Origin of the sequence: Neisseria sp. P0006.S004 (assembly GCF_051963015.1) — a bacterium.
In the GTDB taxonomy this organism is placed as follows: domain Bacteria; phylum Pseudomonadota; class Gammaproteobacteria; order Burkholderiales; family Neisseriaceae; genus Neisseria.
In genome coordinates this window covers 1-57,671 of record NZ_JBQCUS010000005.1, presented here as the reverse complement: position 1 = coordinate 57,671, position 57,671 = coordinate 1, and the positions used below count along the sequence as shown (strand labels likewise).

The following is a 57,671-nucleotide window of genomic DNA, read 5'->3' as shown; positions in this document are numbered from 1 at the left end:
GTCCGCCGTGGCGTTTGCCGGTGCGGCGGCGGCCTTGGGCGCAGTCTTGTGGCTGTCGTCCCGGCGCGGCCTGCAACCGCTTACCGTCGTGCTGGCAGGCCTGGTGGTCAGCCTCTATCTCGGCTCGCTGACGGGCATTGTGATGCTGTTTTTCAGCGAAGAGACGCGCGGCGTGATGCAGTGGGGCAGCGGCTCGCTGGTGCAGGACAGTTGGCGCGACACGCTGGGACTTTTGTGGCGCGTCGCCGCAACCGCCCTGTTTACAGCCTTTCTGATCAAACCGCTGACCATCATGAGCCTGAGCGACACGCAGGCGGAATCGGTGGGCATCCCTGTCAAAAAAATCCGCCTGCTCTCGTTGGCAGCGGCGGCCTTTTTGGGCGCAAGCGTGGTCGGCTTCGTCGGCATGATGGGCTTTGCCGGACTGGCGGCGGCCACGCTGGTACGGCAGACGGGCGTGCGCACACTGCCCATGCGCCTGATCTGTTCCTTCATCATCGGCGCACTGCTTTTGATGCTGACTGACAACAGCCTGATGCTGCTGAAGCACTATCGCGGCATAGACCTGCCTGCCGGTGCAGTAACGGCACTCATCGGCGCGCCGCTTCTGCTGTGGCTGATGATGAAAACCCCATCCCGTCCTTCTTTTCAGACGGCCTCCGACACCGCGCCTGCCGCGCTGCATACCTCGCGCCTGTTGCGCCTGCTGCCGCTGATTGCCATTGCCGCAGCGGTATTGGCCCTGACCGTCGGACGCTACGATGAAACCCTGCGCCTGACCATAGACCCCGAATATTTCGTATTCCGCTACCCGCGCGTGCTGCTTGCCGCCGCCATCGGCACCATGCTCGCGCTGACCGGCGTGATGCTGCAAAGGCTGACGCAAAATCCGATGGCAGGCCCCGAGCTTTTGGGCATCAGTTCCGGCACGGCATTCGGCGCGATGGCCAGCGTCATGCTGTTCGGCATCACTTCGGGCAGCGGCTGGTTTTGGCTGGTCGGAGTGATTTCCGCACTGGCATCCTTGGGACTGTTGATGCTGTTCAACCGCAAAAACGGGCTGGCTCCCGAAAAAGTCCTGCTCACCGGCATGGCCATCGCCGCCCTTGCCGATGCCGCCATCCGCATTTGGACGGCAAGCGGCGACTACCGCGTACAACAGCTATTGGTATGGATGTCCGGCTCGACCTATCAGGCAACGCCCGAATCCGCCCTCACCGTCAGCCTCCTCGCCGCCGCTTCGCTCCTGCTCATCCTTCCCCTGCAACGCTGGCTGGGCCTGCTCAGCCTGAACGCCGATGTCGCCCAATCCACCGGCGTCAACGTCTCCCTTGCACGGATGGTGCTGATCGCCTCAAGCGCGGCACTGACTGCCGCCGCCACCCTGCTTATCGGTCCCTTGAGCTTCGTCGGCCTGCTTGCCCCCCACCTTGCCCGTATGCTCGGCGCGCGTTTGCCCGGACAGCAGCTTGCCGCCGCCGCACTCATCGGCGCATCGGTTATGATGACGGCCGACTGGCTGGGCAGGCAGGTAATGTTCCCTTACGAAGTCCCTGCCGGAATGATGGCCACGCTCATAGGCGGCGCATATTTCATGATGATGATGCGCAAGCTTTAATGCGAACGGAGATACAAAAAGGTCGTCTGAAAACAGTTTCAGACGACCTTTTTGTTTAACATGTTTATTCGATAATAAAAATCTAACAAAAATAAAATCTCAATTAATAATAACAATATTAAATTAAAGTCATAGTTCCAATAGTCAAAACCTTTCTGTATAGTTCTTTTCATAGCTTAAGTAAAAGGAAGAACAAATGTCGATACAAGAAATTTATGAATGCCAAGAAACCGGCTACGAATATGCTTTTCGGCAAATCGTTTTATAAACCACTGACCATTTCACAAAGGAAATCATCATGACCATCTCCAAATGCCCAGTCACCCATCTGACCATGAACAACGGCGCGCCCGTTGCCGACAATCAAAACAGCCTGACCGCCGGTCCGCGCGGTCCTCTGCTGGCGCAGGATTTGTGGCTGAATGAAAAACTTGCTGACTTCGTGCGCGAAGTCATCCCCGAACGCCGTATGCACGCCAAAGGTTCGGGCGCGTTCGGTACGTTTACCGTGACACACGACATCACAAAATACACCCGTGCCAAAATCTTTAGCGAAGTCGGCAAAAAAACCGAAATGTTCGCCCGTTTCACCACCGTGGCAGGTGAGCGCGGCGCAGCCGATGCAGAACGCGACATCCGCGGCTTTGCGTTGAAGTTTTATACCGAAGAAGGCAACTGGGATATGGTCGGCAACAACACGCCTGTGTTCTTCCTGCGCGACCCGCGCAAATTCCCCGACCTGAACAAGGCGGTCAAACGCGATCCGCGTACCAATATGCGCTCCGCTACGAACAACTGGGATTTCTGGACGCTGCTGCCCGAAGCCCTGCACCAAGTCACCATCGTCATGAGCGACCGCGGCATCCCCGCCAGCTACCGCCATATGCACGGCTTTGGTTCGCATACTTACAGCTTCTGGAACGAAGCGGGCGAGCGTTTTTGGGTGAAATTCCATTTCCGCAGCCAGCAAGGGATTAAAAACCTGACCAACGAAGAAGCTGCAAAAATCATCGCCGACGACCGCGAAAGCCACCAGCGCGACCTGTACGAAGCCATCGAACGCGGCGAGTTTCCGAAATGGACGATGTACATCCAAGTCATGCCTGAAGCCGATGCGGAAAAAGTGCCGTATCATCCCTTCGATCTGACCAAAGTTTGGCCGAAAAAAGACTATCCGCTGATTGAAGTGGGCGAATTTGAGTTAAACCGCAATCCCGAAAACTTCTTCGCCGATGTGGAACAATCAGCTTTTGCACCAAGCAACCTTGTGCCCGGTATCAGCGCCAGCCCCGACAAAATGCTGCAAGCCCGTTTGTTCAATTACGCTGATGCGCAGCGCTACCGTCTGGGCGTAAACTTCCGCCAAATTCCTGTCAACCGCCCACGCTGCCCTGTTCACAGCAACCAGCGCGACGGACAAGGCCGTGCCGACGGCAACTACGGCAGCCTGCCGCACTACGAACCCAACAGCTTCGGCCAATGGCAGCAACAACCCGACTTTGCCGAACCGCCTTTGAAAATCAACGGCGACGCAGCGCACTGGGACTACCGCCAAGACGATGACGACTATTTCAGCCAACCGCGTGCTTTGTTCAATCTGATGAGCGACGCACAGAAACAGGCTTTGTTCGACAACACCGCCGCAGCCATGGGCGATGCACCAGACTTCATCAAATACCGCCACATCCGCAACTGCTACCGTTGCGACCCGGAATACGGCGAAGGCGTAGCCAAAGCCCTTGGACTGACTGTCGAAGATGCCCAAGCGGCACGAGCCAACGACCCGGCTTTAGGTCAACCTGGTTTACTGTAAGGAGGCATTATGTGGATAGAAATTGAAGAAATCTTGTCTCAAGCTGTCCGATACAGCCGTTCGAGCAAAAAGTAACGGTTTAGATCATTAAGAAGGCCGTCTGAAACACAAAATCAAGTTTCAGACGGCCTTTTTTGATGATGAAGTTTATTTGATTGCTTCTGATTCAATGGAACTGGCTAGCCTTATTTCTCTACAACTACCCTGGCACCATCTCACGCTTCTTACTGGCAAATAAAAAACCGCACGGCTAATTACCGTGCGGTTTTGCTTTTATCTGAAGGGTTCAGATGGCCTTACATCATGCCACCCATACCACCCATGCCGCCCATATCAGGCATAGCAGGTTTTTCTTCAGGGATTTCTGCAATCATGCAGTCTGTGGTCAGCATCAGGCCGGCGATAGATGCGGCGTGTTGCAGCGCAGAACGGGTTACTTTGGCAGGGTCGAGTACGCCCATTTCGATCATGTCGCCGTATTCGCCGGAGCCTGCGTTGTAACCGTAGTTGCCTTTGCCTTCCAACACTTTGTTCACCACCACGCTAGGCTCGCCGCCTGCGTTGGCAACGATTTGGCGCAGCGGAGACTCAACGGCGCGCAAGACGATTTGTACGCCTGCGTCTTGGTCGGCATTGCCGGTGTGCAGGTTTTCCAAAGCAGCACGGGCACGCAACAAGGCTACGCCGCCGCCGGCAACCACGCCTTCTTCAACGGCTGCGCGGGTAGCGTGCAGCGCGTCTTCCACGCGGTCTTTTTTCTCTTTCATTTCAACTTCGGTAGCGGCACCAACTTTGATCACGGCTACACCGCCGGCCAATTTAGCCACGCGCTCTTGCAGTTTTTCTTTGTCGTATTCGCTGGTTGCGGTTTCGATTTGTTGGCGGATTTCGGCAACACGCGCTTCGATTTGGGCTGCGTCGCCGAAGCCGTCGATGATGGTGGTGTTTTCTTTACCGATTTCGATGCGTTTGGCTTGACCCAGGTCGTCCAAAGTCGCTTTTTCCAGAGACAGGCCGACTTCTTCAGAAATCACCACGCCGCCGGTCAGGATAGCGATGTCTTGCAACATGGCTTTGCGGCGGTCGCCGAAGCCAGGGGCTTTAACGGCAACGGTTTTCAGAATGCCGCGGATGTTGTTCACCACCAAAGTCGCCAAGGCTTCGCCTTCTACGTCTTCAGCGATAATCAAGAGCGGACGGCTGGCTTTGGCCACTTGTTCCAAAACAGGCAACAAATCGCGAATGTTGCTGATTTTTTTGTCGAACAACAATACAAACGGATTGTCCAAAGCAGCGATTTGTTTTTCAGCGTCATTGATGAAGTAAGGAGACAGGTAGCCGCGGTCGAACTGCATACCTTCAACTACGTCCAGCTCGTTTTCCAAAGACTTGCCGTCTTCAACGGTAATCACGCCTTCTTTGCCGACTTTTTCCATCGCTTCGGCGATAATCGCGCCGACTTGTTCGTCAGAGTTGGCGGAAATAGAGCCAACTTGGGCGATTTCTTTAGAAGTGTCGCAAGGTTTGGCGATGTTTTTCAGCTCGTCAACCAAAGCGGCAACGGCTTTGTCGATACCGCGTTTCAGGTCGGTCGGATTCATGCCGGCGGTCACATATTTCATGCCTTCGGCAACGATGGATTGTGCCAATACGGTTGCAGTAGTGGTACCGTCACCTGCTACGTCGTTGGTTTTAGACGCCACTTCTTTCACCATTTGCGCGCCCATGTTTTCGAATTTGTCTTTCAATTCGATTTCTTTTGCAACAGACACACCGTCTTTAGTGATGTGCGGGCCGCCGAAAGCACGGTCGAGCACCACGTTGCGGCCTTTAGGGCCCAAAGTTACGCGTACGGCGTTTGCCAATACGTTGACGCCGTTTACCATTTTTTGGCGAACTTCATTGCCGAATTGTACGTCTTTTGCTGCCATTTAAATTCTCCAAATCAATATTAAAAATCTGTTTGAGGCCATCTGAAAACTTCATGTTTGATTCAGACGGCCTTTGGTTCTGAAACTTAATTCAACAATTATTCAACGATACCGAAGATGTCTTCTTCACGCATTACCAACAGCTCTTCGCCGTCGGCTTTTACAGTTTGGCCGCTGTATTTGCCGAAGATCACTTTGTCGCCGACTTTGACATCCAGCGGACGGCGCTCACCGTCTTTACCGATTTTGCCCGCACCCACGGCGATTACTTCGCCCATGTCGGGTTTTTCAGCAGCCGCACCCGGCAAAACGATGCCGGAGGCAGTTTTTTCTTCAGCTTCTAAGCGTTTGACGACTACGCGGTCGTGTAAAGGGCGGATGGTCATGTCTTAATGCTCCGATAAATAAATAGATTGAAAACAATTGTCTGTCGGACATGACAGACACGGTTTGCTTGAAAATAGCGGCACACTTAGTAGAAAGCCTGCCGTAATGGCGGGTAGATTTGGGTTATCTGCGACAAATTCAAGGGAAAAAGTAAAAATTTCTATGCAGTCTTTCCAAATATTTTCATACACAAAAATGTTCGAGTACATATTTTTCAGACGGCCTGATATACCAACTGCAAAGTTCGTTTAAAAACAACCCATTTCCTTTACAAATTCAATACAACTCTTTACAACCGTTTCTTTTATATGCATTATTATAAATGATGATTATTCTTAATTGCATATTTTAAAGATAATTTCTCTTTATTTGCTTTTATTTTTTATTACTGTCATTTTATTAAGGACATTTCTCAATGAATACGCCCCTGTTCCGACTGAGCCTGCTGTCACTGACACTGGCGGCCGGTTTTGCACACGCAGAAAATGAAGCCAAAGACAATGTTGTGCTTGATACCGTTACCGTTAAAGGTCAGGCCACAAGCGCCACACACCGTGTAACGACTAAACGCATGGAAGAAACGACTTCCACTGATTTAAAAGACGTATTGTTCAACGAACCCTCTATCAGCTTCGGCGGCGGCAACGGTCAGTCGCAGTGGGTAACCATCCGCGGCATGGGACAAGACCAAATAGACTATAAAGTTGACGATACTTACACTGACAGCCAGATTTTCCACCACAACGGTCGCTTTATGCTTGACCCTGCATTGGTAAAAGTCGTTGCTGTGCAAAAAGGTACGGGTTCGGCCTCAGCAGGTATCGGCGCAACCAGCGGTGCGATTGTTGCCGAAACGGTTGAAGCCCAAGATTTGCTGAGAGAGGGTCAAAACGTCGGTTTCAAAGTCAATGCCGGTATCAGCAGCAATAAAGGCTATTCGCGCGGCGCAAGCGTTTACGGTCAGGCAGGCGGTTTTGACGCTTTGGTTTCAGGCAATTTCGTACGCGACAAAGAATACACGGCAGGCAAAGGCTACCGTAATCTGCTCGGAAGCGATAAGGTTTTAAACAGTGGATTGGGTTCACGCGGTTTGCTGGGCAAAATCGGCTATCGTTTCAACGAGGACAACCGTATTGAATTAAGCCACCGCCAAGAGAAGCAATATGGGGAACGCGCCCTGCGCGAAGAGTTCGATTTCTCGCAAGTCTTCCAAACCGACCGCCGTACGGGTCAATACGTTTTGGATGCCAACGGCAACCGTATTCCGAATGTCGCCACCAACTCGCCGCGTTACCGCACACTGACCCAAGACACCACCAACTTGGAATTCAAAGGCGGAAACTTGGGCTTTATCGACAAAATCAAAGCCAATGTTTACCGTTTGAATACCAAACGTGACGAAGTCCCCAGTCCAGATTTTGAATTGGACGGCGAAGTACGGACATACGGAGCCAATCTCAATCTCGACAGCCGTCTATTTGACCGCCATACCCTGAAATACGGAGTAAACTGGCGCACTCAAAAAAGCAGCTCAAACGGAGAAAACAACGAGAAGAAAAGCGATGCCGGCGTATATGTAGAAGGTATTTGGGATTTCTCACCGGTTACGCTGACCACAGGTTTGCGCTATGACCGTTGGAAAATGAAAACCAGCAGTAATACAGAAAATTCAGACGGCAACCTCAATCCAAGCATCGGGTTGGTTTATGACATTACCCCTGATTTTTCCATCAACACCAGCCTGAACTATGCAACCCGCAGCCCCCGTCTGAACGAAGCAGCTTTAGCAAACAAAAGGCCGATTGTTGCATCGCCTGACTTGAAAGCAGAACGCTCGCGAAATGCAGAAATTGGCTTTAACTACCACTGGAATTCTGCCCTGACGCTCTCCGGCAGCTATTTCCATCAGCAAATCAAAGATGTACAGGCAATCCGTCAAGAAGGACGAAACAACGTCTGGTATAACGGCGGCAAGCTGAAAAACACAGGTTACGAACTGAACGCAGCCTACCGCTGGAAAGGTCTGACCGCACGTGCAGGCGTAGCCTACAGCAAACCGAAGCTGAACGGCGATACCGCCGACAAAGTAACGACCGCCATCCCGATGGGACGCACATGGACAACAGGTCTGTCTTACCAATTCGACAATCCGAATCTAGAAATCGGCTGGCGCGGACGTTATGTCCAAAATGCAGGCTACGCCCCAACCTCGCGCGGCTCTGATGTGGCTCTGAATGTCGTCCGTGCAGGCTACGGCGTCAACGATATCTTCGCCAACTGGAAACCGACAGGCAAAGACGACTTGAACGTCAACTTCTCCGTCAACAATGTCTTTGATAAAAACTACAAGCCGCACAGCCAACGCGCAGGTGCCAACTCCCTGCCTGAACCAGGCCGCGATGTCCGCCTAAGCGTGAACTACCGCTTCTAAGCAATCAGCTTGAAAAAGCCGTCTGAAAACAAAAGTTTTCAGACGGCATCTAGCTTTATAATCCGATACAAGTTATCATTTCGATTTACTTTATTTCCGACCACGGAGAAACCCTATGTTACGTTTGACCGCTTTAGCCGTATGCTGCGCCCTCGCTTTGGGTGCGTGTTCACCGAAAGATTCTGCGTCCAACCAAGCCCAAACTGCTTCCGCTTCTGCCGCCCAAACCGAAGGTGCAAGCCTGACCGTTAAAACGGCGCGCGGTGAAGCAAAAGTGCCGCAAAATCCGGAGCGTATCGCCGTTTACGATTTGGGCATGCTCGACACTTTAAACAAACTGGGCGTGAAAACCGGTTTGTCCGTCGACAAAAACCGCCTGCCCTACTTGGACGAATATTTCAAAACCACGAAACCTGCCGGCACGCTGTTTGAGCCTGACTACGAAGCCTTAAACGCTTACAAACCGCAGCTCATCATCATCGGCAGCCGTGCAGCCAAAGCGTTTGATAAGTTGAACGAGATCGCGCCAACCATCGAGATGACCGCCGAAACCGCCAATCTGAAAGAAAGTTCCAAAGAGCGCATCGACGCGCTGGCGCAAATCTTCGGCAAACAGGCCGAAGCGGACAAGCTGAAAGCGGAAATCGATGCTTCGTTTGAAGCGGCGAAAACTGCTGCGCAAGGCAAAGGCAAGGGTTTGGTGGTATTGGTCAACGGCGGTAAGATGTCGGCTTTCGGCCCTTCCTCACGTTTGGGCGGTTGGTTGCATAAAGACATCGGCGTTCCCGCTGTTGATGAATCGATTAAAGAAGGCAGCCACGGCCAGCCTATCAGCTTTGAATACCTGAAAGAGAAAAACCCTGATTGGCTGTTTGTTTTGGACCGCGGCGCGGCCATCGGCGAAGAAGGCCAGGCGGCAAAAGATGTGTTGAACAATCCGCTGGTTGCCGAAACAACCGCTTGGAAAAAAGGACAGGTGGTTTACCTTGTTCCTGAAACTTATCTGGCGGCCGGCGGCGCACAAGAATTGCTGAACGCTTCCAAACAGGTAAGCGATGCGTTTAATGCGGCCAAGTAATTCGGCGCGGGCATAGCCGCCCGCTTCTTTCAGACGGCCTGAAGGGTTTGATGATGCACAGGATCAAGCTGCTTGACCTGAAGTCATTGGATTTAGGCCGTCTGAAAATACATGGTGCAAATGGACAATTTTTGCCTGTTTGCATCTGTTTTTATGATGGGCAAACCTGCCTTTTTTGCCAAATACCTTAACCCTTCTTTCAGACGGCCTTATTTTTTCCGAACCATTTTATGTTTCACAAACCTTCATTTTTAAATGCGATCAACGGCGTGGCGCTGCTGATATTGTTTGCCGTCAGCCTGTCGGTCGGCGTGGCCGAATTCAAATGGTCCGCCCTGTTTTCGCTATCCGACAGCCAGCAGGTCATGTTCATCAGCCGCCTGCCGCGCACGTTTGCGATTGTGCTGACGGGTGCGTCGATGGCGGTGGCCGGTATGATTATGCAGATTTTGATGCACAACCGTTTTGTCGAACCGTCGATGGTGGGCGCAAGTCAAAGCGCGGCTTTGGGTTTGCTACTGATGACCCTGCTGCTTCCGGCCGCGCCGCTGCTGGCAAAAATGTCGGTTGCCGCCGTTGCCGCGCTGATCGGGATGTTGGTCTTTATGTTGCTGATCCGCCGCCTGCCGCCGACCGCGCAACTGATGGTGCCTTTGGTCGGGATTATTTTCGGTGGGGTGATTGAGGCGGTGGCCACCTTTATCGCGTATGAAAACGAAATGCTGCAAATGCTCGGCGTGTGGCAACAGGGCGATTTTTCCGGCGTGTTGCTCGGGCGGTATGAATTGTTGTGGGCAACGGGGATTTTGGCTTTGTTCGCCTATTTGATTGCAGACCAGCTGACGATTTTGGGTTTGGGCGAAACGGTAAGCGTGAACTTGGGGCTGAACCGGACGGCGATTCTGTGGTCGGGGCTGATTATTGTGGCGCTGATTACGTCTTTGGTGGTCGTGACGGTCGGCAATATTCCGTTTATCGGCCTAGTCGTGCCGAACATCATCAGCCGCCTGATGGGCGACAAGCTGCGCCAAAGCCTGCCTGCAGTGGCCTTGCTGGGCGCGTCTTTGGTGTTGCTGTGCGACATTGTCGGACGCGTGATTGTGTTTCCGTTTGAAATTCCGGTCTCTACGGTTTTTGGCGTAATGGGAACGGCTTTGTTTTTATGGCTTTTATTAAGGAAACCTGCTCATGCCGTCTGAAAAAAATATCGGTTTTATGGCAGGAAGCAGCCGTCCGTTGTGGGTGGCCTTCGCGCTGTTGCTGGTTTCCTGCGTCCTATTTATGACGCTCAACGTCAAAGGCGATTGGGACTTTGTCTTGCACCTGCGCCTGACCAAGCTTGCCGCACTGCTGATGGTTGCCTATGCAGTCGGCGTGTCCACGCAACTCTTCCAAACGCTGACCAACAATCCGATTCTGACCCCTTCGATTTTGGGTTTCGATTCGCTGTATGTGTTTTTGCAGACCTTGCTGGTGTTTACGCTCGGCGGCGTGGACTATGCTTCCCTACCGTTGACGGGCAAATTCGGCTTTGAACTGGTCGTCATGATGGGCGGCTCGCTGCTGCTGTTCTACACACTCATCAAACAGGGCGGACGCGATTTGTCGCGCATGATTTTAATCGGCGTAATTTTCGGGATTTTGTTCCGCAGCCTGTCGTCGCTGCTTTCGCGCATGATTGATCCCGAAGAATTTACCGCCGCGCAGGCGAATATGTTTGCCACCTTCAATACCGTCCACTCGGAGTTGTTGGGCATCGGCGCAATCGTGTTGCTCATCAGCGCCGCCGTGATCTGGCGCGAACGCCACCGCCTCGATGTTTACCTGCTCGGCCGCAATCAAGCCATCAATTTGGGCATCAACTACACGCGCAATACCTTATGGCTGCTGTTATGGATCGCCGCACTGGTTGCGACTGCAACCGCCGTTGTCGGCCCGGTAAGCTTTTTCGGCCTGCTGGTTACAGCGCTGGCCAACCATTTTTCTCCGTCGGTGAAACATTCCGTCCGCCTGCCCATGACTTTTTGTGTCGGCGGCATCCTGTTGGTCGGCGGGCAAACCATCTTCGAACACTTCCTCGGCATGCAGGCCGTTTTGAGCGTGGTCGTCGAATTTGCAGGCGGATTGGTATTTTTATATTTGGTGTTGAAAAAGAAATAAATTAAACGTGCCCAAACGTTCGCAAAAATAAATTCAGGCCGTCTGAAATCCATGTTTTCAAAATATTTAATCCTTGAAATGAAACTAAATTTCTGACATGTACTCATAGTAAACATCACTGGATTTACTAAAATTACAAAAAATGAGTACGACATTAAAATACCGTCCCGACTTGGACGGCATCCGGGCGTTGGCAGTCTTGGCTGTCATTATTTTCCACATTGATGCCGCTTGGCTGCCCGGCGGTTTCCTCGGTGTGGATATGTTTTTCGTTTTGTCCGGCTACCTGATCACCACCATCATCAGCCGCGAAATGCAAAACAGCAGTTTTTCGTTTTTAGAATTCTACAAACGCCGCGCGAAGCGCATTTTGCCTGTTTTTTCCTGCGTATTGCTGTGTACGAGTTTGGCCGCCGCAATCTTTTTCTTGTCGTTTGACCTGCGCCAATACGTCAAATCGGCAGTGTTTGCGTTGCTGTTTTCGGCCAACCTGTTTTTTGCACGGCGCGGCGGTTATTTTGATGCCGATGCGGTGGAAAAACCTTTGCAACACATTTGGTCTTTATCGCTGGAAGAGCAGTTTTACTTTGTTTTTCCGGTTTTGCTGATTGCCTTTTTCCGATTCAGCAAAGGGCGCAACATCCGCCAATTCATCCTTTTGCTGATTGTATTGAGCCTGCTGTCCGTCTTTTTGCCCACCTTCGGCATGGACCCTTATTTCCTGCCTTATGTGCGCGCATATGAGCTGCTGATCGGCGCGCTTTTTGCCTTTATTCCGCCCTCCCAAACCAACGACCGTTTCAGCACACCTTTGGTCGGCTGGGCGATGATGGCGGTTATTGCCGCCATGCTGCTGCTTCCTTACGGCGTGTTGCCCGGCGAAGGCAATATCGAACGGCTGCTGTGCTGTACGGCGGTTGGCGGCTTGATTTACTCGGGCAAAACCCTGCAAACGCAAAGCGGCTTCAATACCGCCAAACTGTTGAGCCTCAAGCCCGTTGTGTTTATCGGTTTGATTTCCTATTCACTGTATCTCTGGCATTGGGTGGTCTTGGCCGTCATGCGCTATGTTTACATGGACAACGCTTTGCCGATGTCCGCGATTGTATTGGCCGTCGTACTGATGTCGGGCTTGTCCGTTTTGTCCTATTACTTTGTCGAAACACCAGTGCGACGGATAAAGAATTTCACCACCAAGAAATTCATCGGGGTAATCGCCGCCTATTTCGCTCTGCTGATTCCTGCCGCCGGCTACCTGCTGACTGCCAAACCGGCCGCATACGAGGCAAACCTATATACGGTTGACGAAAGTAAAATCTGCGCGGATACCTTGACCAAAACCGACTGCGCTGTCGGCGCGGAAAATCAAAGCAGCAAAGTCCTGCTGATGGGTGACTCCCACGCCGCCCACCTGACGCCCTTTATTGATATAGTGGGCAAACAGGAAGGCTTTGCCGCCGACATTATCTCGTCCAACAGTTGCGGCGTTGCCTTCGGCTTCCTCCTGCCGCAAAGTGACCGCCGTGCCAAACGCTGCAACCCTTACAACCGCTTTATCGCACAAAAGGTTGAAAACTATCCGGTGGTCTTTATCTCGCAACGTTGGTTCCTGCATACCGACAAGCCCGGTTTTACGGATCATTTCGGCAAAATGCTCGACACCCTGATTCAACAGGGCAAACAGGTTTACGTCTTTGCCGACACGCCGATGAGCGCGCAACTGCCCCTGCGCCATTACTACCTGAAACAGCGTCTCGGCATCGATATGCAATACGTTTCCGAGCATAAAAAAGCGGAAATTGCCCGCTCCGCCGAAGCCGACAAAACCATAGAAAACATCGTCAAACAGCGGCCTGCCGTGCATTGGGTCAACATCATGGAGCCTATTCCGGCAGACAAAACCATAGACGACCTGCCGATATATTTTGACACCAACCACCTCAATACCCACGGTGTGACAAAACTGGCGGAAAAATTTATACAGGACAAAAAAATACTCCTAAAATAACACCGCAGTTTCAGTCCGAAACCTTTGCCGCAATACTGAATGCAAATGCCGCTCAAAGCGCAGCAAACAGTATGCCGCAAAGGTTTCAGGCCGTCTGAAACCTTCAGACGGCCTAAGCAAACCCATAAAGGATAACCCTCATGACACAAGAACGCCTCCCTTCATTCTTCGATGACGCCCCGACCATTACCGTCCAAGACGCATTGGCCGACTTCCTCGGCGCGGCCGAAAACGGCATCCTCACTTACCACTACGCCGATGCCGTGCGCCTGTGCGGCCACTCCTGCCCGACCGTCGCCGGTGCCTACCTGATGGTGGTCAAAGGCCTTAAAGCCCTTTACGGCGAAGAACTGCCGCAACGCGGCGACATCGAAGCATTTATGCAGGGCGAACGTGACGAAGGTACAACCGGCGTTACCGCTTCCGTCGTCCAACTCCTTACCGGCGCAGCACCCGAAACCGGCTTTGGCGGCGTAGGCCCAGCCGGACGCTTTGCCCGCCGCCATTTATTGTCCTTTGGTGCAGACGAAATCAACGGCACACTCGCGCTCCGCCGCCGCGATACCGGCAAAACCGTTGCCGTCAGCCTCAACGCCGCGCTTCAACCCTTTGCACCGAAAATGCGCGACATTATGCCCAAAGCCGTCAGCGGCAGCGCAAGTGCCAACGAACTCAAACAATTCGGCGAGCTTTGGCAAGAACGCGTCCGCGCCTTCCTGATTGACCAAGCCGACAATCCCGAATTTGTTACCGTCAGCGAAATCTAACCACACCATACAGGAATAAAATTCAGACGGCCTCATGCTGAAAGGCCGTCTGAAACCCCAACTTCCCATTTTCGGACCCGCCTATGATTACCATCCGCAACGTCAGCCACACCATCGGCAGCAACCCCATCCTCAACGACGTCAGCCTCGACATCCCCGAAGGCGGCATTACCGCACTGATCGGCCCGAACGGCGCAGGCAAGTCCACCCTCCTCTCCTTTATGGCGCGCCTGCAGCCCTTGGTACACGGTGACATCAGCTACGCAGGCAAAGACATCAAAACCACCCCCACCGCCGAACTTGCCCGCACGCTCTCCATCCTCACCCAAGAAAACAGCATCATGAGCCGCATTACCGTACGCGACCTGCTCATGTTCGGCCGTTATCCCTACCACCAAGGCAGGCCGTCTGAAACGGATAAAACCATCGTCGAAGAAGCACTTGCCGAGTTCCACCTGCAAGACTTTGCCGACCGCTACCTGACCGAGCTTTCCGGCGGCCAACGCCAACGCGCCATGATTGCCATGGTGTTCTGTCAGCGCACCGACTACGTTTTGCTGGACGAACCGCTGAACAACCTCGACATGTATCATGCCCGCTCCCTCATGCAGATCCTGCGCCGGCTGACCGACGAACACAAACGCACCACCGTCGTCGTCCTGCACGATATCAACCAGGCAGCAGCCTACGCAGATTACGTCGTCGCCATGAAAAACGGCCAAGTCGCCATGCAGGGCAAGCCCAACGATATTTTCACCGCCGAAAACATCAAAACCTTATTCGATATGGACGTCAACGTCCTCGATTACGAAGGCAAAAAACTGGTTATCCACCATATCTAAATCCGACAAAAAGGCCGTCTGAAACCCGATTGCTCATGTTTCAGACGGCCTTTGCCTATTCAAAGCATTTATTTTTTATCGTACAAACCACGCACCACGCGACCGATCGCGGCAATGCCTTTTTCCAGAGTTTCCGCGTCCTGCGCAATGCTCATGCGGATGCACTCGTGCGCGTGCGGATAGTCTTGCGTATCGATGCCGACAAAGAAATGCTCGCCCGGAATAATCAGCGTGCCTTCGGCCTTGAGCATTTCGTACAAGGTTTGCGACGAAACAGGCAGGTTTTCAAACCAAAGCCATAAGAAAATCGCACCTTCAGGCTTATGGATTTTCAACGGATACGCACCCAATTCGCGTTTGAGCAGGGAAACCGCCGTTTGCGCCTGCTGACGGTAAAACGGCTGAATCACTTCATCGGCCAGCTGTTTCAGACGGCCGTCGTTTAACAGCGGAGCCGCAATCGCCGCGCCAAAACGGGTTGGCGACAAATTCACAATCGCATTCAAACTGCTGACGGCTTTGACCACTTCCGGCGCGGCGACAATAATGCCGGTACGCACGCCGGGCAGGCCGATTTTAGAAAGGCTGAAGCAGAGGATGATGTTTTCGTGCCAGTTGAGCGTCACATCGCTGTAAATAATATTCGGGAACGGCATTCCGTAGGCGTTGTCGATAATCAGCGGAATCCCGTGTTCCTGCGCCAACGCGTCCAAACGCGCCATCTCGCCGTCGGTCAACACATTGCCGGTCGGGTTGGTCGGGCGTGAACAGCAAATCGCACCGATTTTGCCCTCTTTCAATTCAGGCAGGCTATCCAGCGCGTCAAAGTCCACGCGGTATTTGAAAAATCCCGCTTCGCCTTCGTGTTCGACATTTTCGATTTTCGGTTTTACCGAAATAAAATGCTGCCCTTCGACATGCACGTCGGCATAACCGATATATTCAGGCGCAAGCGGCAACAAAATGGCTTTCTCAGCCGTTTGGCCGTCTGAAAGATTGAATTTGCCGCCAAACAGGTTGAACAAATAGAAAAACGCGTTTTGCGAACCATTGGTCAGCGCGATATTGTCCGCCGTCAGATTCCAGCCGTATTCGCGGTTGAGAAACTCCGTCAAAGCCGCAATCAGCGCCGCATCGCCCTGCGGATTGGAATAATTGCCGATATTCTCAACAGCGTGTTCCGCTGCCAGCTTGGAAAACACATCGGCGAACACCGCATTGACTTCAGCAATCTTCGCCGGATTGCCACCGCCAAGCATATTGACAGGCTTGTCACTTTTGAGCGCGTCGCCCAAATCGTCCATCAACTGCAAAATACCGCTGTGTTGTGTGAATTTTTCGCCGAATGCTGAAAACTGCATGGAAACTCCGTTGCTGAGTGTGTGGAAACAATAAACCGCTATTATAAGAACAAAGGCAGTCTGAAAACCAGTTATCCTGATTTTTCAGACGGCCTTTACTATTCAACCTTTCCTTCAACGGCCAAAATTGTCGCGACGTTCGCGCCAGTCTTGGCGGATGGAGCCGCTTTTGCCGACCGGCGTGTCTTGTTCGACTTCCCAAATAAAATTCGTTCCGCCGCCAATCGGATGCGAGCCGCGCAAACCGATGTGGCTGCCTTGGTCGGCAACGGCGGTTCGGCTGTATGTTTGACCGCTGAAACGGGTTTGCGAGGTTTCGATGCCGCTTTTGATGCTGCCGTAAAGCTGTACGTCGGCATGTGCGGCAAGTGCGGCGGTGGAAAGTGCGGCAGTGAGGAGAAGTTTCAAGTTCATGGTTTATCCTTTTTTGGAGAGGAATTGTGTGACGATTGTATCGGCCTTGTGCATAAACAAGTTACAATTCTTGCAAAATCTGACAGGAGTTTTGATGATGCGCTCTTTACGCGCCGCCGCTGTGCAAATGGTGTCGTCCACCGACCCAGAAACCAATATTGTCACCATGAAGCGCCTTGTCCGTGAGGCGGCCGAACAAGGGGCGGATTGGGTGTTGCTGCCCGAATATTGGCCGCTGATGGGCAAAAACGATACGGACAAGCTGGCATTTGCCGAGCCTTTGGACGATGAACGAGTTGGCGAAACCTGCCACACCCGTTTTCAGACGGCCTTAAGCGAAACGGCAAGGGAATGCGGCGTGGTGTTGTTTGGCGGTACGGTTCCGCTGCAAAGCCCAGACGCTGGCAAGGTGATGAACACGATGCTGGTGTATGACCGCGACGGCAATCGAATCGGGCTTTACCACAAAATGCACCTTTTCGGCTTTTCCGGTTTGGGCGAACGCTACGCTGAAGCCGATACGATACTGGCGGGAAGCGATGTGCCGAATTTAAGCGTGGACGATGTTCCGCTGGCGGCCGGCGTCTGCTACGATTTGCGCTTTCCTGAGCTTTTCCGCGCCCAGCAGCCGTTTGATGTTTTGCTGTTGCCTGCCGCGTTTACCTACACGACCGGCAAGGCGCATTGGGAATTGCTGCTGCGCGCCCGCGCGGTGGAAAACCAATGCTACGTCATCGCGTCGGCACAAGGCGGACTGCATGAAAGCGGCCGCCGCACATTCGGCCACAGTATGATTATCGACCCTTGGGGCGATGTGTTGGCGACGTTGCCGGAAGGCGAAGGCGTGATTTGTGCCGATTTGGATACCGCGCGCCTGCAAAGCGTGCGCACGCGCCTGCCTGCCCTGAAACACCGATTACTTTAAACACGCACTATGTCCCAGTTCCAACCTACACGCATTCTCGGCATCGACCCCGGCAGCCGCGTGACCGGCTTCGGCGTGATTGATGTCCACGGCCGCGAGCATCATTATGTTGCTTCCGGCTGTATCAAAACGCCGACCGGCGCGTCGCTTTCCGAACGCATCGCCGTGATTGTCCGCCATATTGACGAAATCATCCGCCACTATCAGCCGCATCAGGCAGCCATCGAACAAGTGTTCGTCAACGTCAACCCGGCCGCGACATTAATGCTCGGTCAGGCGCGCGGTGCCGCGATTGCCGCTTTGGTCATGCACGACTTGCCCGTGTTTGAATACACCGCACTTCAGGTCAAGCAGGCTGTGGTCGGCAAGGGCAAGGCCGCCAAAGAGCAGGTGCAGCATATGGTGGTCCAAATGCTTGCACTTTCAGGCACGCCGCAAGCCGATGCCGCCGACGGACTCGCCGTCGCCCTTACCCACGCCCTGCGCAATCACGGATTGGCTTCGCAACTCAACCCTGAAGGCCTACAGGTCAAGCGCGGCCGCTTCCAATGGTAAGCCGACATTCAGGCCGTCTGAAATAGTGTTCCAGCCCGTTTTCAGACGGCCTTTCGGTTATAATAACCCTTTGCCCACATACAGCGAGCCTTCATGAAAGCCGCCTTCCTTTTTCTCTACCTCATCCGCCTGCTGCCTTTTTGCGTGTTGCACAAGATTGCCGACGCGATCGGCATTCTCGCTTATTACGCGGTCAAACCGCGCCGCAAAGTCGGTGAGGTCAACCTCAAAAAATGCTTTCCCGAGCTGAACGACAGCCAGCGCACTGCCCTGCTCAAACGCCATTTCCAACACATGGCAAAGCTGATGCTCGAATACGGCCTCTACTGGTACGCGCCTGCGGACAAGCTGCGCTCGTTGGTACGCTATCAAGACAAACACCATCTTGACGAAGCCCTCGCCGCCGGCGAAAAAGTCATCATCCTCTATCCGCACTTTACCGCATTTGAAATGGCGGTTTACACGCTCAATCAGGATGTGCCGCTGACCAGCATGTATTCGCACCAAAAAAACAAAGCCCTGGACGAGCAAATCCTGAAAGGCCGCCACCGCTACAACAATGTTTTCCTGATCGGCCGCACAGAAGGCCTGCGCGCCATCATCAAACACCTGCGCAAAAGCGATGCGCCCTTTCTTTATCTGCCCGACCAAGACTTCGGCCGCAACGATTCCATTTTCGTCAATTTCTTCGGCATTCAGACGGCCACGATTACCGGCCTCAGCCGTATCGCCGGCATGACCAAAGCCAAAATCATTCCCGCCATCCCCACGCGTAAAGCCGACAATACTGTAACCCTGCGCTTCTATCCGGCTTGGGACAATTTCCCGACCGAAAATGTCGAAGCCGACACCCAGCGCATGAACGACTTCATCGAAGAGCGGGTACGCGAGCATCCCGAACAATATTTCTGGCTGCACAAACGCTTCAAAACCCGTCCCAAAGGTGAAAACAGCTTTTATTGACTACATCGAATTACAATTTAAATATGCAAAAAGCGGCGAAATCCTTCTTTCGCCGCTTTTTCATTTTAATTGAATCAAACCGAAACTCATTTTTGATTTTAAACAATCAAATAATATTCCGCTTTAAATGCTTTAAAAACAACTTTTTTCATCGTGATTGAAACTTTCAAACAACCCTATATTTTTTCTCAAATGAAAAACATCAGGCCCAATACACTTTTTTCATTTACATATTAAATTTAATTTCTTTTAAAAACAATATATTAAAAAATAGCCCATCTAAAAAAATACATTTCAATCATTCAAAATATGAAATAAAATTAAATTAAAATTTAAAAAAACAAAATAAATATCTAAATTTAAAACAATTATGAAATATAATTGCAAAAATATGACAATACCTGAAATTTATACCGAAACTAGCCTTCAGAAAAAAATACTTGGCAAACTGTAAAAATTCGCGTAAATTTCACTACATCAAATTACAAAACGTTCAGACGGCCTCGCTGGTTTTAGATACTTTTGTAAGCAGTTTTCTGATATTGCAAGAAATTGCGGTATTTTTAGAGGATTTCGGTGCAATGCCCGAAATGAAAGTTTACAGATGCAGAGTTGAGCTGCATCTGTAAAGCCGCAGGTGAAAGCCTGTATTGTTTGTGAAGCGTAAATCTCTGATTTGAGGTATTGGGGCAATCCTGTGGGGGATTGCCTCTTTTTTTATCTGCGCCGTCATGCCACAATGGCATCATCCCTTATCCAACCCGATCACGCCATGACTCCGATACTCGCCTTCGACATCGAAACCATTCCCGACGTAAACGGCATCCGCCTGCTTTACGATTTGCCTGCCGATTTACCCGACAACGAAGTCGTCCTGTTTGCCCAACAGCAACGCCGTGCCAAAACCGGTAGTGACTTTATGCAACACCATCTGCACCAAGTCGTCGCCATCTCCTGCTGTATGCGCTGGGGGCAAGACAAAATCCGCGTCAGTACCATCGGCGATCCCGAAGACAGCGAAGAAGTCATGATTGCCAAGTTCTTCGAGGTCATCGAAAACTATACGCCGCAACTCGTCAGCTGGAACGGCGGCGGTTTCGACCTGCCCGTCCTCCACTATCGCGCCCTGATACACGGCATCAGCGCCGCCCGCTATTGGGACATGGGCGACGGCGATTTTGGCGACAGCCGCGACTTTAAGTGGAACAACTACATCAGCCGCTACCACACCCGCCATTGCGACCTGATGGATTTGCTCGCCCTCTACCAACCGCGTGCCAGCGTGCCTTTGGACGATATGGCCAAACTCTGCGGCTTCCCCGGCAAACTGGGCATGGACGGCAGCAAGGTTTGGGACGCTTATCATGCAGGCCGTCTGAAAGACATCCGCGACTATTGCGAAACCGATGCCGCCAATACCTACCTGATGTATATGCGCTTTCGCATGATGAGCGGCGCGCTCGATGCCGACGAATACGAAGTCGAAATCAAACGCATCAAACATTATCTGGCCGCACAAGCCGAAGAAAAACAACACTGGGCGGAGTTTGTCGCTGCTTGGCGTTAAACCAGGCCGTCTGAACAGCTAAACCAAAAAACCAAAAGGGCGTGATTGACACGCCCTTTTTTATATTCCGACAAACCATGCCCACTAAGCAGGCAAACGCCCCAGCGTTACCCTGTCCAATCCAGCCAAATCCTGTTCGGTTGCCACTTCTGCAAAACCGTTCTCCAGCATAATGTTCCGCACTGCTTCGCCTTGGTCATAGCCGTGTTCAAACAGCAGCCAGCCGTTGGCTTTCAGGTATTTGGGGGCTTCTTGGGTAATGTGGCGAATATGGCTGAGGCCGTCTGAAAAGTCGGTCAGCGCATTTTGCGGTTCAAACCTCAAATCGCCTTGCGACAAATGTTCATCGCCGTTCTCGATATACGGCGGATTGGAAACAATCACATCGTATCCGCCTTCAGACGGCCTGTCGGTATCAAACCACGAACCCTGTGCAAACTCCACTTTTGCGTCCAATTCGGCCGCATTTTGACGGGCAGTATCCAAAGCACCGACGCTGATGTCGGATGCGCGAACATCGGCATCAACGCGTTCAAGCGCGACGGTCACGGCAATGGCGCCGCTGCCCGTCCCCAAATCCCACACGCGGCCTTGCGGCGGCAAGCGTTTGAGCACGGCTTCCACCAAATGCTCGGTTTCAGGACGGGGAATCAGCACATGGGGATTGACGGCAAAACGTCGTCCGTAAAACTCGCGTTCGCCCAACAGATAGGCCATCGGCTCGCCTTTCAGACGGCGTTGAGCCAAAGTCTCCAAGGTTTGCAGGGCAGATTCCGCCAAATCGTCCGTACCGCGTGTCACCAGCTGCGCGCGCGTGTAACCCAGCGCATATTGCAACAACATCCGCGCTTCGTTTTTGGGTAGTGCCGATTGGCGCAACCATTCATCAAGCATCATTTCTCGTCCCATCTGCCATCACTGTGGCTTTTCTTTCCTTATTCTTTCCGGCAAACGTGCCGATGGTGGCAACTGCAAATGCGGCATACCACAAATAAAATCCCGCGCCGTAGCGCACGATATCCGATGTATTCCCAGCTTCATCAACGTGTACGGCTTTCACACTGAAAGCCACCAGCGCCAAGCCCCAAAGTGCCGCATGGACAGGCACGACCTTCTTCCGCAACGCCAGCAAAACAATGGCCGCCAACCAAACATAATTGGCATAGGCCGCACAATATCTGATATCCAAAGAAGCAAATATCGACCCCAAAATCAAAACGGTCAAACCCTTCATGCTTTCATGATTGCCCAAATAAAATGCAACATTAGACAAAGACGCTATCCACAGGGCAACCGACACCAGCAACATCACTATGGGAAAACTTGATTTCCGATTCTGTTCCTGCATGGTTTTATCCTAATGCAAAAGGCCGTCTGAAAATCTTTCAGACGGCCTGCCGTTTAAATTTCGCTACCGCCGACGGTCAGTCCGGCATCAATCCTCAGTGTCGGTTGTCCGACGCCAACAGGAACGCTCTGCCCTTCTTTGCCGCAGACACCGATGCCGCTGTCGAGCGCAGTGTCGTTGCCTATCATGGAAACGTGTTTCAGCACTTCGGGACCGTTGCCGATGATGGTCGCGCCTTTGACAGGATATTGCAGCTTGCCGCCTTCCACCCACCACGCTTCGGATGCGCTGAACACAAACTTACCGCTGGTAATGTCCACTTGTCCACCGCCGAAGTTGACAGCGTAAATGCCCTTGTCGATGGACGCGATGATTTCCTCCGGCTCATAGCCGCCGTTTTCCATAAAGGTATTGGTCATGCGCGGCATGGGCGCAGAAGCGTAACTTTCGCGGCGGCCGTTGCCGGTCGATTGCATACCCATCAAGCGGGCGTTGGTTTCGTCCTGCATATAGCCGACCAAAATACCGTCTTCAATCAATACCGTACGGCGGGTTTCGTTGCCTTCGTCGTCGATATTGAGCGAACCGCGTCTGTCGGCAATATCGCCCTGATCCACAACGGTAACGCCTTTGGCAGCCACGCGCTCGCCGATTCGGCCGGAGAAAACGCTGGTTTCTTTGCGGTTAAAATCGCCTTCCAAACCATGTCCGACCGCTTCGTGCAGCAACACACCCGGCCAGCCGTTGCCCAAAACGACGGTCATCTCTCCGGCAGGCGCAGGACGGGATTCGAGATTGGTCAGGGCTTGTTTGACGGCGGCATCGACAAACCGATGCACCAAGTTTTCATCGAAATACGCCAAATCATAACGTCCGCCGCCGCCCGCGCTGCCCTGCTCGCGACGCTCGCCCTGCTTGGCAATGACGGTAACGTTCATGCGCACCATCGGGCGGATGTCGGCAGCGTGTTTACCGTCCAGACGGGCGATGTACACCATGTCGTATTCGCAGGTCAAACCGGCCATCACTTGCACGATACGCGGATCAGCGGCTTTGGCCAGCGTTTCGACTTTGTTCAACAGCGCGACTTTGGCGGCGGAATCAAGGCTGGCAATAGGGTCAATCGCCATGTGGACAGGCTTGCCGTAAGCAGGTGTCGGCACTTTGACGCTGGCCTCGCCACCGGCCGCACCAATCACGCGAACTGCTTTGGCAGAGCGGTTGATTGAATCGATACACAGGCTGTCGGCATAGGCAAAAGCAGTCTTATCGCCCGAAACAGCACGCACGCCCACACCCTGATCGATTTGGAAGCTGCCCGATTTGACGATGCCTTCTTCCAAATGCCAACTTTCATAAGCAGTGCGCTGACAATAGATGTCGGCATAATCGACATGGTTGGCGCCGATAATGCTCAGGCTTTGGGCGAGCAAATCGGGAGAAATATGGTTGGCTTCGAGCAAATCTCGCTGTACGGCGGCGTAGGTTCGTTGCATAATTTTTCAGACGGCCCGACAAGCAGGCAAAGTTAATTTGGCCTTGATTATACGGTATTTTATATGGCTTTGGATATGTTGATTGCTTGGGTTTATGAGTGATTGAAACAAATCAAAAGGCCGTCTGAAATATAGGAATATAGGGTTGAAATGTTTGCCTTACCCTATTTCAACGTCAGCCGCGTAATGAAGATAACAAATCATCCTATGATTGATGCAGCGGCAGGCTGATAAAGATTCAAATAATAAATAGATTGGAATTAAAATGAAAAAATTACTTGTTGTATTGCTAGGACTAACAAGCCTTAATATTTATGCTGCTGACCCCGCAACCAGAGGAGCATTACAAAACAATCCGGCACTGTGTCAGTATGGCTATAATCCCAACTGTACGTCGTCTCGTCAGTATCAACGAAATCAACCTACGGAAATTGTTAATATCGATGTCCCTTCAAAATATGGTGCATGGGCAATCAATCCTAAAACAGGTATATCAGGTGGAGCACTTGAGATGGATTCACTTGATGCTGCAAAAAAACTAGCCATTAAAACCTGTGAAGAAGGTGGAACAAATAAACCGTGTAAAGTTAGAGCCTGGGTTCGCAATGGCTGTATCGCTGTTGCTCAAGGAAAAGATGGTTCAGCTTTTTTTGGCGTAACCCCCCCGGGTATGGCTGAAGCGGAGGCATTAAAAAAATGTCAAAAACGTGGAGCTTTACAATGCAGAATTATTACCCCCGAAGGCTGCTCAATGCCTAAATTCTAATAGACAAAAGGCCGTCTTTATTCAGACGGCCTTTTCAATCATAGCAAAGCCAATACCGAAACTTAATTTCCATACAAAACAATCTATTATAGAAAAATCCCTTATTTTTTTAATTTTGCTATTGATAATAGTTATTATTAGCGTATAATCAAAACCACTCGGAAGACGTCCTAATCCGAGCCATTAAACGACAGATTTTATCCCCCTCTTCCCCATTATCTCTTGATACTCGGAGTGCGCATATACGAAACATACCTGTTCCCCTTTATATCAGATACTCAAAACCGAAAAACATGAAACCCACTGCCGATACAGTGGGTTTCGTGTTTTTTGGCGTTCGGTTTATCAGGCTTTGCCGGCTGCTTATCAGGCCATCTGAAACCGAATAGACCTGATTATCGGCAGGTTTTCATGTTCAACTTGCCATAACGGCCGACAATGTTTCTGATGTCTTGGGCATCGCGCTCATCAACCGCCATAAAGACCACGGTCATGCGCGCTACGCTCAAACCGGTATCGGGTGCGCTTCTGTCTTCCTGCTCAACAATGCGCGCACCGCCGAAACCTGCGCTGGACAAGCGTGAAATCAAAACTTGGGCGGAAGAGCGGCTGCGTGTTACGTCAATGCTGATTTCGCCGTTGTGGATGCTGCCGCTAAAGCCGCGGCTGCCCAATGCATCAAGCTGGGCGGAAGTGTCGCCGTCGGCAGGCAAGACCACGCGGAAGGTTTTGGAAGAAGTTTCGCCACCGGATGCGCCGTTGCGTTTTTCGATACTACGGCTGGCTGCATGAGGCCATTTGCCCAACAAGCCTTTGATGCGGTGGTAATCGTCTTCATCCATCACCACGGTGGCGCTGCTGGTACACAAGCGTTCCACGCCGGCCGCGTCCATCTCTTCTTCGGCGGCGCGGCGTTCTTGCGCTTCTTTCTCGCGGCGCATTTTTTCTTTTTTCTCTTTCAACTGCTGCGCTTCTTGCTTTTTACGCAAGGCTTCCGCTTCTTCGGATTCAGGTTCTGCCATAATCAGGCCGTCTGATTCATCCGCCACCCAATCGGGTTGCGATGCCTGCTGAGGCTCGGCTTTAGGCGCGTCCAAAGAAGACGGGCGCAATAATTCGTGCGTGCCGCCTTCCAAAGCAGATTCGAGTTTGGCGGTTTTATGTTGTGTCCGATAGGCAACCATGCTGCCAAAAACAATGATGTTGAGTGCGACCAAGACCGCAAACAGCCATTTCATGATGCGCTTTCCTTTTTATTGTCCGTTGCGATGGGCAATCCAATGCAAGAGCCCGTGAATCACGAGATTATCGACGATTTTCACTTGATTGTCATGAACGAATGACTCCGGCAGCGCCTGCACGACCCTGGCAGCGCCGCCGCCCGTGATAATAATATCGACCGGTTTGCCCTCGCCCGTTTTGTCTTTCAGACGGCCATGCATAATCATCAACGCGCCGCAAACGGCATCCATCATGCCACTGGCAATGGCATTCGGCGTTGTGGTTGGGAACGGATATACCTTGCCGATAGGGCGGTTGAGGTTGGCGGTTTTGAGCGCCATCGCCTCTTTCATTAAGTGGAAACCGGGCATGATGGTGCCGCCGAGATAATGATTGTCTTCCGTCAGCGCGTCGGTGGTTACGGCGGTACCGCAGCTGACGACGACGCAGGCGTTTTGCGTAAAGCGGCGGCTGCCCAGCGCATTAAACCAACGGTCGGAACCATGCTCTTCAGGGCGGCGGTAATGGTTGCGGATACCCAAAGCCTGCGGCATGGAAGACAGCCATTCGACCGGACGGGTTAATTGTTCTTCCACCATCGCTTTTTTTACCGAACCGCACACGGCGCAACCGACAATCTTCACATCTTCATCGGCAAATTGCAGCCATTCTTCACCCAGCTGGGTCAAATCACGATACGGTGCGCGGCCGACTTCGGAAAATGTGCCGTTCTCCACCCACGCCCATTTCAACTGACTGTTGCCGCCGTCCAGCAGCAAAAAGCGTTCCGGCTTGGCGACGGCAGGTTGTGCCGGGCGGTTATCCGGGCGCAAGCTGATCTCGCCGCTGACAATGGTTTTCTCGCCATTGTCGGTCAACAAACGCAACGCGCCTTGCGCATCCACGCCTTTAACTACGCCTTCGTGTACAACGCATCCTTCCTGAAGCAGCAACACAGGCCTGCCTGTGTCACGGTTGGCGGCATTGTATTCGCCGATACATGACGCAAATCCGTTTTGCGCGTATTCGTTCAACAGCGCATCGAGTTGCGCCAACACTGCATTTAATAAAGTTTTGACACTTACGCCCTGCTTAGAGGCCGTCTGAAACAAGGCCTGCACGGAAGTGGCGTTTTCAACTTCTTTCGGCAATACAAAATTAATGCCGATGCCGATAACAGCGACGGTTTTATTCTCGACCCGCGCCGTTTCAATCAAAATACCGGCCAATTTCTCGTTGGCCACGACCAAATCGTTCGGCCACTTGATATTTACGTCCAAACCGATATCGGCAAGCGCACGGCGGCAGGCCAATGCCACCACCAACGCCAGCGAACCCAGCTCATACTGCGGCTTGTCAAACGCCCAGCCCAAGCTGAACATCAGACATTCGCCCTGTCGGTTGACCCAGCTTCTCCCTTGCCGTCCGCGTCCTTTGGTTTGGAAATGCGCCACGCACAATGCCTTATGCGCCAAATCTGCCGACTGACGCGCCAATGCCATGATTTCATCGTTGCTGGACGAACATTCGTGTTTCAACTGCGCACGAAAACCCTGTTTTCCGGCCATTTGTTGCAGAGACTCCTCGGCAAACACAGCCAAAGGACGCACCAAGCGCCATTGCCCGTCATGCTGGCGCAGTAAACCGCGGATATGGCCCGGCATCTGCTGCCAGAATCCGTTTAATTGTTGCGGCTTCATCCCGACCACACGCGCCAACTGAGAAACGTGTTGCGGCAGGCCGTCTGAAAGCGCGGCGAGCAAGGCCCAATGGCGGCTGTTCAAATCCGTCATTCGCCTCCTCCGGCTTCGCGGATTTTCGCTAATGTTTTGGTGGTCGAAGTCTGGTGTAAAAACGGAATCGAAAATACTTTGCCGCCGCGTGCAAACGTCTCGGCCGCACCGACAATCTTATCCACAGGCCAGTCGCCGCCTTTAATCAACACATCGGGTTTGACCATTTCAATCAGCGCGGCAGGCGTATCGTCATCAAACCATGTAACCAAATCCACGCTCGCCAATGCCGCTGCCACTGCCGCACGGTTTTCCAAAGGATTAATCGGACGGTCGTTCCCTTTGCCCTGACGGCGCACCGAAGCATCGGTATTCAACGCCAATACCAAAGCCGCACCGGCCGATCGCGCCTGCGCCAGATACGTTACATGGCCCCTATGGAGAATATCGAAACAGCCATTGGTAAACACCAGCGGACGGGGCAATGCCGCCAAACGCTCCGCCAGCTTTTCGGGCGGACAGATTTTGGATTCAAATTCTGGAGCTGACCATTCGGACATGATGCGGTTCCTTTGGGAATGAAACAGAAAATAATCGGGGTATTATAAAGGATAACGGCGAAACGCCATAAAAAGATACCGAACGGTATAATATTTGTGCTTGACTGCGTATTCATTGATATTTGATAACACAGCAAACGCCATTTTTGCCGATGCCATGATGAAACGGTTTGATAAATACTTTTTTGAAACCCAATTAAATCTGAAGTAAAATTCGGGTATAAACGGAAAAAAGCCTGCATACAATATGCAGGCTTTCATCTGGGGTGGCTGATGGGGCTCGAACCCACGACAACTGGAATCACAATCCAGGGCTCTACCAACTGAGCTACAGCCACCGTAAAAATTGGCACGCCCGACAGGAATCGAACCTGTAACCCCCGACTTAGAAGGTCGGTGCTCTATCCGGTTGAGCTACGGGCGCTCATGCCGATTCGTGCTAAGAATTTTGTGGTCGGGGCGGTGGGATTCGAACTCACGACCCTCTGCTCCCAAAGCAGATGCGCTAACCGGGCTGCGCTACGCCCCGACTGAAGACCTGAACTATACAGACCCTTTTAAACCCGGTCAACACCTACTTTGCTTTATTTTTTCATTTTTTGATTATCTTATTATTTTTAATCGTTATTTATTTTTATACTTCACAATCAGGGCCACTCTTTTGTGTCAGGTCGTCTGAAAAATGCGATAATTTAAACGCAATATTTATCCCTATTGAGGAGGAAAAATCATGGCTGCACAACTTATAGACGGAAAAAAAATCTCCCAGCAACGCATCGAGGCGGTTGCGCAGGCGGTAAAAGCGCGTCAGGAAAAAGGTTTGCACACGCCTTGCTTGGCGGTGGTATTGGTTGGCGACGACCCTGCCAGCGCGGTTTATGTACGCAATAAAAAACTGGCCTGCCAAAAAAGCGGCATCGAATCGCTCTCTTATGAGCTGCCGTCTGAAACCACGCAAGACAATTTGCTGAAACTGGTGGACGAATTGAACGGCGACCCTGCCGTCGACGGTATTTTGGTGCAACTGCCGCTGCCGGCACATATCGACAGCCAAGCGGTTTTGGAGCGTATCGAGCCGCATAAAGATGTGGACGGTTTCCACCCTTACAACGTCGGCCGCCTGGTCGTCAAAATGCCGCTGATGCGCCCTTGCACACCCAAAGGCGTGATGACTTTGTTGGAAGCCTACGGCATCGACCCGAAAGGCAAAAAAGCGGTCGTCGTCGGCGCGTCCAATATTGTCGGCCGTCCGCAGGCGTTGGAATTACTGCTGTCCCGCGCGACGGTAACCATCTGCCACAGCGCCACGCAAAACCTTGCCGATGAAGTTGCCGCCGCCGATATTTTGGTGGTCGGCGTGGGCATTCCGAATTTTGTTAAGGGCGAATGGGTCAAACCCGGCGCCGTCGTTATCGATGTGGGCATCAACCGCTTAGACGACGGCAGCCTGTGCGGCGACGTGGAGTTTGACGTTGCCAAAGAACGCGCCTCCATGATTACGCCCGTTCCCGGTGGCGTCGGCCCGATGACGATTGCCACTTTATTGGAAAACACGGTACACGCGGCCTCATTGCACGATTAATCGCTGTCATTAAGTTAGGCCGTCTGAACATGGTTTTTCAGACGGCCTGACCTGTTTTTTTGCTTTTTACCTTATTGGCTTCACATGTCCTTACTCTCTTCCCACACCGACAACCCGACTTTCCGCAACGCTTCCTATATCCTGATGGGCTTGGCTTTGCTGATTGTCTTGCACTACCATTTGCTGCCGCTGCTGCTGTCGGTTATCCTGACCTATATCTTTATTACGCGCACCAACGGCGTCATCCTCAAGCTCCGCCGCCGTGTTTTGCCGCGCAACACGCGGCTGCATAAATCGCTCAATGCGCACAATATCAACCTGATTTCCACCACGCTGACGCTGGCCATCGTGTTCAGCATCATCACAATGATGTCTTTAGGCATTTACCACCTGATACACGGCGGCCATGTCGGCTTTATGTTGTCCAAGCTGGCGGCGATTTTGGAAGACACCAAAAACAGCCAAGACCTGCCTGCGGCCATTCTCAATATGCTGCCCAACAATATGGCCGAAATCAAAGCCTCGGTAATCAAGCTGATTGAAGAATACCGCGCCGCGCTGACCCGCATCAGTAAAAACAGCATCACGTCCTTCGTGTACATCCTCATCGGCATCATCATCGGCGCCATGCTCAGTTTCCACCGCCTGAAAATGCGCAAAAACCGCCACAAAATGCCGCAGTTTAAAGCCGAATTGGTGCACCGCATCGTCAATTTTGAAACCAGCTTTGAACGCGTGTTCCTCGCCCAAGTCAAAATCTCGCTGATCGACACCTTCCTGACCGGCCTGTACCTTTACTTGGTTTTGCCGCTGTTCGGCGTTGACCTGCCGTTTAAAATGACCGTCCTGATCGTCGCCTTTATCGTCGGCCTGATTCCGGTGGCGGGCAACCTGATTTCCAACACCATCATCATTATTTTGAGCCTCGGCGCATCGCTTTACGTCGCCCTCGCCTCGTTGGTTTTCCTCGTTGTCATCCATAAACTTGAATACTTCCTCAACGCCAAAATCATCGGCTCGGAAATCGAATCCAGCGCATGGGAATTGCTGGTGGCGATGGTCGTCTTTGAACGCATTTTCGGCATCGGCGGCATCATCGTCGCGCCGGTTTATTACGCGTATCTGAAAAACGAATTGAAACTGCGAAAATTGATTTAATCAGTTGCATTTATACACATCAAAGGCCGTCTGAAAACAACAATCGGGTTTTCAGACGGCCTTTGCTTTACCTTTTCTTACACTTTACGGCATAATGGCAGCCACGCATTTCTAGAAGAAAGATAAACAATGTCAACCAAAACCCCATCCCTATTCGGCGGAGCGATGATTATCGCCGGTACGGTTATCGGCGCAGGCATGCTTGCCAACCCGACCGCCACGTCCGGCGTATGGTTTACCGGCTCGCTGGCCGTGTTGCTGTACACCTGGTTTTCCATGCTCTCCAGCGGCCTGATGATTTTGGAAGTTAACACCCATTATCCGCACGGCGCCAGCTTCGACACCATGGTTAAAGACCTGCTCGGCCCGACTTGGAACGTCATCAACGGCGTTGCCGTCGCTTTCGTTTTATACCTGCTCACCTACGCCTACATCTTCGTCGGCGGCGACCTGACCGCCAAAGGCATCGGCAGCGCGGTAGGCGGCGAAATTTCGCTCTCCGTCGGCCAACTCGTCTTCTTCGGCATTCTCGCCTTTTGCGTTTGGGCATCCGCTCGCTTGGTTGACCGCTTCACCAGCATCCTCATCGGCGGCATGGTACTCACCTTCATCTGGGCAACCGGCGGCCTGATTGCCGATGCCAAAATGCCTGTTTTGTTTGATACCCAAGCCCCGGCCGGCACCAGCTACTGGATGTATGCCGCCACTGCCCTGCCCGTCTGCCTTGCGTCATTCGGTTTCCACGGCAACGTCTCCAGCCTGCTCAAATACTTTAAAGGCGACGCGCCCAAAGTAGCCAAATCCCTGTGGGCAGGAACGCTGATTGCGCTTGTGATTTACATCCTCTGGCAAATCGCCATCCAAGGCAACCTGCCGCGCAGCGAGTTCGCCCCCGTTATCGCCGCTGAGGGTCAAGTTTCCGTCCTGATCGAAACGCTGTCCAAGTTCGCCCAAACCGGCAATATGGACAAAGTGTTGACCCTGTTCTCCTACATGGCGATCGCAACGTCCTTCCTCGGCGTAACGCTCGGCCTGTTCGACTACATCGCCGACATCTTCAAATGGAACGACAGCATTTCCGGCCGTACCAAAACCGCCGCGCTGACCTTCCTGCCACCTTTGATTTCCTGCCTGCTCTTCCCTACCGGCTTCGTTACCGCCATCGGCTACGTCGGCTTGGCCGCAACCATCTGGACAGGCATCATCCCCGCCATGCTGCTCTACCGCTCGCGCCATAAATTCGGCGTAGGCAAAAACTACAAAGTTTACGGCAGATTCTGGCTGATGGTTTGGGTCTTCCTCTTCGGCATCATCAACATCGCCGCCCAAATACTGAGCCAAATGGAACTTGTTCCCGTATTTAAAGGTTAAATTCCCTTAAGGCCGTCTGAAACACCCTCTTTCAGACGGCCTAATTCATTATTTTCCGCTACAATACCCCCTTTCCCCCAACGAACACCGTCCATGTACGACAATATCCGTTTCCATCTCGATGAAGACTATCCCGACCAGCTTCCGCCCGAAAACGCCGCCACCCATATCGGCATGTACTGGCAGTGGGCGGCGCAGGCAGGCCTCGTCAATCCCGTCTGGCAAACCGCCCCCGAAACCGCAGCCGACTTCGCCGCTATGACCTCGGGCAAAATCAGCGGACGGCACTTCCTGCTCAAACACATGGACGGCGCATTGACGGCGGACGACTTTACCGAACTCAGCCAACGGTTTACCGAGTTCTACTACACCGACGAAGAAGACGGCTACGGCGCATTTATGGAAGACTACGTCCTCGCCCTCGACACGCCCTCGCTCGGCGGCTTCTACCACGCCAAAAACACCCCGGAAACCTTCGCCAAACTGACACCCGTTTTTCAGACGGCCTTTGAAAAATGGAAAAGCAGTTTGAAAGCAGAAAAATATTCGAAAGAATCCACACAATGAAGCCGAACTATTCTATCGACATTGCTATTAACTGCTTCCGTCCAGGTGGCGGCATGGAAAGCTACACTTTCGACCTGGTCCGTGGTTTAAGCGCACACGGCATCAAACCTACAGTCTTTGCTGCACAAATTGATACAACGGTTCCTGAATACCGCCAAGTTGATACGCATCACATCAATCAAAAAAAGATTCCAAAAAAGTTGCGTCCTTTTTTCTTCAGCATGCAATTAGCCAAACTCCGGCAAAACAGAAATATTCCCCTTATTGCCTGCAATCCCAGTGATTATGCTGATATCTTTGTCTGCGGCGGTACACACTTAGGTTACCTGCACAACATGGGTAAAACCCCAAACCTACTTGATAGACTCATCATTCGGCGTAACCGTACCAACTACTCAACGTCAAAATTGATCATGGCGCATTCACACCTAATGCAACACGAGTTGATCAACCTCTATGGTGTGCCTTCTGAAAAGATCCATGTTATCCATCCACCTGCCGATACTGCACGCTTCTACACCAAACCGGAAGAAATTCCTGCAACTCGTGCGAGATACGGATTCAAAGACGACGAAACCATTTTCCTATTTCCGTCAACCGGACATACCCGAAAAGGCTTGGATTTATTAGCAGAATTTTTCGAGCATACCAATTTACCCATCAAACTGGCTGTTGCAGGATCGCTCTTACCTCGACCAATGAACAACGTTATTGAGCTTGGTTTCTGCAAAAATATGCCTGAACTTTACCGAGCTGCTGACTTCACTATCATGGCATCACTGTACGAACCATTCGGACTGGTTGGCATAGAATCTATTTTGTGCGGAACCCGAGTTGTTTTCTCCGACAATATGGCATGTACCGAAGTCATGAACGAAAATGCAGGCTTCTTTTTCTCACGTCAAAACCCAGAAACACTGGCACAAGCCATCACTCAAGCGGTTTCTCTCAAACAACAGGGAAAACACAAAATTACCTCTCCTATGCAGGCATTAACCTATAATCCCACCTTAGCGCATCATATCAACCAGACTCTCAATATACTATACTGACAGATATCAGAATAATACTTCACTAAAGATATTGAGAGCTTTGAAACACAGGTTGAAATCAATGCGGGTAATAAGGATAAGTTAGAAATCAGAAAGGCTGTGCCATTAGACAAGTGAAATATCTCCGAACATAGATAACAGTAGAATATGCAGGACATCCGCATGTAATACCAGAAGTAACGGGTTCTTTGATAATACAGTTAATGCTCAATAAGCTGCTAATTAAGCACTTGCTCTAACTACAACAAAGCGAAGTAGCAGCTATTATGACTTTAGAGTTTTACTGAAAATGCTCACGAACAATCCCCTAAATATCTTGGTAGAAATTTAGGAATTTGAGGGGCTTTTACAAAGACCTCAAAACAGTCTTTATGTTACAAAACTTGATTTTCAAACTACAAAAAGACGGGCATTCTTGCCCGTCTTTTTATGGAAACTACACTACATATTATAGAAATAAATAATGTACGATTACGTAGATTATCGTTGTACCTCTTTTTCTAAAAGCATACGTCTTATCATTTAAGTTAAGTTAAACACCTAACGTACAATTTTCAGGATACTATATAAATAATTCCGGTAATCATTAACAAGCTTACTATTGTAACAATCTTCAAGCCTACCATTACTTAAACTTCGCATGGTCATATTTGCTTTCATGAAATTGTCTGCAGGAGAAAGACCTGCCACATTCATTAACACTCCTCCAGCAAAAGCAAGGTCAAGAAAATCCTGTTCTTGCCTAAATCCTGAGGCAATATTACTTCTAACTGTAAATTGCGTAATATAGTCGGGATGAGTATCCTCCCCTTTTTTCTTGGGAGAGACACCATCAAACGATGCCTGATGGTCGCCGAAATAAGCAAATACAAACGGTTTGTTACGTTCATGTAGGTAATGGTTAAAACTTTCTGTCGCTTTATCCAAATCGACAATACGCCCGATATAGTCGTTGATTGCAGAAATGGTTTTCACGTCTAAATCTGGCGAGTCTAGCCCAAACACATTATCCATGTCTGTCCTGTAAGGCCCATGTTCTTTCATAGTTAAAATATAGACGAACATCGGTTGCTGTACATCTGCTAAACTAGGATGACGTTTTTCTAGAATCATCCGCGCATATTGCATCATTTCTTCGCTAGAAATGTGCCATAAATTTTTGCCCATCGGAGCGGGATACCCCAAATCTTGAGGCTGTAACATAAGATCAAAACCAAAATGGTCATAGGCGGCTTTGGCGTTATAGTTGCCCTTAGTAAAGGGCGACAAAGCCACACAAAAATAACCATGCTCACGCAAATTTCGGATAAGCCCAGTCTGTAAATGTGGCACTACCGAATAAAATACCCCGCTAGCCAATGCGCCAAAGTCAGTAGACGGCACGCCTGCTAAAAACGCAAATTCAGATTTCCACGTCGCACCACCAAATGTATGTACGCGCAGTGGAGAGGCAAACACGGTATCCATCTGCTGTTCAAATATCCTTAATTTAGGAATATCGGCTGATATGAAATCAAATTTATGTGGATTAAGCGTTGATTCCATCAGCGTGATGATAATATCGGGTTTTTCCAATGTTTCAGGATACATGTTTTCAGTTAACAGTTTCTCAGCAAATTCCTGTCCATTACCTTCAAACATCGGCACTTGGAAAAATACTGCCCTGCAAGACATTGGCAAATTTAAAAATACATCCCTACCATCATTTGGCAACGAATCCAGCCATGTCCTAACTGCTCCAGGATGCTTTGAAAAATACCACATTGCAAAAAATGACATTATGAATATGATTGCACCAGTATACTGCCATACTATATCCATAGGCTCTGCATCATACCAACCAAACACGGCATAAACAATCAATACCAATAAGCCCAGTACGCCAACGATGGCCTCCTTATAATGAAACAATGTCTCCCAGTTACGCCAATCGACAATGAGTCGGAAGTCTGAAATCAACAATGGTTGTTTGTAATAATGAATTTTTAATCTATGAAACAAAGCAAACACGACAAAACATACTGATGCAAAATTCAACGCTCGTTGCCACTGCCCTGTAAACATCAACATACCAGCTGCCAAAAACATAAATAGCATTGAAGCAAAAAAATAGGTCCACCGATAGTGCGACTTTATAATCAGTACTACTGCTACTGAAACAAACAAAAATAGGAAAATATAAGCAAACATGACGCTATCCCCTTATTGATAGGCTTCTATCAACACACAATCAGAAGAATTCTTAAAACAAGACGGCATAATAACACAGCGTAGGCACACTCTTTAATCTTTAATATAATATTGACCCTCACTATCTTAAAAAAACACCATGAAACTCATCATCCTCGACCGCGACGGTGTCATCAACCAAGACCGCGACGATTTCGTCAAATCCGTTGACGAATGGATTCCCATCGAAGGCAGCATGGATGCCATCGCCTTTTTAACGCAGGCAGGCTACACCATTGCCGTGGCCACCAACCAATCCGGTATCGGCCGCAAATACTTTACCGTGCAAGACCTGACCGAAATGCACGCGAAAATGCACCGTCTTGCCGTTCAAGCCGGCGGTACCATCGACGGCATTTGGTTTTGCCCGCATACCGCCGTTGACAACTGCGAATGCCGCAAACCCAAGCCCGGCATGATTATCGACATCATCGAACGCTTCAAGGCCGATGCCGCCGAAACCTGGCTGGTCGGAGACAGCCTGCGCGACCTGCAAGCCATTGATGCCGCAGGCGGCAAGTCCGCGCTCGTCCTGACCGGCAAAGGCAAAAAAACGCTGGCCCAACACGAGCAAGAACTGCCCGAACACACCCAAGTCTTCGACAACCTGCTCGCTTTCTCGCAATACATCATGCGTGAAAACACACAAATCGAAGAAGCCGCGCAAGCCATCCTATAAACGACAAGGCCGTCTGAAATCTGCCGACAACGGTGTTCAGACGGCCTTCAAACGACTGACTTTTTCCCGATATGCTGATTATCCGCAACCTGATTTACTGGTTCATCCTTTCCTCTAGCATTATTTTGCTGTTCCCATTTATGCTACTTGCCCTGCCCTTTCAAGGCGGCGCGCACAAAATGGCGCAAATTTGGGTACGCATCCTCAACTGGTCGCTCAAGCACATCATCGGTTTGAACTACACCTTAAGCGGCGCGGAAAACATTCCCGACCGCCCGGCCATCATTTGCGCCAAACACCAAAGCGGCTGGGAAACCCTCGCCCTGCAAGAGATTTTTCCGCCGCAAGTGTATGTTGCCAAACGCGAACTCTTCAAAATTCCTTTCTTCGGCTGGGGCTTAAAGCTGGTTAAAACCATCGGCATCGACCGCAGCAACAGCCGCGAAGCCAACAAACAACTCTTAGAACAAGGCCTTGCGCGTAAAAACGAAGGCTATTGGATTACCATTTTCCCCGAAGGCACACGCCTGCCGCCCGGTGGAAAAGGCCGCTACAAGCTCGGCGGCGCGCGCATGGCAAAAATGTTTGAGATGGACATCGTCCCCGTCGCGCTCAACAGCGGCGAGTTTTGGCCGCGCAACTCCTTCCTCAAATACCCCGGCACGGTCAGCGTCATCATCGGCAACCCCATTGCCCACAACAACGGCAATGAAGCCGAACTCATGGCCCAATGCGAGCAATGGATCGAAAGCCATCAGCCCCTGATTACCGGACAAGGTCCGTTCGCGCCCAAAACCAAATAAATCATTCCATCGGGTGGGCCGCTATGCCCGCCCTTTCCATGCCGTCCAATATTTTTCTCAACATCATGCCCCGCCTCCATACCCACACCCTTTCAGACGGCCTCACCATTTATATCCAGCTCAAACGCAGTGCCAAGAAAAACCTCATCTTGCGCCCCGTTTCCGCCGATACCGTCAGCATCAATATCCCTCCGTTTGTTACCCGGCAAACCTTTACCCAATGGCTGAACGACAACGAAGCCATCCTGCGCCGTACCCTAAACAAAACACCGGCTCGGCAAACACCTACCGACACGCTTCCCGAATGGATTTGGTATCAAGGCGTTCAGACGGCCTTGTTCATCCACGCAGCAAACCACATCCAAATCAGGCCGTCTGAAATCTTGTTACCCGAAAAAGAAAACGCCGCCCAACTTACCCATTTGCGCCGCTTCCTGCACGAGCGTGCGCGCGAGTATCTGCTGCCGCGCCTCGAAGGCCATATCCGAACCACCCGCCTAACCCCGAGCGCCATTTCCCTTTCCAACGCCAAAACCTTCTGGGGCGTTTGCCGCCACACCACCGGCATCCGTCTCAACTGGCGGCTCATCGGCGCACCCGAATATGTCGCCGACTATGTCTGTCTGCACGAACTCGCCCACCTGCGCCATCCCAACCACAGCCCTGCGTTTTGGGCTCTGACCCACTCGCTCACGCCGCATGTCGACCAAGCCGAACAATGGCTGAAGGCGCACGGCGGCGAATTGTTCCGACTCGGCTAAGTCTTTACTTTCAGTATTTTTCTGCAAGCAAACACCAGCCCAAAGCAAAGAACCAACGTCCTCCAAACAAATCATGTAGCCGTGCGTAAAATCGAGTTTATCTGCTTGCCGCCCCTCATACCTGCCGATAAGATGATGTCGTTCTCAAAACCCTTTTCAGAAAGGAAAACCGATGACCAAAGCAAAATCGTTACTGGCCACCGGCATTTTGGCTCTTTTCTCCGCCACGGCATTCGCCTCCCCGTTGCCTTCCGAAATCTACCGTCCGGATGGCGCGCACACCATCAAAGCCGATCATCAAGGCGACGGCGAATTTGAATACGAAGCCGAACTCTCCGGCCAACGCAATTCCATTCCTTCCCTGGCCAAAAAAGTGATCGCCCACGCGCGCAGCAAAGGTTTCCATGTGGTTGAGTCTGAAATCAAACACGACGATGCCGATCTGAAATTCAAACGCGGCAAACAAGAGCTGGACGTTTCCATCGAAGACAAAGGCCAAGGCCGTATCGAATACAAAGCCGATTTGGACTTGGACAAAAACTAAATCCGACTCGCAAATAAAGGCCGTCTGAAATCCCATCGGGTTTCAGACGGCCTTTTATCGTCTTTATCAGATAAAATGGCACTCAGTTTGCAAAATTTCCGGCTCAAAACATTGTACAATCCGCCCACTTATACCGATAACATCCCAAACATTGCCATGAAAAAACGTCTGCTCCTCCTCGCCATCCTTCCCCTTTCCCTTCACGCCGCCGATGTGCCTCCCGACGTAAAACCCGAGCTTCAAGTCAACACAGCCGAACCCGAACAGCCCGAAGCGCACAACATCCCTGCCGAGCAAACAAACAGGCCGTCTGAAAAAATCATCAACGTCGATGCCGACACCCTGCTTGCCAACACTGAATTACTGGCACGCGCCATGTATTCCGCCGTCGTCGCCCACAATATCCCCGGCATCAAAGCCGTTTTGCCCATTTACGAACAATGGCCCGAACACGACCGCGCCATGGCGCGCTACGCCAAAGGTTTGCTTGCCCAATCCGAAGGACGTGCCGCCGAAGCTGTCGGCCATTACCGCCGCTTTATCGCCGAGCAGCCCGATGCCTCCGCCGTCCGCTGGCAGCTTGCGACCGCCTTGTTTGAAGACAAACAAAACGAAGCCGCGGCCGACCAGTTCGACAAACTGCAAACCGAATCCCTCCCGCCTGCCTTGCAAGAACGCATCGAAACCTACCGCAAAGCCCTGCGTGAACGCGACTCATGGCAATTCAACTCCGACTTAAACATCACACGCGAACAAAACATCAACCAAGCCCCCGGCCAACGCCGTCTGGGCAACCATCTAAGCGATGAACAATGCCGTGCCGTGCGCCTAGCCTATCCCAATGACGACTGCTTCCGAGGCTGGACATTCCCCGAACCCATCGATGCCACCGCCGTCCATTACCAAATCGGTGCAGAAAAAAAAATGGTCGCTGCCACGCGGCTTCTATGCCACGGCAGGCGCAGACCACTACGGCAAAATCTACCCCAAACACACCAACTACAACGACCTCACCACACGCTTCTCGGTAGGTATCGGCTATGCCGACCAGCGCAACGATATCGGCATTACCCCGTTCCACGAACGCCGCTTCTACGGCAACGACCCCTACACCTACACCAACGGCGCACGCCTCCACTACAACCATTGGTGGCAACCCAAGCTGCAAACCCTCAGCGCATTTGAAGCAGGCCGTCTGAAAAACAGCCGTCGCGAGTATTCCAACAACACCAGCCAACTGCTCAGCAATTCCATCGTGTACTACCGCAACGCGCGCCAATACTGGGTGGCCGGTATCGACCTCTACCGCGAACGCAACCGCGACGACAAAGGCGACAGCTTCAACCGCTACGCCCTGCGCACCACATGGGGACAAGAATGGCCCAAAGGCCTCTCCACCGTCCTACGCTTCAGCGCCGCCCAACGCCGTTACCAAGCCCCCGGCTTCTTCAGCAACGAACAAAACCGCCGCGACAAAGAAGCCTCCGCCTCCCTGAGCGTATGGCACCGCGCCCTCCATTTCAAAGGCATCACCCCGCGCCTGACCATTGCCCACAACAAAACATGGAGCAACGACAAGTTCTACGAATACAGCAAAACCAAAATGTTTGTCGAATTGAGCAAAACGTTCTGACAAGTAGAACCAATCTGTGGATAAAGCAAAAATGCCTGTCCTGCATACTGATTTACAAGACAGATTCAAACTTTTACAGATACCGGATAAATAGATTTTTTAAGGTATAATGCCTCATTAAATTCATATTTATCAAATAGATGAAATTTAAGCTCATATTACTTTACAACGTAACGTACAACACTACATAACGCTACAAAAAAATCAGGCCGTCTGAAACCCGACTTAGCGTTTCAGACGGCCTTAGTATTCGTTATCATATCCGTTCACTTCTTCAAAAAGTATTATGATGAACGCCCTAAACAAAACCCTCTTATCCGTTTCTGTCGCGCTGGGATTGAGCGCCTGCGCTTCCGTCAAAACCTCAGACACCTACGACCTAGACTTCTCCAAACAAAAATACACCGAACAAAGCATCGAAGTGAATGGTCAAGTCGTCAAATTCCGCGCTTACGAAGGCGTGGTTTACGTCCGCAATCCTGTCGATACCCGTTACGAAATCATCAATATTTATGTACCCGAAGCCTATTACAACGGCGGCGAGATAGACGGTTTCAACGCCGAAACCGCACCGATTTTCCTGCCCAACCAAATCGGCGGCTATATGCCGGCCGAACCGGGCAAACCTGCTTTAGAAGGCAAACGCGGCGAGCCTGAAGGCGGCCAAAAATCGCCCAACGCCGCCCTGGTTGCCCTCTCCAAAGGCTACGTCGTCGCCTCCCCTGGCGCACGCGGCCGAACAGAGCCCACCGGCAAAGCACCTGCCGCCATTGTCGATTTGAAAGCCGCCGTCCGCTATCTGAAAGCCAACGACAAAGTTATGCCCGGCGATGCCGAAAAAATCATTTCCAACGGCACAAGCGCAGGTGGCGCGATGTCCGCCCTCTTAGGCGCAACAGCCGACCAAAAAGATTACGAAAACCACCTCAAAGCCTTAGGTGCTGCAGACGGCAGTGACAAAGTTTTCGCCGTATCCGCCTACTGCCCGATTACCGATTTAGACCATGCCGACATGGCTTACGAATGGCAGTTCAACGGTATCAACGACTACAAAAAAATGAACATTTCCATGCTTGACTACCGCGTCAAACGCGAGCTGGTCGCAGGCACGCTGACCGATGACGAGAAAAAACTGTCCGACCTCCTCAAACCCCTATACCCCGCATACCTCAACAGCCTGAACCTGAAATCCCCCGAAGGCAAGCCCCTGACACTGGACGCCCAAGGCAACGGCAGCTTTAAAAACCATATTGCCGGTTTAATTGCCCAATCCGCACAAGCCCAGCTTGATGCAGGCAAAGACCTAAGAGACCGCACTTGGCTGACCGTCCGTAAAGGCAAAGTCGTCTCCGTCGATTTCGATGCCTACGCCAAAGCCGCCGGCCGCCAAAAAACACCGCCGGCCTTTGACGGCGTAGATTTAAGCACAGGCGAAAACCAACTCTTCGGCACCAATACCGTCGACAAACGCCACTTCACCGCGTTCTCCATGCAACACAACACCGCCGCCAACGCCGAAATCGCAGATGAAGAAACCATCAAAATCATGAACCCGCTCAACTACATCGGCAAACCGGGCGTAAACCTGCCGCAAAACTGGCGCATCCGCGTCGGCACCAACGACCGCGACACCTCACTGGCAGTCTCCGCCGTCTTAGCCGCCAAACTGCAAAATAACGGCCAAACCGTCGACTACGCCCTGTCTTGGGATATCGGCCACGGCGGCGATTATGACTTAGACGAACTGTTTGCCTGGATGAAACAGGTCAGCAGCTCTACAAAATAATCGTTCGCAACATAGATTGAGATGAGATTTGGTATCCCGTTTTAATTAAAGAAAGGCCGTCTGAATATTTCAGACGGCCTTATATCTCTTTTTTATCTTTAAAATTTTAGTAAATATGAATGAATCAATACTGCATATTCAGATATAATCTTTAAAATCTAGGAAGCAAAGTTATCCAATATAATGACTAGCATCCTAGACATCTAATTGTATTAGAGAAGTATATATCCTACATACAAAAGTACTCATTTTCCCTGCTATATTTTAAGGTCCAAGCGCTCTAAGCTAAACTCATTTGAACAGTTTGGTAGGAACTTGTTTAATTCGTTTTGAACTTGAGGTATTTTATGAAAAAACTGGTCATTTTTGTATTAGCAATTCTATCTACTTCTGCTTATGCAACACAGCCACTAAAAGAAAGTGTTTATCCTTCAGTAACAAATTTTCCTTTTGAAATTAGAGTCAATCCGCTTTCCGATATAATTTATAAAATTAGCATTACAAATAAAAAAAATAAACAAACCCAAACTATTGAGAGTATGTCAAATCCTCCGCTTACCGCAGATCATTTGATTCAAATAAAAGATCTAAATAATGACGGATACCCTGATATTATCTTAAAGGGCTTCCCTGTTGCAGCATCGGCAATTAATGGCAATGAACTTTACATGTTTAATCCCAAAACTGAACAATTTGTGGAAACTGAAGATATTACACAGCTCGGGGAAATTCATGCTAATAGAAAAAATTGTATTTATGTTGATTATAGAAAAAATGCAATGGAATACGCCCAAGACCATTATTGCTGGCGTAATGGAAGATGGAATTTTATTAAAACCAAGTGAATTTTTATTAAGAGATAAAAAATAAGAACGGCTGTTAAAACCAGCGACTTTTATTCTAAAGGTATTTTAAACTCACAAGGCCGTCTGAAAGAGATTTCAGACGGCCTTTTTTATTCAAGTTAAACAACCATTTTTATCATTAGTCGCAAGATACCTACTACCCACTCATTTCTAATGAAAAAAGTACAAATTTAATGGAAAATACACACCTTCAAACTTAATTGCCTTTAAAAAAACGAATGCGTTCCTTCCTTCACATCCTCAAAAAAATCGGCAAAATAGCGCTGATCATCCCTATTTTTGCCCTATTGTATTTTTTGTCTGCTTGGATGATGGCTTCATTGCCGCTTAATGAAGAGCAGCCCAAAGGGGAAATTACTTTATTTTTAGTCAGTAACGGCGTGCATACTGATGTAGTTATGCCACTGAAGAATGATATTTTTGATTGGTCGGATGTCGTCAATCCAAAAGACACGCTCACTGCTGATCCTCAGATAACGCATATTGGTTTAGGCTGGGGGGAGCGCAATTTTTATTTATACACGCCTGAGTGGAAAGATTTGACTTTCTCCAATGCTTTAAGTGCATTAAGCGGGCTGAACCGTACGTTGATTCATGTTACTTATTATCCTTTTGAACCACGAGAAAATAGCTACGTCGTCAAATTTTTGGTCACGCCTGAGCAATACAGGAATTTAACAAAATCGCTCTTGGCCGGTTTTCAACAAAAAAATGGGCACCCCATCTTGCTAAAAGGAATCCATCATCAGTCTAACGATGCTTTTTACGAAGCCAAAGGACGCTATCATTTATTCAATACTTGTAACACTTGGCTGAATGACAAATTGGTTGAAAGCGGCCTTAAAGGCGTGTATTGGACTCCTTTCTCTTCGCCCTTGCTGGAACAATACCGATAGCCTTCACGCTTCTCAATTTATGGGTCTATGTAAAACTTCAGGCCGTCTGAAATTTTCAGACGGCCTGTATTTTGATAAAAACTCAAAGCCCTTTATTATATAAATGAAATTTTCTAATAGCATTAAATATTAATTTTTATAAACAAACTGATTTTAAATTCTATAAAATAATTAAAATAAAGAAATTTTAGAATAAAATTGCTAAAACAAAAAACTAAGCCTTGTTTAATTCTGCTAAAACCTGTAACCTGTATCAAAAATAAACAAGAGAGTCCATCATGTCCCAACACCACCCTACCGACGACATTAAAATCAAAGAAGTCAAAGAGTTACTCCCTCCAATCGCACATTTGTATGAGCTGCCTATTACGCCTCACGTTGCCAATTTGGTTTATAAAACACGTCATGAGATTTCGGATTTGGTTCACGGCCGCGACAACCGTTTACTGGTCATTATCGGCCCATGTTCGATTCACGATACTAAGGCGGCGGTTGAATATGCGCAAAAATTGCTGCCCTTGCGCAAAAAATATGAGCAAGAGCTGCTGATTGTAATGCGCGTGTATTTTGAAAAACCGCGTACAACCGTTGGCTGGAAAGGTCTGATTAACGATCCGCACTTGGACGGTACGTTTGACATCAACTACGGCCTGCGCCAAGCGCGTCAGTTGCTGCTGACTTTGAACGAAATGGGCATGCCTGCTTCGACTGAATTCTTGGACATGATTACGCCGCAATACTACGCCGACCTGATTTCTTGGGGCGCGATTGGTGCGCGCACGACTGAAAGCCAGGTACACCGCGAATTGGCCAGTGGCCTCTCCTGCCCTGTCGGTTTTAAAAACGGTACGGACGGCAATCTGAAAATCGCCATCGACGCCATCGGCGCCGCCAATCATCCACACCACTTCTTGTCTGTAACCAAAGCCGGTCATTCCGCGATTGTCCACACCAGCGGCAACCCTGACTGCCATGCCATTTTGCGTGGTGGGAAAGAGCCTAATTACAGTGCGGAACACGTTAAAGACGCGGTTGCGCAGCTTCAAAAAGCCGGCGTGAGCAGCAAACTGATGGTGGACTGTAGCCATGCCAACAGCCGTAAAGACTTCCGTAAACAAATGGATGTGGCGCGCGATGTTGCGGCGCAGCTGAAAACCGGTGAAGAAAACATCATGGGCGTGATGGTGGAAAGCCACTTGGTTGAAGGCCGCCAAGACAAGCCTGAAGTTTACGGTCAAAGTATTACGGATGCCTGCATCGGTTGGGATACGACTGAAGAATTGCTGGCCCTGCTTGCCGAAGCGAAAGGTTACCAAGCGTAAGTACGACATCATTAAAAAGACCGGATATGTTCCGGTCTTTTTTACGTCTGTCATTTTGATTTCTTTGCTCAAGATCCTGAGCAATTTTTAGTCAGGTTTGACATCAAAACAATATGTTAGAAAATATTCAGGCCGTCTGAAAACCGATCATTCAGGTTTTCAAACGGCCTCTCCTACTTTTCTTTTCAATTAAAACGTGTGTTTAACCGTTGCAGTCACACTACGCGGCGAGCCGTAAACGTGAATATCTGGCATGGTGCGATAGCGTTTGTTGAACACGTTTTCAAAGTCCAAACTGATGCGGGTGGATTTGCCGATTTTGTAATGACCGGTCAAATCCAGCGTGGCGTACGGACGTTGGGTCAACGCGGCCGCGGCAGCCGGATTGATGTCTGCAGGGTATTCATCCAGCGTGTGGCTGCGGCTTTGCCAGTTGACGTTGGCACCCAGGTTCAAACGGTCGGTCACGTCATACGCGGTAAAGAGTTTGAACAAATGAACCGGATAAGACGGATGCAGTTGAACCCCTTCGCTGTCTTTGATTTTGGAACGTACATAAGAAGCATTCAGCAGCCATTTATCGCTCAGGCGGCCGCCGACAGAGAGTTCCACACCTTTTGTTGTGGTGTTGTCTGCTGCGCGGTAGTATTCCTCGCCATTAGCAAATTTGCCTGCGACAACGCCCAAATGGTCGCGTTTGTTCATAAAGACAGAGGCAGAAGCATTCAGACGGCCTTCAAACCATGACGCTTTCAAACCGGTCTCGTAGGTTTTGCCGCGTTGTGGTTTGAGCGCTGCGCCGTCTTTGGTCAGGTAACGCACTTGCGGACGGAAAATGGTGGTGTAAGACGCATAGGTGGTCAAATTGTCGCCGATGTCGTAGGTTACGCCCAAATAAGGAATGAAAACGTTTTGTTTGTGGCTGCTGTGTGCGAATTTGTTACGGCTGGTGCTGTAACGGTAACGCCAATCCACAAAACGGCTACCACCGATAAAGGCGAGCTTGTCGGTCAGTTTGAAACGGGTCGAGCCGTAAACCGACAGGTTTTTCATGCGTGAAAAACCATCGCGCAGATACGGCATATCAGGTTTGGCGATGTTGCCGTCAAATTTACGTAAATCGGGAATCATCGACTCGCCTTCTTCGTAGAAAGAAAGGTTTTCTTTGTTGTCCTGATAGCTGATACCCACATTGAACTCATGCGAACGGCCCAACGCCGGATAATGGCCGTCTAAGGCCAATGAAAAATTCTGGTCGCGGTATTTGCTGCGATCGCGGTCAGATGTAAAGAGCGCGGAGTAATCGGAATTAATGACAAAAGTACCGGCAATGCCTGAAACGATGTCGTTTTTACCCGAAACATGGCTGTAATCGCCTGTCAGTTTCCAGCCGTTGTCAAACTCATGGCTGAGGGAAGTGAATACTTCGGCACTGGTGTCTTTGCCGTATGCCCAGCGCGCGGAAGAATTGCTGCGCGGCGAAGACTCAAACGGTATGAATCCAGTACGGCGCGAACCTGCTGCGGTCAGATAGCTGAAACGCGAGCTGCCGGTATTGCGGAAACGGTGTATTTCCGTACCGAGGCGCCATTCGGTTTGCGGCGTGATATCGTAAGACAACGTACCGTAGAAAGTGTGATTATGGCGCGATGTGTTCGGCAGGTAATCGCCTCCATGGTCGCTAACCAAAATAGCGCGGCCGCGCAAGGTATTGTCTGCATTCAAAGGCTGATTGGCATCAAGGACGAAGCGGTAGTGGTTCCACGAACCGACACCGGCTTCCACGCTGACGGCAGGCTTAGCAGTCGGTTTTTTGCGTTCCAAAGCAACCGTACCGCCCGGCTCGCCCATACCGCCGTTGGACAAACCGCTTGCGCCGCGTACGACGACGACTTGTTCGTACAACGTGCTGTCCAGATTGTTGGTGCCGCGGCGGATGGCTTTACCGTCGTAAAGGAATTTGGGCGCGCCGTCCACGGAAATGCTGTCAATCGCCTGACTGCGTGAAATAAATTGGCTGTGGCCGGATACGTTGTTGCCCATTTTGCTGTGGAACACGCCCGGTGTTTGTTTCAACACGTCCTGCAAGGTATCCAAACCTTGGTCGTCCATTTGTTTTTCGGTAACGACAGACAAGGACTGCGGCGTTTCGCGCTGGGTCAGGCGGATGCCTGTCGCGGCAGAGGAAGCGGGAATGGTGTAGTTGGAAGTAGTCTGTTTTCCGACACCTTGGACGGTAACTGTCGGTAAATCGACACGTTCTTGCGGCTGGGTATTTTCTACTTCGGTCGCGAAAGAATACGCCGAACACAGCGCCAGACTGACGGCAAAGCTTAATTTGCCATAGGGAAATACAGGTAGTGACATAGCCTCTCCAATTAGCTTATCTTTCAATTTGGTCGCAGATTCTATCAAAAAGATGTAGTCCGATGAAACTATGTTCCAATCACTATTTTCTAAGTAGTTCGTTTAATTCAAAATATTTATTTTTAATCTAGTCCTAATTAACTAAAAAGGCCGTCTGAAAACCCGCATCATCAGGTTTTCAGACGGCCTTAATCTTTTTATTACAAGGTAATCAGTCTGCCAATTTTCGTGCCAATTCTGCCAAACGTTTACCTTGTGCAAAGGCAATGTCGTTTTCTTCGGCAGTCAATGCCGGCTTGCTGTCGTGGCCGGAGACATGGCTTGCGCCGTAAGGCGTGCCGCCGCTTTGGGTATTGCTGAGCGCGGACTCGGTATACGAGATGCCGCTGATGACCATGCCGTGGTGCAACAGGGGCAGCATCATGGTCAGCAGGGTGCTTTCTTGGCCGCCGTGCAGAGAAGATGTGCTGGTGAATACGGTGGCAGGTTTGCCGACGAGTTCTGCGCCGAGCCAAAGGGGAATGGTTCCGTCGATAAAGTATTTCATCGCGGCAGCCATATTGCCGAAACGTGTCGGGCTGCCGAGCGCGAGGCCGGCGCAATTTTTGAGGTCGTCGGCAGTCGCGTATGGCGCGCCTTCGTCGGGAATGGCTTTTTCAACGGCTTCGCAAACGGTGGAAACTTTGGGAACGGTACGCAACACGGCTTCGCATCCGTCCACGCTTTCGATACCGCGTGCGATTTGGCGGGCAAGGTTGCGCGTGCTGCCATTTTGGGAATAAAAGAGGACGAGGATTTTCAGAGGATTTGGGTTCATTTGGGGTTTCCGTTACAATGCTGTCAGGTTTCAGACGGCCTTTTAAATACTCGGGCCGTCTGAAAAGAAGAAATTTCAATTTAAAAGTGGGAAAAGGTTATGCCGTTTTCGCAATGGTGGCAAGGTTTTTTAAAGAGTAAAGGCATGGCGTTCGCTTGGTTTGTCGTGCGCCGTTTTGATGAGGAGCGTGTGCCGCAGGTGGCGGCAAGCATGACGTTTACGACGCTTTTGGCTTTAGTACCCGTGTTGACGGTGATGGTCGTCATCGCTTCGGCCTTCCCCGTTTTCGACCAATGGTCGGGGGAATTTGTCTCTTTTATCAACCGCACCATTGTGCCGCAGGGCGCGGATATGGTGTTTGACTACATCAATGCGTTCCGTGATAAGGCCACCAAGCTGACGGCGATCGGCAGTGTGATGTTGGTCGTAACCTCGCTGATGCTGATTCGGACGATAGACAATGCGTTCAACCGGATTTGGCGCGTCAATTCGCAACGGCCTTGGATGATGCAGTTTTTGGTGTATTGGGCGTTGCTGACGTTTGGGCCTTTGTCTTTGGGCGTGGGCTTGTCGGTCGTGATTGGTCAGGTGCAAGTAGTGGGCGGATCAGAATGGCTGAGGGTTATCACTACGGTTTCATTTATTACGGTACTACTGTGGGGCTTATACCGCTTTGTGCCCAACCGTTTCGTGCCTGCCAGCCATGCCTTGGTCGGCGCGGCCGTAACGGCGTTTTGCTTGGAAACGGCACGCTTTTTATTCGCTTGGTACATGGGCAACTTTGACGGCTACAAATCGATTTACGGCGCATTTGCCGCAGTACCGTTTTTCCTGTTGTGGCTCAATCTATTGTGGACGCTGGTATTAGGTGGCGCGGTTTTGACCTCGTCCCTGTCCTACTGGCGCGGCGAAGCGTTCCGCCGCAGTCTGGATGCGCGCGGCCGCTTTGACGATGTATTGAAAATCCTGCTGCTGCTCGATTCTGCCCAACAAAACGGCAAGGCATTGCCGGTGCAGGAGTTCAGACGGCATATCAATATGGGCTACGATGAATTGGGCGAGCTTTTGGAAAAACTGGCACAACATGGTTATGTCTATTCCGGCCGTCAGGGCTGGGTCTTGAAAATGGGAGCGGAGTCCATCGACTTGGCTGAGCTGTTCAAACTCTTTGTCTACCGTCCGCAAACGCTTAATAAAGACAAGGTCAATCAAACGGTTGACCACATCATGCAGCCCTGCTTGGAAACCTTGAACATGACGCTTGCCGAGTTCGGCGCCCATACGAAAAAACAATCCTCTTAAACCTGACGCCGTCTGAAACCAAAAATATCAAGTTTCAGACGGCCTTTGCTATAATCGGCACACTACTGAATACTACATTCGACCTACAAGGAAAAATAGATGAAAACACCAGCCCTACTCTCTCTGCTCGGTTTGATTCCATCTGCCGCCTTCGCCGCCCACGGCGTAGGCCTTGGCCAACCACCCAAATATCCGGCTAACTTCACCGCTTTCGAATACGTCAATCCCAACGCCCCTAAAGGCGGCACATTTACCACGCCTTTCCTCGGTGCTTTTGACACACTCAACCCCTTTACCCTCAAAGGCAACCACGAATACGGCATCAGCATGCTGACACTCGACACCCTGACCGAGCAAAGCATGGATGAACCTTACGCCGTTTACGGCCTGATTGCCGAAGACATCGCCCTGGCGCCGGACGGTCTTTCCGTTACCTTCAAAATCAACCCTAAAGCCAAATTCCACAACGGCGACCCCGTTTTGGCCAAAGACGTTGCCGCTTCATTTAACATCCTGACCAAAGACAAAGCCGCCGCCCCCATGTACCACTTCTACTGGAGCGACGTGGCCAAAGTGGAAACGCCCAACGACCGCACCGTCGTGTTCCGCTTCAAGCAGCGCAACTCAGAATTACACATGATTCTCGGCAGCCTGCCCGTCTTCTCGCATAAAAGCTATCCCAAAGGCCTGGCCGCCGCACCCAACAGCCTGCCGATCGGCTCCGGCCCCTACCGTTTTGCCAAAGCCGAAAACGGCCGCATCAGCGAGTTTGTCCGCGACAAAAACTACTGGGCGCAAAATCTGCCCGTGCGCAAAGGCCGTTACAATTACGACCACATCCGCATCAAATACGTCAAAGACGAAGTTGTCCGCATCGAAGGGTTAAAAGGCGGCCAATATGACTTCGTACAAGAAAACGTCGCCCGCAACTGGGCGCGTGCCTACTCCGACGAAGTCCTCAAAAAACGCAATCTGTCCAAACACGAATGGGTACAAAACAGCACAGCCGGTATGCAAGGCTTCGTCATCAATATGCGCCACAAGCCCTTAGACAATATTTACGTCCGCCGCGCCTTGATTGAAAGCTTCGACTACGAAAGCGTCAACAGCCGCATCTTCTACGGCGCATACCGCCGCACCGACAGCTTCTTCACCAACAGCACCATGGCCGCAACCAGCAAGCCCGACAGCGCGGAAACCGCATTGCTCAAATCATTGGGCACCAAGCTGCCCGACGGCGTATTGGATCAAGACGTCCCTATGCCGCCGGTTACCGACCCCAAACTGGGCGTGCGCCCGAACCTGCTCAAAGCACGCGCCCTGCTTGAAAAAGGCGGCTACCAATACAAAAACGGCAAAGCAGTCGACAAACAAGGCAAACCGCTGACCTTTGAATTCCTCGCCCCAAGCAAAAACTACGAACGCATTACCGCCAAATGGCAGCGCGACCTCGCCAAAATCGGCATTACCATGAACGTGCGCACCGCCGACTCCGCCGTGTACCAAAAACGCATGAACGACTTCGATTTTGACGTGACCACAGGCTACTACGGCAACAGCGAAAGCCCCGGCAACGAACAATACGACTACTTTAGCTGCGCCGCCGCCAAAACCGAAGGCAGCCGCAATCTATCCGGCGTCTGTCATCCTGCGGTCGAAAAACTGCTGACCCATTTCAACAGCTTTACCAACCGCCAAGAGCTGCAAACCACCTCGCGCGCGCTCGACCGACTGATCCGCCACCAATACACCATCGTTCCAAACTGGTTCGCCGACCGCTATCGCGTCGTGTACCGTAACGATGTGGGCATTCCGTCCAAGCTGCCGAAATACTACGACCCCATCACCTTCGCCATGACCGCAGGTTGGAAGAAAAAGTAGTCGCATTTCGACAACACATCCAAGCGTCTGACAAGCCCTTGGCGTGTAGTCCTAAGCATAGAATCATAAAACCTTGCTGTTTGTTTAAAAACAATCAATTGGCTGATTCCAAACAAACATAAAAGAAAAAACAACTTAAAACCAAATCAAAGGCCGTCTGAAACATCCGTCAGCAAAATCATCTGCAACGGAACATTTCAGACGGCCTTTTCGTCTCTTTTCAATCCATTTTCGCAACCGAAGCAAAATATCGAAAATGAACAAAAAAATTGCAAAACAATGCCCTCAAATTTTACAAAACCGTGTACACTGCAAGGTAAGAGTTTGAATTATAAGGTTAATCTTAATAAAAACCACAATCATCCAAATTTAACCCAAATCAAGCATTCATATAACAGACAAAAGGAACAATAATATGGAAATCAAGCGTCTCTCTACCATTCTCAAACTGATTGCCAACCCCGAACGTATGGCCATTCTTTTTCTACTGCTTGACGGCGACCGCAGCATTACCGAACTGGCACAGGCACTCGACTCCTCCCCGACCGGCATCGCCAACCACCTCGCACGCCTGCGCACCGAAGGCATCATCGATTTCACGCGCTACCACCGCATCATCGAATACCGCCTCATCTCCGAAGAAGCCGCCACCATCCTCAATACCCTGCGCACGCTCAAAGACCAAGCCGAATAAACAAATTATTCCACATCGCAACATCAAGGCCGTCTGAAACATCAGCTTTCAGACGGCCTGCCACTTTTAGCCCATATCGAAAAATAAACCAATCCGCTATACAATACCGCCTATGCCCACAGGCGCAATCCGCCGCCTTCCCACCCAACAGCACACACGGAAACATCATGAAAATCGCCACTTGGAACGTCAATTCCCTCAACGTCCGCCTGCCCCAAGTACAAAACTGGCTGGCCGACCACCAAGCCGACATACTCGCATTACAAGAACTCAAACTCGACCAAGACAAATTCCCGGCCGCCGCCCTACAAATGATGGGCTGGCACTGCGTCTGGAGCGGCCAAAAAACCTATAACGGCGTCGCCATCATCAGCCGCCACGAACCGCAAGACGTACATTGCGGCCTTCCCGCCCTCCCCGACGACCCGCAACGCCGCGTCATCGCCGCCACCATCAACGGCGTGCGCGTCATCAACGTCTATTGCGTCAACGGCGAAGCACTGGACAGCCCAAAATTCCAATACAAAGAACAATGGTTTGCCGCATTGACCGAGTTCGTCCGCGCCGAAATGGCCACCCACCCCAAACTCGTCCTGCTCGGCGACTTCAACATCGCCCCGGCCGATGCCGACTGCTACGACCCCGAAAAATGGCACGAAAAAATCCATTGTTCCTCCATCGAAAGACAATGGTTTAAAAACCTGATCGACCTCGGCCTGACCGACAGCCTCCGCAAAATCCACCCCGAAGGCACGTTCTACACATGGTTCGACTACCGCGGCGCCATGTTCCAACGCAAACTCGGCCTGCGCATCGACCATATCCTCACCAGCCCCGAACTCGCCGCCACCCTTACCGACGTCACCGTCGACTTAGAAACCCGCGCCCAAGAACGCCCCAGCGACCACGCACCGGTAATTGCCGAGTTTGACTGTTAGACTTTGAGTGAATAAACAATAAGGCCGTCTGAAAATTGAATTTCGGACGGCCTTTATTCTAAAAGTTTTCAGACGACATTTGAGGTTGTCTGAAAGTTTGAAACAATGGTTTGAACAGCAAAAAACGCGTGCGTGCGTACCGCACACACCCTACACCTCGGTTTTAAAGTTTGTGCCATCCGCAGGTAGTGTGTGTGGCTCAGCCACGCACGCGTTTGGTGAGGATGCAGGCTACGGCTTGCTTTGAATTAAGAAAAAATAATGCCGTCTGAAAACTTTAAATGGTTTTCAGACGGCATTATTAGCCACTCAAGCATGGTTAGCAGAAATCCATGGCTAATGAGTACCCACTTTACCTAGCTATATTTACTTATGCCACCGTTTAAAGCGTATCTTCTCCTTCGCTTTTCACGCAACGAATGATCCAGTCTTCAAACCGCCGCCATTGGGCTTCTTCGGCATAAGTGGCGGGGTTGGCGGCATCGTGGATAAAAATATCGAAGTTAGGTTCGGTGCGGGACAGGTCGAAGCCGAACCAATCACCCATACTGTGATGCGCGCCGATGATAAAAATTTCTCCTATGTCTGGGTGTTCGTCAGGCGGTAGGTCGTCAAGTTCTTCGCACAATAGTTGTTGGTAATAGAGATTTTGTTCTTGCAGTTGGGCGAGGTTGTAGATTTCTATTTTGGGCGTTTGCGATACGGTTTGATCTATCACGCTGGTGTACCACGAATAGAAAAAATCCCCCGTGCCGCATTGCTGTAAAAATAAATAATAGCTTTCAGGCAGTCTGTTTTTCGTATATTCGCGTATTGCCTGTAATTCATCGGTTGAAAGGGGATGTGCATTGAAATTTAGGTGGTTTGCGTGAGATGCTTGGTTGTTTGTCAGCCAGTATTGAAGTTGTTGCAGGGCTTGCAGATAGGTCATGATGGGAGGGGTCTTTTTAAAATGGATTTTGTTGGGTATTGAACCAACAGGAAGAAACCAGTCTTTAAGCGATTATATTTGTTGTTTGGAATGAAACAAAGGTCGTCTGAAAACGTTAAATCGGTTTCAGACGACCTTTTTATTATATGGTAATTGAGCAAAATGTAGGTTGGGTTGCAAACCCAATATTTCGTGTAATTTAACAGTTTTGTTGGGTCTTAACCCAACCTACGCTTGCTGAAAACTCAAAATTGGTTTTCAGACGGCCTCTTGTTTTAAGATAGAGAATGTAATTATTCGCCCAACTTCTTCGTTTTATTGACGATAATCTCTACACGGCGGTTTTTAGCACGACCTTCGGGGTTGTCGCTGCCGTCATCGTTGGCGTTTGGCGCAACGGGATTGGCGGCGCCGAGACCTTCGGTTTGATAGTTTTGATGCAGACCTTGTGCTTCAAACCAGTTTGGCGTAGGTCGTATTCTCGAATCCGACATTTCGAGCATTGCTGCAATAGATTGCAATGACCGGTATGTTAAAGATTTTGTCGGATACAAGTATCCGACCTACGCTTGCTTTGTCTTTCATTAATTAATTCTGACAAATCATCATTAAATTTCTCTAAAACTCTCAAATTTTCTTCACTTATTTCTCGACTAAGGAAACCTATTTTGTAATTTTCATTAATATCTATTATCTTGTCAAAAATATTCAATAATAAGATGATGTTATCAGGCTTATTATACTTATGAGGATACTTATTAATATAATATATCAATTCCCTTATCGCTATAGCTTGGTCGTTAGAAATAGAAATATTTACTTTATTTTTATTTTCAAAGCTAGTGCACATTTCCGAAGTAACTAAATTTGCAATCCCAAAAACAAAGGAAACTTTAGAAATCTGACCAATCTTTTCATCTGGTAAGCCATCTGTTATGTAATATGTAGCATATACAAAAAACAAAACTAAGCAAAACTTAACTACTATTTCCACAACCTTATTCATGCTTTTATCATTAATTGGTTTTTTTATGTAAAAGTACAGATATGCAGAAAATGCACCAGCAATTATTGAGATAATATATGAACCAATTCCCAATGTAGAGTTAGTAGGCGAATTGCTAATTTTAAAAAAACCTGCGTATGCTGATAAGAATAAAAATACGGTAATCAATGCTTGGTATTGACCTGCTGGAGTTGATAGGTATTTTTTAATTTTATTCATGAAATGTCCTCTAATTTTTAAATTCATGGCTTTAATTATGGCATTATTTATATAAAAATAATTACTCCGCCCCAAACAACAAATTCTCCTTAATCCCCCGAATCCTATCCCGCAACACAGCCGCTTCTTCAAACTGCAAATCCCTAGCCGCCTGCTGCATAGCTTTTTCCAATTTCGCGATTTCTTTAATCGCGTCTTCTTCGTTGTGAATCTCGCCGACTTTAACCTTATTTTTGCCTTTCAGACGGCCTTTGCCGCTATCTTCTTCGTGGTACACGCCGTCGATGATGTCTTTAACCTGTTTTTTAATCTGCTGCGGTATGATGCCGTGCTCTTCGTTAAATTTAATCTGTTTTTCGCGGCGGCGTTCGGTTTCGTCAATGGCGGCTTTCATGGAGTCGGTGATTTTGTCGGCGTACAAAATAGCGACGCCGTTCACGTTGCGCGCGGCGCGGCCTATGGTTTGAATCAGGCTGCGGTGGGAGCGCAGGAAGCCTTCTTTGTCGGCGTCGAGGATGGCGACGAGGGAGACTTCGGGGATGTCCAAGCCTTCGCGCAAGAGGTTGATGCCGACGAGTACGTCAAACAGTCCGAGCCGCAAATCTCTAATGATTTCAACGCGCTCTACAGTGTCGATGTCGCTGTGCAGGTAGCGTACTTTGATGCCGAGTTCGCTGTAATAGTCGGTGAGTTGCTCCGCCATGCGTTTGGTGAGAGTGGTAACGAGTACGCGTTCGCCTTTTTGGATGCGGTCGTTGATTTCGCTCATTAAGTCATCGACTTGAGTGGCGACGGGGCGGATGATGATTTGGGGGTCAACCAGCCCTGTGGGGCGGACGACTTGTTCGACCACTTGTCCAGCGTGTTCTTCTTCGTATTTGGCGGGGGTGGCGGAAACGAAGATGGTTTGTGGCATGACTTTTTCAAATTCGTGGAATTTGAGCGGTCGGTTGTCGCGGGCGGAAGGCAGGCGGAAGCCGTAGTCGACGAGGTTTTGCTTGCGCGATGCGTCGCCTTTGTACATACCGCCGATTTGGGTAACGGTAACGTGGCTTTCGTCGATGAACATGATGGCGTTGTCGGGCAGGTAGTCCATCAGCGTGGGCGGCGGTTCGCCTTCTTTTTTGCCGGAGAAGTGGCGGGAGTAGTTTTCGATGCCTTTGCAGAAGCCCATTTCGTAGAGCATTTCGAGGTCAAAGCGGGTGCGCTGTTCGATGCGTTGTTGCTCGACGGGGCGTTGTTCGCGAGCGAAAAATTCGATGCGTTCGCGCAGTTCTTCTTTGATGGATTCGCAGGCGCGCAATACGGTGTCGCGCGGGGTAACGTAGTGGCTGGACGGGAAGACGGTGTAGCGGCCGACGCGTTGGATAAGGCTACCTGAAAGCGGGTCGAACATATCGAGGCGGTCGATTTCGTCGTCAAACAGGCTGATGCGCAAGGCGTTTTCGGAGCTTTCGGCGGGGTACACGTCAATCACGTCGCCACGCACGCGGAAGCTGCCGCGTTTGAAGTCCAAATCGCCGCGTTCGTACTGCATGGAAACGAGCGTGGCGATGATGTCGCGCTGCTCGATGGTGTCGCCTTCTTTGACGGACAACACCATTTGCTGATACTCGGTCGGGTCGCCGATACCGTAAATGGCGGACACGGTGGCGACGATAATCACATCGTCGCGCGTCATCAGGTTTTTGGTGGCGGAAAGGCGCATTTGCTCGATGTGTTCGTTGATCGCGCTGTCTTTTTCTATGAACAAATCACGGCTGGGTACATAGGCTTCGGGTTGGTAATAGTCGTAGTAGGAGACGAAATATTCCACCGCGTTTTCGGGGAAAAACTCGCGCATTTCGGCATAAAGCTGAGCTGCAAGGGTTTTGTTGTGCGCCATAATGATGGCAGGACGACCGCTTTGGGCGATGACGTTCGCCATGGTGTAGGTTTTGCCTGAACCGGTTACGCCGAGCAGGGTTTGATAAGCAAGGCCGTCTGAAAGTCCTTCGAGCAAGCCAGCAATGGCAGTGGGCTGGTCACCGGCAGGAGGAAATGGCTGATGAAGTTTAAACGGAGAATTGGGATATTGGATGACTTCCATAAGACGGCCTGTTTTATGCTCAGGTAAAGAGAGGATTATAACAAAGGGCCGTCTGAAAATTGATAGTGTGCCAATCTGATAAGACTAAATATTTCATCTCCTTCCTTAACTAACTGAGGTTGGTTGTGTTAGCTGGAACAATTAAACTACCCTCTCCCCAAAGGACGTGCCTATGTACGTCCTTTTTCTTTATCCGCTTCTCCCTTTCCACCCGATTGTTACCCCATAAAAGGC

At 50.5% G+C, this 57,671-nt stretch carries 48 protein-coding genes, 3 tRNA genes and 1 pseudogene (1 of these 52 running past the window's edge); 32 read left to right on the top strand and 20 right to left on the bottom strand.

What is annotated here, in order from left to right; all coding sequences use genetic code 11:
• Nucleotides 1-1,618 carry the 3' portion of a Fe(3+)-hydroxamate ABC transporter permease FhuB gene (gene fhuB / locus ACTHR2_RS08155; protein ID WP_263338564.1) on the top strand. 350 nt of this gene lie to the left of the window's left edge, so only the last 1,618 of its 1,968 coding nucleotides appear in the window; the start codon falls outside the window, past its left edge; the stop codon is at nucleotides 1,616-1,618.
• Between the two features lie 298 nt (nucleotides 1,619-1,916).
• Nucleotides 1,917-3,431, top strand: a complete 1,515-nt coding sequence (gene katA, locus ACTHR2_RS08150; RefSeq protein ID WP_263338568.1) for a catalase KatA — start codon at nucleotides 1,917-1,919, stop codon at nucleotides 3,429-3,431.
• Between the two features lie 296 nt (nucleotides 3,432-3,727).
• On the opposite strand, the gene groL is transcribed toward katA, so the two are convergent.
• Both groL and groES read right to left on the bottom strand, forming a co-directional pair.
• A complete protein-coding gene (gene groL, locus ACTHR2_RS08145; RefSeq protein ID WP_049322649.1) occupies nucleotides 3,728-5,362 on the bottom strand; it encodes a chaperonin GroEL in 1,635 nt (544 codons plus the stop codon).
• A gap of 98 nt (nucleotides 5,363-5,460) precedes the next feature.
• A complete protein-coding gene (gene groES / locus ACTHR2_RS08140; RefSeq protein WP_003684150.1) occupies nucleotides 5,461-5,748 on the bottom strand; it encodes a co-chaperone GroES in 288 nt (95 codons plus the stop codon).
• A gap of 416 nt (nucleotides 5,749-6,164) precedes the next feature.
• On the opposite strand from groES, the gene ACTHR2_RS08135 reads away from it, so the two are divergent.
• The 7 genes from ACTHR2_RS08135 (at nucleotide 6,165) to ACTHR2_RS08105 (ending at nucleotide 15,035) form a co-directional block, all read left to right on the top strand.
• A complete protein-coding gene (locus ACTHR2_RS08135) occupies nucleotides 6,165-8,180 on the top strand; it encodes a TonB-dependent receptor domain-containing protein (protein ID WP_263338582.1) in 2,016 nt (671 codons plus the stop codon).
• A gap of 115 nt (nucleotides 8,181-8,295) precedes the next feature.
• Nucleotides 8,296-9,258, top strand: a complete 963-nt coding sequence (locus ACTHR2_RS08130) for a siderophore ABC transporter substrate-binding protein (protein ID WP_263338585.1) — start codon at nucleotides 8,296-8,298, stop codon at nucleotides 9,256-9,258.
• Between the two features lie 230 nt (nucleotides 9,259-9,488).
• On the top strand, nucleotides 9,489-10,457 hold the full coding sequence (locus ACTHR2_RS08125; protein ID WP_263338588.1) for an ABC transporter permease: 969 nt from the start codon (nucleotides 9,489-9,491) through the stop codon (nucleotides 10,455-10,457).
• Nucleotides 10,447-11,418 (top strand): iron chelate uptake ABC transporter family permease subunit, encoded by a 972-nt coding sequence (locus tag ACTHR2_RS08120; protein ID WP_263338591.1) that lies wholly within the window; start codon nucleotides 10,447-10,449, stop codon nucleotides 11,416-11,418. The genes ACTHR2_RS08125 and ACTHR2_RS08120 overlap by 11 nt, the downstream gene beginning before the upstream one ends.
• Before the next feature lie 142 nt (nucleotides 11,419-11,560).
• A complete protein-coding gene (locus ACTHR2_RS08115; protein ID WP_263338594.1) occupies nucleotides 11,561-13,426 on the top strand; it encodes an acyltransferase family protein in 1,866 nt (621 codons plus the stop codon).
• Between the two features lie 140 nt (nucleotides 13,427-13,566).
• A complete protein-coding gene (locus ACTHR2_RS08110; RefSeq protein WP_128580273.1) occupies nucleotides 13,567-14,193 on the top strand; it encodes an FmdE family protein in 627 nt (208 codons plus the stop codon).
• Nucleotides 14,194-14,276: 83 nt separating this feature from the next.
• Nucleotides 14,277-15,035, top strand: coding sequence for an iron ABC transporter ATP-binding protein (locus ACTHR2_RS08105; protein ID WP_049328943.1), 759 nt, complete (start codon nucleotides 14,277-14,279; stop codon nucleotides 15,033-15,035).
• A 68-nt stretch (nucleotides 15,036-15,103) separates the two neighbouring features.
• Here ACTHR2_RS08105 and ACTHR2_RS08100 read toward each other — a convergent pair whose 3' ends face one another.
• Together ACTHR2_RS08100 and ACTHR2_RS08095 are read right to left on the bottom strand one after the other, a co-directional pair.
• Nucleotides 15,104-16,396: a valine--pyruvate transaminase gene (locus tag ACTHR2_RS08100; RefSeq protein WP_440375597.1), complete on the bottom strand. Its 1,293-nt coding sequence runs from the start codon at nucleotides 16,394-16,396 to the stop codon at nucleotides 15,104-15,106.
• Between the two features lie 114 nt (nucleotides 16,397-16,510).
• On the bottom strand, nucleotides 16,511-16,810 hold the full coding sequence (locus tag ACTHR2_RS08095) for a porin (protein WP_263338604.1): 300 nt from the start codon (nucleotides 16,808-16,810) through the stop codon (nucleotides 16,511-16,513).
• 94 nt (nucleotides 16,811-16,904) lie between these two features.
• Between ACTHR2_RS08095 and ACTHR2_RS08090 the strand changes: the two genes are divergently transcribed.
• The 4 genes from ACTHR2_RS08090 (at nucleotide 16,905) to ACTHR2_RS08075 (ending at nucleotide 20,820) form a co-directional block, all read left to right on the top strand.
• Nucleotides 16,905-17,735 (top strand): carbon-nitrogen hydrolase family protein, encoded by an 831-nt coding sequence (locus tag ACTHR2_RS08090; RefSeq protein WP_440375596.1) that lies wholly within the window; start codon nucleotides 16,905-16,907, stop codon nucleotides 17,733-17,735.
• Nucleotides 17,736-17,744: 9 nt separating this feature from the next.
• On the top strand, nucleotides 17,745-18,290 hold the full coding sequence (gene ruvC, locus ACTHR2_RS08085) for a crossover junction endodeoxyribonuclease RuvC (protein ID WP_440375595.1): 546 nt from the start codon (nucleotides 17,745-17,747) through the stop codon (nucleotides 18,288-18,290).
• A 78-nt stretch (nucleotides 18,291-18,368) separates the two neighbouring features.
• The gene (locus tag ACTHR2_RS08080; protein ID WP_440375619.1) at nucleotides 18,369-19,253 is read left to right on the top strand and encodes a lipid A biosynthesis lauroyl acyltransferase; all 885 of its coding nucleotides are present in this window, start codon (nucleotides 18,369-18,371) and stop codon (nucleotides 19,251-19,253) included.
• A 772-nt stretch (nucleotides 19,254-20,025) separates the two neighbouring features.
• A complete protein-coding gene (locus ACTHR2_RS08075) occupies nucleotides 20,026-20,820 on the top strand; it encodes a 3'-5' exonuclease (RefSeq protein ID WP_003749126.1) in 795 nt (264 codons plus the stop codon).
• Nucleotides 20,821-20,904: 84 nt separating this feature from the next.
• Here the strand turns inward: ACTHR2_RS08075 and prmC are convergent, their stop codons facing one another.
• The 3 genes from prmC to tldD are packed head-to-tail and all read right to left on the bottom strand — an operon-like array spanning nucleotide 20,905 to nucleotide 23,664.
• On the bottom strand, nucleotides 20,905-21,717 hold the full coding sequence (gene prmC, locus ACTHR2_RS08070; RefSeq protein WP_263338615.1) for a peptide chain release factor N(5)-glutamine methyltransferase: 813 nt from the start codon (nucleotides 21,715-21,717) through the stop codon (nucleotides 20,905-20,907).
• A complete protein-coding gene (locus ACTHR2_RS08065; RefSeq protein WP_263338618.1) occupies nucleotides 21,707-22,168 on the bottom strand; it encodes a hypothetical protein in 462 nt (153 codons plus the stop codon). Before ACTHR2_RS08065 ends, prmC begins: the two co-directional genes overlap by 11 nt.
• A 53-nt stretch (nucleotides 22,169-22,221) precedes the next feature.
• On the bottom strand, nucleotides 22,222-23,664 hold the full coding sequence (gene tldD / locus ACTHR2_RS08060; RefSeq protein WP_263338621.1) for a metalloprotease TldD: 1,443 nt from the start codon (nucleotides 23,662-23,664) through the stop codon (nucleotides 22,222-22,224).
• Nucleotides 23,665-23,929: 265 nt separating this feature from the next.
• Between tldD and ACTHR2_RS08055 the strand changes: the two genes are divergently transcribed.
• A complete protein-coding gene (locus ACTHR2_RS08055; protein ID WP_263338624.1) occupies nucleotides 23,930-24,430 on the top strand; it encodes a DUF4189 domain-containing protein in 501 nt (166 codons plus the stop codon).
• Nucleotides 24,431-24,825: 395 nt separating this feature from the next.
• Here the strand turns inward: ACTHR2_RS08055 and ACTHR2_RS08050 are convergent, their stop codons facing one another.
• The 6 genes from ACTHR2_RS08050 to ACTHR2_RS08025 form a co-directional block, all read right to left on the bottom strand.
• Nucleotides 24,826-25,668: a cell division protein gene (locus ACTHR2_RS08050; RefSeq protein WP_263338627.1), complete on the bottom strand. Its 843-nt coding sequence runs from the start codon at nucleotides 25,666-25,668 to the stop codon at nucleotides 24,826-24,828.
• Between the two features lie 15 nt (nucleotides 25,669-25,683).
• Nucleotides 25,684-27,444, bottom strand: coding sequence for a bifunctional biotin--[acetyl-CoA-carboxylase] ligase/type III pantothenate kinase (locus ACTHR2_RS08045; protein ID WP_263338630.1), 1,761 nt, complete (start codon nucleotides 27,442-27,444; stop codon nucleotides 25,684-25,686).
• On the bottom strand, nucleotides 27,441-27,947 hold the full coding sequence (locus ACTHR2_RS08040; RefSeq protein WP_263341847.1) for an adenylyltransferase/cytidyltransferase family protein: 507 nt from the start codon (nucleotides 27,945-27,947) through the stop codon (nucleotides 27,441-27,443). The genes ACTHR2_RS08045 and ACTHR2_RS08040 overlap by 4 nt, the downstream gene beginning before the upstream one ends.
• A 259-nt stretch (nucleotides 27,948-28,206) precedes the next feature.
• A tRNA-His gene (locus tag ACTHR2_RS08035) sits at nucleotides 28,207-28,282 on the bottom strand.
• Nucleotides 28,283-28,291: 9 nt separating this feature from the next.
• Nucleotides 28,292-28,368: transfer RNA gene (locus ACTHR2_RS08030), tRNA-Arg, on the bottom strand.
• A 27-nt stretch (nucleotides 28,369-28,395) separates the two neighbouring features.
• Nucleotides 28,396-28,473: transfer RNA gene (locus tag ACTHR2_RS08025), tRNA-Pro, on the bottom strand.
• Between the two features lie 201 nt (nucleotides 28,474-28,674).
• Here ACTHR2_RS08025 and folD point away from each other — a divergent pair.
• The 5 genes from folD to ACTHR2_RS08000 all read left to right on the top strand — a co-directional run bounded on the left by folD (nucleotide 28,675) and on the right by ACTHR2_RS08000 (nucleotide 33,674).
• The gene (gene folD, locus ACTHR2_RS08020) at nucleotides 28,675-29,526 is read left to right on the top strand and encodes a bifunctional methylenetetrahydrofolate dehydrogenase/methenyltetrahydrofolate cyclohydrolase FolD (protein WP_263338633.1); all 852 of its coding nucleotides are present in this window, start codon (nucleotides 28,675-28,677) and stop codon (nucleotides 29,524-29,526) included.
• Between the two features lie 84 nt (nucleotides 29,527-29,610).
• On the top strand, nucleotides 29,611-30,684 hold the full coding sequence (locus ACTHR2_RS08015) for an AI-2E family transporter (RefSeq protein WP_263338636.1): 1,074 nt from the start codon (nucleotides 29,611-29,613) through the stop codon (nucleotides 30,682-30,684).
• A gap of 129 nt (nucleotides 30,685-30,813) precedes the next feature.
• Nucleotides 30,814-32,055 (top strand): aromatic amino acid transporter, encoded by a 1,242-nt coding sequence (locus tag ACTHR2_RS08010; RefSeq protein ID WP_263338639.1) that lies wholly within the window; start codon nucleotides 30,814-30,816, stop codon nucleotides 32,053-32,055.
• A gap of 93 nt (nucleotides 32,056-32,148) precedes the next feature.
• Nucleotides 32,149-32,622, top strand: coding sequence for a DUF7832 domain-containing protein (locus ACTHR2_RS08005; RefSeq protein ID WP_263338642.1), 474 nt, complete (start codon nucleotides 32,149-32,151; stop codon nucleotides 32,620-32,622).
• Nucleotides 32,619-33,674, top strand: coding sequence for a glycosyltransferase family 4 protein (locus ACTHR2_RS08000; RefSeq protein ID WP_440375618.1), 1,056 nt, complete (start codon nucleotides 32,619-32,621; stop codon nucleotides 33,672-33,674). Before ACTHR2_RS08005 ends, ACTHR2_RS08000 begins: the two co-directional genes overlap by 4 nt.
• Before the next feature lie 540 nt (nucleotides 33,675-34,214).
• Here the strand turns inward: ACTHR2_RS08000 and ACTHR2_RS07995 are convergent.
• Nucleotides 34,215-35,864 carry an LTA synthase family protein gene (locus tag ACTHR2_RS07995; RefSeq protein ID WP_263338645.1) on the bottom strand — a complete coding sequence of 550 codons (1,650 nt, stop codon included), beginning with the start codon at nucleotides 35,862-35,864 and terminating at the stop codon, nucleotides 34,215-34,217.
• Between the two features lie 139 nt (nucleotides 35,865-36,003).
• On the opposite strand from ACTHR2_RS07995, the gene gmhB reads away from it, so the two are divergent.
• From gmhB to aroG, 9 genes and pseudogenes are all read left to right on the top strand, one after another.
• On the top strand, nucleotides 36,004-36,582 hold the full coding sequence (gmhB, locus tag ACTHR2_RS07990) for a D-glycero-beta-D-manno-heptose 1,7-bisphosphate 7-phosphatase (protein ID WP_263338648.1): 579 nt from the start codon (nucleotides 36,004-36,006) through the stop codon (nucleotides 36,580-36,582).
• Between the two features lie 71 nt (nucleotides 36,583-36,653).
• Entirely contained in the window at nucleotides 36,654-37,385 is a 732-nt protein-coding gene (locus tag ACTHR2_RS07985; RefSeq protein WP_263338650.1) for a lysophospholipid acyltransferase family protein, read from the top strand.
• 65 nt (nucleotides 37,386-37,450) lie between these two features.
• Entirely contained in the window at nucleotides 37,451-38,146 is a 696-nt protein-coding gene (locus ACTHR2_RS07980) for a M48 family metallopeptidase (RefSeq protein WP_263341850.1), read from the top strand.
• Nucleotides 38,147-38,318: 172 nt separating this feature from the next.
• A complete protein-coding gene (locus tag ACTHR2_RS07975; protein WP_004520945.1) occupies nucleotides 38,319-38,690 on the top strand; it encodes a hypothetical protein in 372 nt (123 codons plus the stop codon).
• Nucleotides 38,691-38,846: 156 nt separating this feature from the next.
• Nucleotides 38,847-40,323 (top strand): annotated as a pseudogene (locus ACTHR2_RS07970) (surface lipoprotein assembly modifier).
• A gap of 289 nt (nucleotides 40,324-40,612) precedes the next feature.
• A complete protein-coding gene (locus ACTHR2_RS07965) occupies nucleotides 40,613-42,109 on the top strand; it encodes a subtype B tannase (protein ID WP_263341854.1) in 1,497 nt (498 codons plus the stop codon).
• Between the two features lie 347 nt (nucleotides 42,110-42,456).
• Nucleotides 42,457-42,954, top strand: a complete 498-nt coding sequence (locus ACTHR2_RS07960) for an XAC2610-related protein (RefSeq protein ID WP_070825596.1) — start codon at nucleotides 42,457-42,459, stop codon at nucleotides 42,952-42,954.
• Nucleotides 42,955-43,193: 239 nt separating this feature from the next.
• Nucleotides 43,194-43,871: a TIGR02117 family protein gene (locus tag ACTHR2_RS07955; protein WP_263338654.1), complete on the top strand. Its 678-nt coding sequence runs from the start codon at nucleotides 43,194-43,196 to the stop codon at nucleotides 43,869-43,871.
• A gap of 278 nt (nucleotides 43,872-44,149) precedes the next feature.
• Nucleotides 44,150-45,193 carry a 3-deoxy-7-phosphoheptulonate synthase AroG gene (aroG, locus tag ACTHR2_RS07950; protein ID WP_263338657.1) on the top strand — a complete coding sequence of 348 codons (1,044 nt, stop codon included), beginning with the start codon at nucleotides 44,150-44,152 and terminating at the stop codon, nucleotides 45,191-45,193.
• 189 nt (nucleotides 45,194-45,382) lie between these two features.
• Here the strand turns inward: aroG and ACTHR2_RS07945 are convergent, their stop codons facing one another.
• Nucleotides 45,383-47,560 carry a TonB-dependent siderophore receptor gene (locus tag ACTHR2_RS07945; RefSeq protein ID WP_440375594.1) on the bottom strand — a complete coding sequence of 726 codons (2,178 nt, stop codon included), beginning with the start codon at nucleotides 47,558-47,560 and terminating at the stop codon, nucleotides 45,383-45,385.
• 211 nt (nucleotides 47,561-47,771) lie between these two features.
• The gene (gene wrbA, locus ACTHR2_RS07940; RefSeq protein ID WP_263338664.1) at nucleotides 47,772-48,377 is read right to left on the bottom strand and encodes an NAD(P)H:quinone oxidoreductase; all 606 of its coding nucleotides are present in this window, start codon (nucleotides 48,375-48,377) and stop codon (nucleotides 47,772-47,774) included.
• A gap of 99 nt (nucleotides 48,378-48,476) precedes the next feature.
• Here wrbA and ACTHR2_RS07935 point away from each other — a divergent pair, with 99 nt between their 5' ends.
• The 4 genes from ACTHR2_RS07935 to xth all read left to right on the top strand — a co-directional run bounded on the left by ACTHR2_RS07935 (nucleotide 48,477) and on the right by xth (nucleotide 53,192).
• Nucleotides 48,477-49,679 carry a YihY family inner membrane protein gene (locus tag ACTHR2_RS07935; protein ID WP_263338666.1) on the top strand — a complete coding sequence of 401 codons (1,203 nt, stop codon included), beginning with the start codon at nucleotides 48,477-48,479 and terminating at the stop codon, nucleotides 49,677-49,679.
• Between the two features lie 99 nt (nucleotides 49,680-49,778).
• On the top strand, nucleotides 49,779-51,560 hold the full coding sequence (locus tag ACTHR2_RS07930) for an extracellular solute-binding protein (protein WP_440375593.1): 1,782 nt from the start codon (nucleotides 49,779-49,781) through the stop codon (nucleotides 51,558-51,560).
• A 415-nt stretch (nucleotides 51,561-51,975) separates the two neighbouring features.
• A complete protein-coding gene (locus tag ACTHR2_RS07925) occupies nucleotides 51,976-52,254 on the top strand; it encodes an ArsR/SmtB family transcription factor (RefSeq protein WP_049336899.1) in 279 nt (92 codons plus the stop codon).
• 167 nt (nucleotides 52,255-52,421) lie between these two features.
• On the top strand, nucleotides 52,422-53,192 hold the full coding sequence (xth, locus tag ACTHR2_RS07920; RefSeq protein WP_440375592.1) for an exodeoxyribonuclease III: 771 nt from the start codon (nucleotides 52,422-52,424) through the stop codon (nucleotides 53,190-53,192).
• A 382-nt stretch (nucleotides 53,193-53,574) separates the two neighbouring features.
• Here xth and ACTHR2_RS07915 read toward each other — a convergent pair whose 3' ends face one another.
• The 4 genes from ACTHR2_RS07915 to uvrB form a co-directional block, all read right to left on the bottom strand.
• Nucleotides 53,575-54,123, bottom strand: coding sequence for an SMI1/KNR4 family protein (locus ACTHR2_RS07915; protein ID WP_263338678.1), 549 nt, complete (start codon nucleotides 54,121-54,123; stop codon nucleotides 53,575-53,577).
• Between the two features lie 293 nt (nucleotides 54,124-54,416).
• The gene (locus ACTHR2_RS07910; RefSeq protein WP_349306309.1) at nucleotides 54,417-54,617 is read right to left on the bottom strand and encodes a hypothetical protein; all 201 of its coding nucleotides are present in this window, start codon (nucleotides 54,615-54,617) and stop codon (nucleotides 54,417-54,419) included.
• Between the two features lie 38 nt (nucleotides 54,618-54,655).
• Entirely contained in the window at nucleotides 54,656-55,348 is a 693-nt protein-coding gene (locus tag ACTHR2_RS07905) for a hypothetical protein (protein ID WP_440375591.1), read from the bottom strand.
• Between the two features lie 61 nt (nucleotides 55,349-55,409).
• Nucleotides 55,410-57,437, bottom strand: coding sequence for an excinuclease ABC subunit UvrB (gene uvrB, locus ACTHR2_RS07900; RefSeq protein ID WP_263338686.1), 2,028 nt, complete (start codon nucleotides 57,435-57,437; stop codon nucleotides 55,410-55,412).
• Nucleotides 57,438-57,671 lie beyond the last annotated feature (234 nt).

What these genes read in the sequence shown, in the direction of transcription:
- katA (WP_263338568.1), top strand. Translation starts at nt 1,917, where the DNA reads ATGACCATCTCCAAATGCCCAGTCACCCATCTGACCATGAACAACGGC.
- groL (WP_049322649.1), bottom strand. Translation starts at nt 5,362, where the DNA reads ATGGCAGCAAAAGACGTACAATTCGGCAATGAAGTTCGCCAAAAAATG.
- groES (WP_003684150.1), bottom strand. Translation starts at nt 5,748, where the DNA reads ATGACCATCCGCCCTTTACACGACCGCGTAGTCGTCAAACGCTTAGAA.
- ACTHR2_RS08135 (WP_263338582.1), top strand. Translation starts at nt 6,165, where the DNA reads ATGAATACGCCCCTGTTCCGACTGAGCCTGCTGTCACTGACACTGGCG.
- ACTHR2_RS08130 (WP_263338585.1), top strand. Translation starts at nt 8,296, where the DNA reads ATGTTACGTTTGACCGCTTTAGCCGTATGCTGCGCCCTCGCTTTGGGT.
- ACTHR2_RS08125 (WP_263338588.1), top strand. Translation starts at nt 9,489, where the DNA reads ATGTTTCACAAACCTTCATTTTTAAATGCGATCAACGGCGTGGCGCTG.
- ACTHR2_RS08120 (WP_263338591.1), top strand. Translation starts at nt 10,447, where the DNA reads ATGCCGTCTGAAAAAAATATCGGTTTTATGGCAGGAAGCAGCCGTCCG.
- ACTHR2_RS08115 (WP_263338594.1), top strand. Translation starts at nt 11,561, where the DNA reads ATGAGTACGACATTAAAATACCGTCCCGACTTGGACGGCATCCGGGCG.
- ACTHR2_RS08110 (WP_128580273.1), top strand. Translation starts at nt 13,567, where the DNA reads ATGACACAAGAACGCCTCCCTTCATTCTTCGATGACGCCCCGACCATT.
- ACTHR2_RS08105 (WP_049328943.1), top strand. Translation starts at nt 14,277, where the DNA reads ATGATTACCATCCGCAACGTCAGCCACACCATCGGCAGCAACCCCATC.
- ACTHR2_RS08100 (WP_440375597.1), bottom strand. Translation starts at nt 16,396, where the DNA reads ATGCAGTTTTCAGCATTCGGCGAAAAATTCACACAACACAGCGGTATT.
- ACTHR2_RS08095 (WP_263338604.1), bottom strand. Translation starts at nt 16,810, where the DNA reads ATGAACTTGAAACTTCTCCTCACTGCCGCACTTTCCACCGCCGCACTT.
- ACTHR2_RS08090 (WP_440375596.1), top strand. Translation starts at nt 16,905, where the DNA reads ATGATGCGCTCTTTACGCGCCGCCGCTGTGCAAATGGTGTCGTCCACC.
- ruvC (WP_440375595.1), top strand. Translation starts at nt 17,745, where the DNA reads ATGTCCCAGTTCCAACCTACACGCATTCTCGGCATCGACCCCGGCAGC.
- ACTHR2_RS08075 (WP_003749126.1), top strand. Translation starts at nt 20,026, where the DNA reads ATGACTCCGATACTCGCCTTCGACATCGAAACCATTCCCGACGTAAAC.
- prmC (WP_263338615.1), bottom strand. Translation starts at nt 21,717, where the DNA reads ATGATGCTTGATGAATGGTTGCGCCAATCGGCACTACCCAAAAACGAA.
- ACTHR2_RS08065 (WP_263338618.1), bottom strand. Translation starts at nt 22,168, where the DNA reads ATGCAGGAACAGAATCGGAAATCAAGTTTTCCCATAGTGATGTTGCTG.
- tldD (WP_263338621.1), bottom strand. Translation starts at nt 23,664, where the DNA reads ATGCAACGAACCTACGCCGCCGTACAGCGAGATTTGCTCGAAGCCAAC.
- ACTHR2_RS08055 (WP_263338624.1), top strand. Translation starts at nt 23,930, where the DNA reads ATGAAAAAATTACTTGTTGTATTGCTAGGACTAACAAGCCTTAATATT.
- ACTHR2_RS08050 (WP_263338627.1), bottom strand. Translation starts at nt 25,668, where the DNA reads ATGAAATGGCTGTTTGCGGTCTTGGTCGCACTCAACATCATTGTTTTT.
- ACTHR2_RS08045 (WP_263338630.1), bottom strand. Translation starts at nt 27,444, where the DNA reads ATGACGGATTTGAACAGCCGCCATTGGGCCTTGCTCGCCGCGCTTTCA.
- folD (WP_263338633.1), top strand. Translation starts at nt 28,675, where the DNA reads ATGGCTGCACAACTTATAGACGGAAAAAAAATCTCCCAGCAACGCATC.
- ACTHR2_RS08015 (WP_263338636.1), top strand. Translation starts at nt 29,611, where the DNA reads ATGTCCTTACTCTCTTCCCACACCGACAACCCGACTTTCCGCAACGCT.
- ACTHR2_RS08010 (WP_263338639.1), top strand. Translation starts at nt 30,814, where the DNA reads ATGTCAACCAAAACCCCATCCCTATTCGGCGGAGCGATGATTATCGCC.
- ACTHR2_RS08005 (WP_263338642.1), top strand. Translation starts at nt 32,149, where the DNA reads ATGTACGACAATATCCGTTTCCATCTCGATGAAGACTATCCCGACCAG.
- ACTHR2_RS08000 (WP_440375618.1), top strand. Translation starts at nt 32,619, where the DNA reads ATGAAGCCGAACTATTCTATCGACATTGCTATTAACTGCTTCCGTCCA.
- ACTHR2_RS07995 (WP_263338645.1), bottom strand. Translation starts at nt 35,864, where the DNA reads ATGTTTGCTTATATTTTCCTATTTTTGTTTGTTTCAGTAGCAGTAGTA.
- gmhB (WP_263338648.1), top strand. Translation starts at nt 36,004, where the DNA reads ATGAAACTCATCATCCTCGACCGCGACGGTGTCATCAACCAAGACCGC.
- ACTHR2_RS07985 (WP_263338650.1), top strand. Translation starts at nt 36,654, where the DNA reads ATGCTGATTATCCGCAACCTGATTTACTGGTTCATCCTTTCCTCTAGC.
- ACTHR2_RS07980 (WP_263341850.1), top strand. Translation starts at nt 37,451, where the DNA reads ATGCCCCGCCTCCATACCCACACCCTTTCAGACGGCCTCACCATTTAT.
- ACTHR2_RS07975 (WP_004520945.1), top strand. Translation starts at nt 38,319, where the DNA reads ATGACCAAAGCAAAATCGTTACTGGCCACCGGCATTTTGGCTCTTTTC.
- ACTHR2_RS07965 (WP_263341854.1), top strand. Translation starts at nt 40,613, where the DNA reads ATGAACGCCCTAAACAAAACCCTCTTATCCGTTTCTGTCGCGCTGGGA.
- ACTHR2_RS07960 (WP_070825596.1), top strand. Translation starts at nt 42,457, where the DNA reads ATGAAAAAACTGGTCATTTTTGTATTAGCAATTCTATCTACTTCTGCT.
- ACTHR2_RS07955 (WP_263338654.1), top strand. Translation starts at nt 43,194, where the DNA reads ATGCGTTCCTTCCTTCACATCCTCAAAAAAATCGGCAAAATAGCGCTG.
- aroG (WP_263338657.1), top strand. Translation starts at nt 44,150, where the DNA reads ATGTCCCAACACCACCCTACCGACGACATTAAAATCAAAGAAGTCAAA.
- ACTHR2_RS07945 (WP_440375594.1), bottom strand. Translation starts at nt 47,560, where the DNA reads ATGTCACTACCTGTATTTCCCTATGGCAAATTAAGCTTTGCCGTCAGT.
- wrbA (WP_263338664.1), bottom strand. Translation starts at nt 48,377, where the DNA reads ATGAACCCAAATCCTCTGAAAATCCTCGTCCTCTTTTATTCCCAAAAT.
- ACTHR2_RS07935 (WP_263338666.1), top strand. Translation starts at nt 48,477, where the DNA reads ATGCCGTTTTCGCAATGGTGGCAAGGTTTTTTAAAGAGTAAAGGCATG.
- ACTHR2_RS07930 (WP_440375593.1), top strand. Translation starts at nt 49,779, where the DNA reads ATGAAAACACCAGCCCTACTCTCTCTGCTCGGTTTGATTCCATCTGCC.
- ACTHR2_RS07925 (WP_049336899.1), top strand. Translation starts at nt 51,976, where the DNA reads ATGGAAATCAAGCGTCTCTCTACCATTCTCAAACTGATTGCCAACCCC.
- xth (WP_440375592.1), top strand. Translation starts at nt 52,422, where the DNA reads ATGAAAATCGCCACTTGGAACGTCAATTCCCTCAACGTCCGCCTGCCC.
- ACTHR2_RS07915 (WP_263338678.1), bottom strand. Translation starts at nt 54,123, where the DNA reads ATGACCTATCTGCAAGCCCTGCAACAACTTCAATACTGGCTGACAAAC.
- ACTHR2_RS07910 (WP_349306309.1), bottom strand. Translation starts at nt 54,617, where the DNA reads ATGTCGGATTCGAGAATACGACCTACGCCAAACTGGTTTGAAGCACAA.
- ACTHR2_RS07905 (WP_440375591.1), bottom strand. Translation starts at nt 55,348, where the DNA reads ATGAATAAAATTAAAAAATACCTATCAACTCCAGCAGGTCAATACCAA.
- uvrB (WP_263338686.1), bottom strand. Translation starts at nt 57,437, where the DNA reads ATGGAAGTCATCCAATATCCCAATTCTCCGTTTAAACTTCATCAGCCA.